Raw genomic sequence first — 43,963 nt, forward strand, 5'->3', positions numbered from 1 at the left:
GGCGACCAGGTCTCGCAGCAACTTGATTACGCGCAGCGCATCGGCAATGCGCGTCTCGGCGAGCGAGTCAAGGCTGGAGCCGAGGTGCGGCGTCCCGACTGTGATGAGCCCCTGAATCAGTGATGCGTGCGCCTGGGTGTACTTCAGCGCCGCGATGCCCGCCGTGGAGTGCGCGACCAATGTGACCGGCGTCGATCCATTAAGTTGCTGCACGCGGTCAACCAGCCGGCCAATTTGGGCAACCAGCGAATCGGTATTGCCGGTCGCGTCGTCCTGCAGATCCGCGGTGTACCACGATGCTTGCGCAGTAACGGTAGTCAGATCCACCGCGGACGGATCGAGGCCGGCAACGCGCAGATTGAAGTTTGTGTCCGCAGCAGTGTTTCCGTGGCGGGCTGGATCTGCGAGAAGCGCATTCCAGATGGTGTGGTCGCTGAACGCCGGGCCCAGTAGCAACACGGTACGCGCGCTGCCGCTGCCGCCGGCCATGGTGTCGACCTGCGCGAGAATTTGCGCAATCGCCTGCGGATCAAAAGGCTGCTTATCGTGCCCACTGGCGAGAGTGCTGCCGGCCGTCCAGTTGGGACTGGCGGGCACCTGCGAGGCGAGGTGCGCAATGCCGTCGCCGGTTGCGAACAAAGCGGAAAGATCATTCAACGCGGATGCAAGAAGAATCGGATCGTTGTTGTATATCCCATCGCTGAGTGCGGGGAGGAAGGCCGCGACCGACTGCGCAGTCTGGAAAAAGCTATAGAAATCCGCGGCTCCCGCGGCCGCGCTCACAAATGCATTCGCCCAGGAGGGCGGCGGACCTGCGGGCTCGAGCCACAGCAATGCATCCACGCCGGCACTGGTTGTGGTTGTGACAGGGAGCACCCACGGATCTTCATAGGTGCCCGCACCCGTAATCGGCAGGCTGAAATCTCCAAGCGGATTGCCGGGGATGTCAGGCAGCGCATCCGCCAACAGTCCGCGCAGCCACGGGAACAGTTGCGGGAGAAACGCTTCGCCAGCGGAAGACACACCCGTAGCGAGCGCCTGCAGCCAGTTGCGCACGGCCGTAAACGGATCGCTGAGGAGTGATCCAGATGCGCCGGGGTCGGCGAGGGTCGGCCAATCGGAAGGCAGCCGATCGAGTCCTGTGTGAATGCCCAACAGGCCGGCAAGCGTATATGCCGGCACGCCGCCCCATGAAGAAACGGCACGCGCAAGGACAAGCCGCAACAGAAGCTCGAGGTTCGGGACCGTGATCCCCAAACCGGCGGCGATCGCAACGGGATTCGATACATCGAACGGCGCCGCAGTTGGGAAGCCCACGAACGGAACGTTGACGCTGCTGCCCGCGCAGGACACCGCGACGTTGTGGATGCCGGCCGTCCATGCCAGCGGCGAGCCGGGGACAAACACCATGTCTGCCGCCAGATCGCCCACCGAGATAGACAAGCCCGCTACATCCGGAATCGCCGGAATCGGCTGAATACCGACGTGGGCATGCTGCCCTGCCATCAGCGAGACGGTTCCGGCGCCGCCCTGCGGAAGATCAAAAGCCAGGAGCTCGCTGAGCCAGTAAACATCAAACGGAGCTTGCGCGAAGGAGGCGCGCAGGCCGAGACGCAGTTTCTGCGGATCGCTCGCGACACCGCTGCCTTGATCATTCCAGGCGGCAATCTCCACATGGAAGCCGGAAGCAGGCGCAAGCTCCAGCACCCACGGATCGTTGCGTGTTCCGGCGCCGGTGACTGCGGTCGCGATGCCAACCAGCCCGCCGATTTCCTCCAGCAGATGCGACCACGAGTGCGCTCCATCGAGCAGCAACGCGCGATGAAATGCGCCGATGGCACGCGCGGGGTTCGACACCATCTGGACGAAGTCGAGGTGATGCGGCGATGCGGGATCGGTCGCGGGTGGAACAACACCGATAAGCGCAGCGAGATGGCGCCCAGGACCGCTCGTTCCCAGATAGCTTGCAACCAGGTTGCCTACTGTAGCTGACAGATCGCTCGCTACGCTGTCCGCATTCGTGAGGTCTACCCTGGCGTAATGCGTTGTTGTGCCGGCAACCGTGAAGTCCACGGAGTCGATTTCAAGCATTGGCTGCAGAGAGTTTCCCGTCCATGTGAATCCCGCCCGCAGGGACTGCGCTGCAATTGTGGGCGTGTTCACCAGCGCGCCTGCACCAAGCGCACCCGGAGCAGTCGCAGTGACAGACACCGAGGGCAGCACCGATGCGGAGCTCGCGCCTGTGATCGGAATGGAGGCGAGAATTGCATTGCCTTCAATGCGCAGGGGCGGATTAGGGCCGGACGGGATCACACGCGCCTGCAGCCCGAGCAAGAGAGATGTGATGGATGAAACCGTTTTGGTCGCGAGAGAAATGTTGAGTCCGGAGCCGGCCGCGGCGCCGAACGAAACGATGGGAACGACCCACGGGTCATTCTCAGTGCCGGTCCCTGCCGCAGTGGCTGCCGCATTCCCAAGCAGTCGTGCGAAGTGCTGCATCCATGCGGCGATGGGTGCCGTCGCTCCGCCTTGCAGCAGCGAGGCAAACCACTGGTTAAGCGCCGCAGGGTTTCCAAGTTGCGCAAATGGAAACTGCGGGATTGCCGCGTCTCCAAAGCCCAGCAGTGGCAGCAGATGATCCGCGACCGCACCCGTCGCGCCTCCGCTTCCACCGAGCGCATGCAATTGCTGCTGCATGAAAGCGACGATGAGGTGAACCGCCTCCGATCCCAGGTTGGACGGATCGAGAAAGACGTTCCTCTTGCCCGTGTTGTCGAGTTGGAGGCCCTGCAGTTCCACCGTCAGTGCCGCCGGCTGCGCACCGCCAAACGGCGTCAGGCCGGCAATAACCACGACCTCGTCGAGACCGATGGGGTCCGCGCCGAAGTGAAGGCCCAGGCGAATGCGCAAGCTGAGTTCCAGCGGCCCATCGGGCGTTCCGGCCACCGCATGCGCATTGCCGCCAACAATGCTGAGCAGGGGCAGATGCGCACGCAAGGAGGCTAGCGGCGTGGGTCCATCGGTGGAATGAAAATCGCCGGCAAATCCAAACGTAAGATTGCTGGCGGTGTTTACTGTCAGATACGCGTTTCCGCGCGTCTGATCGCTCAGCAGCGGGTGCCACGTCTCATGATCAGGAAGGTCAGGAAGAGTCGCGGGCGCCAGCAAAGCGTCCAGCACGCGCAGAAACGCCGCCCGCTGCGTGTCGTCGGTGAAAATCGCTTCAATGTGAGTGAGGGGATTGCCGAACCAGTCAGCATTCAACCCGCCGCCATCGTTGAACAACCCGATAGCTTTTCCCAGGTCGAGGACTTCGTTGCCAAGTTGGGGATCGCTCATGCCGCGCCTCCCGCTGCGTGCGTCAATGCTTCTCCGGCTGTGAGATGGAGAGTGCCGGCAGAAGCCGCAAGTCCGCGCGGCGTCAGGTTTCGCTCCGTTGCGTGGTCACTTGCCAGGCTCATAAGGCTCGACCACACTGCGCTCTGAAGCTGCTGTCCCCAGCAGGATGCGAGCGAACCAAGCCCGCGCGGCAAATCATCCGTCGCAGCAATCAGGCCTCCTAATTCACCCGGGCCACCCACCGCAAAACTGCACACCAGGGGCGTACGGCCGGTCTGATCGGTCTCCAGATCCACTGAGACAATTACCACGCGATCGAGGATCTGCACCGCGGCGGAGTCGAGATGTACCAGCACCTCATTGCCGTGATCAATCCAGACAACTTTCGCAGGAGGCGCACTGCCGGAAGCGGGCGCAATCGGCACTCCATTGGCAGGCGAACCCGCAAGCCGCACTGCCACCTGGGCAGTCACATCGGCTTCCCCCAGTCGGTCAGGGATCTTGTGCTCAGGCGGACACGGACCCGGCAAGGGCGCCGGAGGCGGCTGACCATTGCCGGCGCGCCGTGCAAGCCACATCCCGATAAGAATTCCCGCCAGCAATACGAGTAGAAATATGACGAGCAGCAACAGAACGGCTGTGCCCATGGGGAAGCTCCCGTGCGCTTGAGATTGAACCCGGGGAAAGATGTCCTGTCGGCGGGCCTTAAGGGGGATCGCGACCAGGACTCCCAATGCGAATAGTGCCTGAACGATTACAAGTTCGCGGTGCCCCAGTCAATAGAAAATTGCATCTCAGAGACGTTGAGAATCGCCGCGCATTGTGTACAAGTGGGCGGCAGCATCATTTCGTGACAGCGGCAGTGCAGGCTGATTTTCAGTTGTCGCGATGGGGCGCGTCTGCAGTCACAATGGGTAGGTAGACTCGAATCTCAGTTCCCTTTCCCAAATGCGAGCGCATGGTGATTTGCCCCTTCAGGGCGAACACACGCTCACGCATGCTGATCAAACCAAGTCCACGCCCCTGCATGGCTTCATTCACATCAAACCCTGCGCCCTCGTCACGGATAGCAAGCTGGATGTGATCGGGCGCGCCCTCCAGGTTCACCTGCACGCGCTTCTGGCCGCTGTGCCTGAGCGCATTGTGCAATGCCTCCTGCGTGATTCGGAATGCAGCGAGGCGCAGTTCAGAGGGAAGGTTCCTCGGCACGTTGCTCGACGTGAAATCGATCTCCAGTTCGTGACTGCGGCGCAACTGCTGACACAATCCGCTTATAGCCGGAACGAGCCCCAGATAATCCAGACTCGAGGAATGCAACTCGCGCGACAGCGCATGGATCGACTCGGACAGCTTCTGAATGTCCGTGACGACTTGCTCCACCGCGTTACGGTGGCCCGCGTCTTCAGCAGTGGAGTGCAATTGTTGCACCTGCATCGCAATCAAAGCGATCTGCTGACCAGCAGCATCATGAAGCTCGCGCGCAATGCGTTTTCGTTCCTCTTCCTGTGCCACAATCAAACGGCCCGTTACACCACGCAGAGCGTCTTCATGACTGCGCCGCTCCGTGATATCGATCGTGATGCCCATGAGCACGGGCTCGGACTCAGCAAACTGATAGCGACTGCCCCGAGTCATGACCCAGCGAAATGATCCGCTGGGCTGGGCAATGCGATACTCCACCGCAACCTCCTGCCCCGCCACCATGGAGTCGATCGCATTCTTTACCAGATCGCGCTCTTCGCTATGAATAAGGCCAAGGAACCTGGGAACGTCGATGAGCTCATCAGGGGAGATGCCAAAGAGCTCTTCCAGCTTGGGCGTCGCCCAGATGAAGTGGGTGTTCACATCGATGGTCCAGAACCCCGCACCGGTGATGTTCGAGGCCAGACGCAGCCTCGCTTCACTCTCCAGCAGCCTTCGCTCCCGGTCAGCCCGCTCCAGCGCGTTGGCAAAAACGTCCGCAATCAGTTTCAGACGATTCTGGATCGGCTCCGGCCAGTCGCGCTGCTCCGTGGTGCTGTCTATTCCCCAGAACCCTAAGGGATGACCGCCCCCTGCCCTGAGCGGAATGACCAGCGCGGAACAGATGCCGTATCTCTTCCACGAGGCTTTGTCGATCGCCGCTTCAGCGGGCGCTGCGCTCGTATCTGGCAGGCAGATAATCTCATTCGCGATCAGTTTCTTATTGCACCAGGGGAAATGCTCCGCGGCCGTAAACCGCGTTTTGGGCGGAGGAGGAAGCTCGGGATCGCGCAGAACATAGCTCAGTACAAAGATGCCGGGATCGTTGGCGTCGCGAAGATAGATTGTGGACTCATCGACACCCAGAGCGTTGCAGATCACTCGCAGCGCGTCTTCAATCGCTAGGTCCACCTTGTCTGAAGGAATACTGACGAACCGGGAAGAGATCTCCGAGAGAAGTGTTTCGAAGCTTAACTGTTCTCGCAGGAGGCCTTCACGAGAAGGAGTAACCACCTTTAGCACTGCCCGTCCCCCATTTGCGTGCGCATCCTGAGCCACCTCTGGGAATGTTCCATGTTAGCAGGACCAAGAGCGCGGATTCAGACAATCCCGCGCAGGTGCCGCACGTAAGTTGTTGGCACAGATGAATAGCGCCGGCCCTCCCGCCGACTCCGAAATCGGCGCCGTGGGAAGTGGTGCAAATGCTTTGGATTCTGGACGCAAGTTGCTCCCGGCCGGGCTTAGCCGGTGCGCAGGCGGTGATGGCAGCTTGCGGGGGGATGATCAGCGCCGCGCCTGACAGGCGCGTGTTTGCACCCTAGCCTGAAAAGGCAGTGGCGCTACACGGATCAAACCGCGTCCCGGCGAAAGATCTCACTGCGGCATTGATCCTGTTAAAAATGCGCGACGGGTCCGCAGGTGTGACATGCAAGACCCGTCATGCGCTATCTGGAATGGGGAGAGATTACGCTCCCTGGGAGAACACGTCAGGCACGTCGATGCCGAGCGCGGTGGCCAGGTCATGCTGATGTTCCTGCTCCTGCGAGATGATCTTGCGCAGTTGTTCAGCCAGCGCAAAATGCCCCACAGCTTCGGCCTGCTTCACACGCTGGCGATAGTTCTTGATGGTTTCCGTCTCGTTGTCCAGGTCGAAGCGCAGCATGTCTTCGGCTTTGTCGCTGAGCTTCACCGGTTTCGGCGTGGCCGTCGGCATGCCGCCCAGGTAATCAATCTGGTCAGCGATGATCATGGCATGCTGCAGCTCTTCGCTGGCATGCAGTTTCAGTTCATCGGCAATCTTCATGTACTGCGCGCCGCGCAGCACATTGCTGTAGACGGTGTAAGCGATCACCGCCTGGTATTCGCGTGAGAGATCTTCGTTGAGAGCGTCGACAAGTTCCTTAATGGCGTGCTGCCGATCCTGGTCGTTCTTCTTATCCGGCATTGTGGCGAAAGTCCCCTTTCCTAGTGCAAGACGGGTATTTAGATGCAAATTAGCCGTCCCGTGGACACTCGCGCTATCGCCAATTCCTCGTCAGTCGCGCTCACTCCGCCCGCAAGGCGTCACTCGGATTCACCGATGCTGCACGCCGTGCCGGGATAAAGCTGGCCATCATCGACGCCAGACCCAGCACCGCCGCCACTCCAACCAGCGTCGACACATCCCATGCCGCGACCCCGAAGAGCAGTTTGCGCATCGAGAGCGATGCCGCAATCGAACAGGCAATCCCCAGGCCAAGCCCGATCGCCGTCAGACCTCCGGCCTGCTTCATCACCATCGAATACACAGAGCTTCTCTGCGCCCCCAGCGCCATCCGGACGCCAATCTCGCGCGTCCTCTGACTCACCGAGTATGCGATCACCCCATACAGGCCCACCACTCCCAGCACCAGAGCCAGGGCCGCGAATCCTCCCACCAGCACCGTGGAGAAGCGATGCAGAAGAGCCTCCTGGCTCGATTCCATCTGGCCCGTCATCGTGATTTCGCCATACACACCGAGGTTCGGATCGATGCTCCGGAGGGTGCTCACAATCGCCGGTAGCATCGCGCCTTCGTCCTGCGCGGTGCGAACCGCGACGGCAAAGCCAGACGATGGATTCTGCTCCAGGGTGCGATATTCCGTCGGCCAGATGTCGGCGTCCAACGACCCCTCGCGCACATCCGCCACCACGCCCACGATCGTGCGCAAGGAATCGGCCGCCAAGTCACCCTCGCCGACCATCTGCCCGATGGCATCTTCGCCAGGGAAATACTTGCTCGCTAACGCCTCGTTGATGAGCATCACTTGTGGAGTATCCAGCCTGTCCTGCTCGCTCAGCATGCGCCCGCGGATCAGGCGCGCTTTGAGCGTCGGCAGGTAATTCCAGCTCACCTCGCGCTCGTTGACCTCGTTGTGCTCACCATGGAACGGCTTGCCCTTGATCCGGATCCAGTCCGTGTCGCAATTGCACTGCAACGGCAAATCGGTCGTCAGGCCCACAGACTGCACTCCCGGCAATGCGCTCAGCCTGCGCTCCATCTCCTGATAAAGCGCCACCCTCTGCTGCGGGGACTTGTACAGGTCTTCGCGCGCCATCACGTTTGCAGTTGCAAGGTGGCTGGTGTCGAATCCGTTCTCCACATGCAGCAGCTTGTAGAAGCTCTTTCCGAGCAGTCCTGCGCCTGCCAGCAGCACCACGGCAATCGTGATCTCCACCACCACCAGGTTGCCGCCCAGCCGCGACCAGAAGCGGTTCGCACTCGATCGTCCTCCCTCGCTCAGCGAGCCGTGAAGGTTGTCGCCGCGGCCAAGGCGCAGCGCCGGTGTAACAGCCAGCAATACCGCGGAGAAGATTGCCACCGCCGCCGCAAAGAGCACCGTGTGCGCGTTCAGCCCCACAGCATCAAGAAACGGAAGGCGCATCACCACTGAGCCCGGTACCAGGTGACGCAATGCCTGCATGAACCACGCAGCCACCCCCATCCCCGCAGCCCAGCCGGCGCACGCCAGCAGCAGTCCTTCTGTGACAAACTGGCGCACCAGCCGCACGCGCGTAGCGCCCAGCGCACCGCGCACCGCAATCTCGCGCCGCCGCGACTCGGAGCGCACCAGCAGCAAACTTGCCACGTTCACGCCGGCAATCAGCAACAGGAGCCCTGCGCCGCCCAGCAGCATCAACAGAACCGGCCGCACATCCCCAATCAGCACTTCCTTGAGCGGCGCCACAAAGGCGCCCTGGTCACGATTGGAATCTGGATACTGGCGCTCAAGCTGACTCGCAATCCGCTGCATATCGGCTCGTGCCGTTTCCCATGTCACACCGGCGCGCAGGCGGCCCACTCCGTCCAGATTGTGGCAGCTTCTCCGCTGCTCGCAGCGCGTCCTGTCCAGCAGTGGAACCCAGAATTGCGAATCGCGGGCCGGCGCAAACACAAACTCCCGCGGCAACACGCCCACAATCGTGTAGGCGTTGCCGTCCAGATTCACGCTCTGCCCAACCACATCCTGCCGCCCGCTGAATCGCTTCTGCCACACGCTCCAGGGCAGAATCGCGATCTTGCCGCGCCCCGCCTGATCCTCGCCCGGAAGGAAGTCGCGGCCCAGCAGCATCTTCACGCCCAGCGTTGCAAAGAACCCCGCGCTCACGCGGCGCGCCGCCACCGGCTCCGTAATCTGCCCCATGTGCAGCAAAAACCCCGTTCCCGTGTAGACGTCGAGCGAACTGAGGGTGTTGTTCATCCGCTGCCAGTCTTCGAAGTCCGGGCGAGAGATATTTGCGCGCGGAATCATCTTCGCGCTCTCCGTCACAAACACCAGCCCGTTTGGCTGCGCGTAGGGCAGCGGCTGGATCAGAGCCGCATCCACAAATCCGAAGATCGCCACGCTCACACCCATGCCAAGCGCCAGAATTCCAATCGCCAGCACGCCAAAGCCGGGATTCTTGCGCAACTGGCGCAGCGCGAAGCGCGCATCCTGCACCACCGTCTCGGCGCGAAAATTCACCTGCTCCTGCGACAGCTCGCGAACCCGCGCCGCATTGCCAAACTGGCGTATCGCCGCATAGCGCGCTTCTTTGGCGGGCATTCCCGCCGCCATGAGTTCCCCCTCGGCCTGCGCGCGATGAAACGCCATCTCCTCGTCCAGTTCGCTGCGGAACCGGTTCCGCGAAAACAGGACGGAGAATCTCCTGAACAACGAAGCTAGTGCCTTCACAATCAACCTCCGGGATGGGAGAGTCTCGCTCCCGCTACGACTGTTCTGCGAGCACCCGCCCAATGGCGGCAATCATCTGCTCAAACTGCGAAACTTCGACACCCAGGTGCTTCCGCCCTTCGGCGGTCAGCGTGTAAAAGCGGGCACGTCGGTTGGTGTCCGTCATCTTCCACTCGGCCACTACCCGCCCCTGCACCAGCAGCCGCTGCAGCGCGGGGTAGAGCGAGCCCTCTTCCACAGTGAGCACATCGTCCGACATGCGCTTGATTGACTGCGCGATCCCATATCCATGCAGCGGCGCCCGCGCAAGTGTCTTCAGCACCAGCATGTCCAACGTCCCAGGAAGCAAATCCGGTTTCCCCATAGACTCTATGTATAGACTGACTAGGGATAGAAAGTCAACGGGTCGGCTGACCGGCCACTTCTCGCAAACAGCAAGCCCCGGAGCGGTTATTCCGTTCCGGGGCCCACTGATCACCTGACCACCTGTTCACAGTCGGCTAGTGCTTCTGAAACATCTCCATCACATCCTTGCGCAGCGCCATCCGGCTGCTTTCCCGCGTATAGAACATGTGCCCGCCCGGGAACTCATGAACCGCCACGCGCGTGGGATCGCCCATCACCGGCATTTCGTCCACCGTCAGCACCGATCCCATGAATGGGCATGACAGATCGTTCCATCCGTGAACAATCAGGACTCGTAGCTTGGGATCGGCCGCTACCGCCTCGCGCAACTCCGGCACTGAGCCGCGCCGCAGACTGTTGTCGCGATCCCACATCCGGTTCACGTCAAAAGACAACGCGTTGTAGCGCGCGTCCACCTTCCATCCGACCGTCCGCGTTACAAAATCCACCATCGCCGTGGTGAGCGGCGCGATGATGCTGGAAAGAATGGGATCATTCGCGCGCTGCTCCGGCGCAAACGGGAAGGGATCGAACGAAGTCACGTTGGAATCGTAGACCGACCCCAGCTTCCCCTCCTCGCGATGCACTTCGCGCAGATAGGCTCCCGTCTCAATGCGCCCGCCCGAGTACTTCACAAACTGCGGATCGAGCCCCGTCATCTCCGTGACCCGCTGAATCATCTTCTGCTGCGCCGCTTCATCTGACCGGCCCCTCAGCAGCGTGTTCGCATACTCGCCGCGCGTGTAATTGATTACCTCCTGCATCGCCTCCGGCGTCAGCTTCTTCTCCCGCTCGTAGTGCGCGGCGGTGATCGAAGGCAGCGTCATCATCCACGGCAGCGGCGACATATCCTCGTTCACGTCCTGCGACGGGTTCAGATAGGGCGACACCAGCACCACGCCGTTCAATGCCACACCCAGCTGCGACTGCAGATAGTACGTGATGCGCGGCCCCCGGAATCCACCGTAGCTTTCGCCCACCAGGTACTTGCGCGAAGGCAGCCGGTTGTTCAGCACCAGCCAGTCATAGATCACGCGCGACAGATACTCAATGTCCGCCTCGGTTGAGAAAAACAGCTTCTTCTGCTGATCTTCAGGCACATCCGCGCGGCTGAATCCCGTTCCGATCGGGTCGATGAATACGAGATCCGTGAAGTCCAGCCACGTGCCAGGATTGTCCATAAGCGTCACCGTATCCGACGGACTGTCGCCCTCGTTGCCAGCGTTTATATGCTTGGGGCCGATGGCTCCGAAGTTGAGATACACGCTGGCAGCGCCCGGGCCGCCGTTCAGCGCAAATGTCACCGGCCGGTTCTCGCCTTCCACCGTGTAGGCCGTTGTGACCACCTGCCCGGCCACCTTGCCGTCCTTGTCGCGCACGGGAATGGTGCCCACCGTGGCGGTGTATTTAAGCGGCTTGCCGTCCATCGTGATCTGCTGCTGCGCATGCGCAGGTCCGGGGAGCGGCGGCAGCGCCGGCTTCTCGGCTTCCTTGGCGGGCGGCTTGTTGTCGCCGGATGCGGGAGCGCCCTGCGAAATTCCCATCGCGCATGACGCGCTGAAGCAGAGAACGCAGGCCAACGAGGCAATGCGCGAAACGCGCGCGGGGAAGCGGCAATTATCCATGGCAAGAGAATACATTGCCACATTCCTCCGCACCCGCAGGGTGGCAGCGCCCGCGGCCTATCATTTACCCTGAGAACCGGCATGAAACCACAGTTCTTCGCAGGCTTCTTTGTGGCGGCTCTGAGCGCATCCACGCTGGCGCAACAGTCAACCGCCCCGGCATCGCAACCGGCGCAGGATCTGCCCGATGGCCCGCAGCCCACGCAGGCCGCGCTCATCCAGCCCAACGGCCCCACCGTCGTCATCGACACGTCAATGGGCCGCCTCACCTGCCAGTTCTTCCAAAAACAAGCCCCCGTGGCGGTAGCCAACTTCATCGGTCTTGCCAACGGCACGAAGGATTACGTCGATCCTGCAACGCAAAAGAAGACCCACGGCAAGCGCTATTACGACGGCACCACGTTCCATCGCGTCATTCCTGAATTCATGATTCAGGGCGGCGATCCCACAGGCACCGGCATGGGCGATCCCGGCTTCACCTTCAATGACGAGTTGGATCCGAACCTGAACTTTGACATACCCGGCCGCCTCGCCATGGCCAACAGCGGACCTAACACCAATGGCAGCCAGTTCTTTGTCACGGAAGGCGCCTACGCGACGCTCAACCAGCACTACACGATCTTCGGCCAGTGCGACGAACCGAGCGTGAACGTGGTGAAGACCATCGCGCGCGTGCAGACTAATTCGAATGACAAGCCGCTGGTCCCTGTCTACCTGAACAAGGTCACCATCGTGCCCGAGGGTCGGCCCGTTCCGCCGCCACCAGCAGGTGCGCCGGCCGCCGCTGCTCCCGAGGCAGCAGTCCCCACCGCGAAGCCGCAACCGTAACAGCTTTTCTGCCTGCTCCGTCTGCCGGCGGGCGCGCTCGCCGGCATCCCCCAACTCAACTTACGCAGACGAGGTTTTCCAATGGCAAATGCACCAGGCACCTACGCACACTTCAATACGACAGAAGGCAAGATCACGGTTCGGTTGTTCGAGGCCGACGCGCCCGTCACAGTGAAAAACTTCATCGAACTTGCGGAAGGCAAGAAGGAGTGGACGCATCCCGGTACGCGCGCCAAGTCGCAGGACAAGCTCTTTGACGGCACCATCTTTCACCGCGTCATTCCCGACTTCATGATCCAGGGCGGCGATCCCACCGGCACCGGCATGGGCGGCCCCGGTTATCGGTTCCAGGACGAGACCAAAGGCTCCCCGCACGGTTTTGACAAGGCCGGCAAGCTGGCCATGGCCAACAGCGGCCCGAACACGAACGGCTGCCAATTCTTCATCACTGTGGCCGCTACACCCTGGCTCACCGGCAATCACACCATCTTTGGTGAAGTTGTCGAAGGCCAGGACATCGCCAACAAAATCTCCAAAGTGCCCGTCGGCGCGCAGGACAAGCCCCGCACCCCGGTTGTTCTTGAGTCGGTCACCATCGAACGCGTAGCCTGAGCCCGGACCCGTCGCGGCAAACTCGCATTTTTTGTGGGCTGCTGCGACGGGTCCACTGGAGCCCGGTGATTCCCCGATCTAGCATTTTGCCTGTCTCGCCCGCGTGGTTCTTCGCGCTGCTCCTCACGGTACTCTTCGCGTCTCCGATAGTGCCGGCTCACGCGCAATCCGGCGCTTCCACCGCAGCTCCCACCGTGCAGGCGCTGTTCGTCAGCGACATTCACTTCGATCCGTTCTGGGATCCCGCGAAAGCCGTAAAACTCGCCGCCGCGCCCCTCACGGCCTGGAGCAAAATCCTCGCCGCTCCCGATTCACCCGGCCGACAGCAGCGCTTCGATTCACTCCAACGCACCTGCCACAGCCGCGGAACCGATACGTCCTTTCCGCTGCTCCAGTCCAGCATCAACGCGATCCGCACGCACGCCGCCGGAACGAAGTTGATCACCCTGAGCGGCGACCTGATGGCGCATGGCTTCGACTGCAAATTTGAGACGCTCCTTCCTCACGCCACAACGGCGGACTACCGCGCCTTCACCGTCAACACCATTCGCTTCGTGATCGACCAGCTTCAAACCGCCGCGCCCGGCGTCCCCCTCTATACGGCTCTGGGCAATAACGACTCCGACTGCGGCGATTACAAAATCGATGCCAGGAGCGCATTCCTCAAGCAAGTGGCACAAGCCGTTACGCAGCACTTTTCATCCAGTGAACGCGCCGCCGCTCTTGCCTCCTTCGCTCAGATCGGAGGCTACAGCGTGACGCTTCCCGCGCCCTTCGTTTCCACGCGGCTCATCGTACTCGACGATGTCTTTCTCTCCGACCATCACACCGCCTGCTCCGGCAACCCCGACACCTCCGGAGAAGACGCGCAGTATGCGTGGCTCGCAGCCGAACTCCGCGCAGCACAAAAAGCCAACCAGAAGGTCTGGGTCATGGCGCACATCCCGCCGGGCGTGGATGCGTATGCGACGCTCGCTCATCTCAGCGGTCCGTGCGGCCGGCCCCCCAAGATGCTTCTCTCGTCTGATCGCTTCGCGCAGCAACTGGAGGGCTCCGCGGATTCCATCAAGCTAGGCATCTTTGGACACACACATGAAGATGAAATCAAGCTGCTCCAATCCACCAGGAAGAGCGGCGAGAAGGACCACGCGTCAGCCGCAATCCCCGTGAAGATTGTTTCCGCCATCTCGCCCATCAATGGCAACCTGCCGTCCTTCACAGTGGCGCAGATCGACCCAGCCAGTGCCACGCTGGTTGACTATGAGGTGATTGCGGGCAGCGACAAGATTGCATGGCATCCGCAATACGATTACCACGCGGCTTACGCTGAGAGCGCGTTCTCAGCAGATGCCGTAGGGAACCTGGTCCAGAACTTCGCCGTGGACCATGACGGCAGGACGCATCCCAGCCAGAACTATATCCGCAACTTCTCCATCGGCAACCCGGTGCCGCTGCTCTCGCTGGTGTGGCCCGGCTACGTATGCACCATGTCCCACCAGACAGCCGCCAGCTTCTCCAACTGCGCGTGCCCGGGGAACCACTAGCATGCTGAAGACCTGCGCGCTTTTCCTGTGTGTGCTTGTTGCCGGGCTGTTGCCTGCAAACCCCGCAGCGGACCATGGCTTTCTTGCAAGCTACAAGGGAACTCAGTTTCAGGACAGCAGAGTTCGCGGGGGCGCGCAGCGCATTCCCGGCAAGGTGATGTGTGCTTACTACGACCTCGGCGGCGAAGGTGTAGCCTACCACGACGACGACGCGAAGAATAACGGCAGCGGCGCGCTCAACCCGGCTGATGGAACCTACCTCAACGAATTTCGCATGGGCGAAGGTGTCGACACTTCCTATACGAAGTTCGGCCGCGATCCACAAATTGACGACACGCGCTACGACAGGGTAACGCCCGGCGCTAACCTGCTCTACGTCGGCTGGACCGAGCCCGGTGAGTGGTTCAACATCACCGTTGACGTGGCTGCAACCGCCGACTACACCACTGATCTGCTCTACAGTTCGAACCGCGGCGGGACCATCGCGCTGGATGTGAATGGCGTGCGCACAGCCGATGCGCTGCCGGTCGCATCAACTTACGACGCCGCCGACCCGGTGGCCTGGCGGCAATGGCATCATTGGAACCTTGCACGCGATCTCGCCCGCGTTCACCTCAACGCCGGCCGCAACGTGCTTACCGTGCATGTGCTGACCAATGGGCAAATGAACCTTGCCACATTTAACTTCAGGCAAGCGAAATAGGTCACTGTGCGGCCCGGTTGGTTGCCCTGCACGCTCGACGAGTCTATTCGTTGCACATCGCCAGAATCGCCTCGCCAAACCGACCCACCTTCGACGGCCCCATGCCTTCAATCGCCAGGAGGTCGTGCGGTGTCGAGGGCCGATGAGCGGCAAGCGCATTCAGGGTGCTGTCGTGCAGAATCAGGTACGGAGGTACGCGGAGCCGCTTCGCCTCATCCGCTCGCCACGTTTTCAAGCGCACCGCCAGGTCTGCCGCCCTTCCGGTGAGTTCGACGATCGCGCGCTCCTTAGCGCGAGGCTTGGCCACCGCTGCCGCCGCTGAAACAGCCGGAGCTTCTTTCCCTGCGCGGGCTGGTTGAACCTGGGTCTCCGGCGCAGAGCGCTTTTTCTTCTTCGCCGCCGGAGGTGCGCCGAATGCCTCCACAACCCCATCGCTCAACAGCAGGTTCAGCGGAGTGTTCGCGCGCACTTCCATGCCCGCATCGGTCAGGCTGATTTTGCGAAACGGAATGACCTTGCCATCCTTCTCGAACTCCGCATCCTCAACCGCAATCAAATTGCCGCGCAGCATCGCGCCAAGCAACTCTTCGAAATCGTCGCGATCGAGCGCATCGGCCCAGGGCAGTTCTGCGCGCAATCCTTTCGGAGTTTTGTAAGCAGAGGCGCGCAGCGCCTCAATGACCTCCTGCACCCAATGGCGTTCGCGCGCACTGGCGCGGCGAAACAGACGCAGCACCGCGCCCGCGGGATCGCACACGTCGCACGTTCCGCATGAACGGCTCGCATCCTCCACGTCGCCGAAGTGGCGCACCAGCGCGGACATGCGACAGTCATTGCAGGTGGTGTAACGCACCACTTTCTCGAACTGCTCCCGCCGGTACGCCGCCTGCACGGCGTAGGTCTTCTTCCACGCGGGCCTCCCTTCGGTCACGTTCCCGCCAAAGTCCACGTGAGCCCCGCCATGAATCTGCAGCTTTTCCAGCGCCTTGTCGAACTCCTCGGGGCCGAGGCTCGACTCTTCGCGCAACTCCTCCACCGGGCGCGATTGTTCCGATAACATTCCGTGGACCGCGGTCAGGTGCTCCGCAGGCGGGTAGTCGCGAGTCAGCAGAAAATCATGCGTCCGCTGATCGGCATAGCTGTGCATGAGGATCGTCCGGCTGGGCTTGCCATCGCGGCCCGCGCGGCCAATCTCCTGGTAGTAGCCCTCAAGCGTCGCGGGTAGCCCGGCGTGAATCACGGTTCGAATGTCGGCCTTGTCGATGCCCATGCCGAACGCGATCGTGGCAACCACCACCTCCAGCTGCCTCTGCTGAAAAGCCGTCTGCACGCGCTCGCGCGTGTCCGCGTCCAGGCCTGCGTGGTACGCCGCCGCCCGCACGTGGTGCGACAACTCTTCCGCCAGGGCCTCCGCTTGCTTGCGTGACTGCGCGTAGACGATGGCGGGCCGGCGCTCCGGATCCTTCAGCAGTCCGCACACAATCTGCGCGCGCATGGGCACCGGCGCCTCCACCACTTCAATCGCCAGGTTGTCGCGGCGGAAACCATGGATAAACTTCGCCGGATTCTCCATCCCGATCTGGGCAACAATGTCAGCCTGCACCGTGGGCGTCGCGGTAGCGGTCAGCGCCAGCACCGGGCAGTGATTCTCTCCCGCGCGGAGGTGCGGCAGGTGCTGCCCAAGCATGCGGTAGTCGGGCCTGAAATCATGTCCCCATTGCGAGATGCAGTGCGCCTCATCAATCGCGATCAGCGCCAGCCGGCGCTTCGCCAGCATCTCCGGAAAGTTCGGCACCCGCAGCCGCTCCGGCGCGATGAAGAGAAACTGCAGGCTGCCGTTCAGATAGTCGATGCATGCCTGGCGGGACGCGGCGCGATCCAGGCCGGAGTGAATCCGCGCAACCTTAAGGCCGAGTTCCGCAAGCTTCGCCACCTGATCTTCCATCAGCGCGATCAGCGGCGAGATCACCAGCGCCGTTCCGCCGCGCGCCAGCGCCGGAAGCTGGTAGCAAAGCGACTTCCCTGATCCCGTGGGCATTACCAGCAGCAGGTCGCGGCCAGCAACGGCGGCGCGGCAAACCTCTTCCTGGTTGGCGCGGAACGCCGGAAAACCAAAAGTGTTGCGAAGAATCTCAACCAGCGGTGCGGATTGGACAAAAGAACTCTGCAAGCGGCGCCCGGCACAAACACTCTGTCCAAGGCGTAGCTCCCTGTGCGTGAGTGTCTCCCTTACTCTACAGGAGAGCCGCCGCCTTGCATAAACTCCCGCTCTTACTGCCCGTAAGCCATCCCCACCCCGACAAGATTCGCCGCCGCAATGATCACCAGGATTCCTACCCACAGCAGCCGCGTCAGCCCACTGCGAATCCCCGCCCACTCGCCCAGCGCCAGCCCCACAACCCCGCCGCAAAGCACGTAGATGCTCATGTGCAGCATCCAGTTCACATAGGCCATGCTGCCAGGGATGTTGGCCTCCCCCCACGCGTAGAAGAAGAACTGCAGATACCACATGATGCCGGCCGTTGCCGCCAGCAGCGCATTGGTGCGCAGCGTTGATCCGGGCTGGCTCAGATCCTCTCGCAGAGAGAGCCGCTTCACCGCTACAAGCCGAATGAAACAATACGCCAGGTTGACCAGGGCCCCGCCACCCATGATGAAGACATAGCTTGGCAGCATGGCGTACAGCGGATTCACGTGAACGGCGATCGCCGCCTGTTGAATGGGCTGCGCCGCATGCAATGCGAACGACATGCCGGATGAGAAGATGCCGCACATCACCGCCAGCAGAAGGCCGAACCCCACATTGAATTCTTCCAGGTGCCCTTTGAGCTGAAGCTCTTTGTTGTGGCCCGCCCACGAGACGATAGCCACGCCCACCAATGCCACCAGCACGCCGGCCATGGTGAACAGCCCGCCGCGCGTGGTGAAGAGCATGGCGGCCTGACCATCCATAATCGGCGGCACCAACGTACCCACAATGAGGGTCACGCCAATCGCAATTCCGATGCCGAGCGACATGCCAAGATGCCGCATCGTGAGGCCATAACTCACATTGCCCACGCCCCACATGGCCCCGAAAAGCGCGATCTTCAGCAGGAGATGCGGATCGATTGACGCGTAGAATCCGGTGAAGTCAGGCAACAGAATAAGGCTCACGCCAATCGGCAGCAGAATCCACGAGAAGAGGCCGGCCACCGCCCACGTCGTCTCCCACGACCACTTCTTCACCTTCTCAATCGGCGCATAGAACGACGCAGCCATACCCGCGCCGATTACATGCCAGCCGATCCCCGCAACAATGTTCGCCATTCGACCTCGCTCTGGTGTTGCTCTTTTGTCCGTCAATCCCGGCGTTACGCACGCAAAGGGGACTTTTGCGGCCGCTCGCCTGCTACTTTACTTCCGCCGTGAACTCGTAGGTTCCCGGCTGCAGCTTTACGCCCGCCTCGCCATTCGGCCCCTTGCCGGATTCCATCTGTCCGTCATACTTGCGTGCGCTGGCGAGCGCTTTCTTCTCCGCATCGCTGAGGAACCCCGTCGTGTTCGCAGGAATGGTCACAGTCCAGTTGACCTTGGTTCCCTCCACTGTCCACGCGGAGTGGATGGGCCCGTAACTCGAGGAATACATGAAATCCACCGAGCCCAGCCGCTTGTCGAATTGCGGATGCAAGACTACCGTGTGGAATCCGGCATCCAGCGGCGAGGCATCCACGCCGGCCGCATAGCGATAGATCCAGTCAGCCACCGCGCCATAGGCATAGTGGTTATAAGAGTTCATGCTGGGGTCCTTCTTCATCTCGTCGCCGTTCCAGCGCTCCCACGTGGTCGTCGCGCCGTGCTCGATCAGATAGCCCCACGATGGATACTGCGTGTTCATCAGCAGTTGATACGCAACATCCGCATGGCCGGTCTTGGTCAGTTCCTCCAGCAGATAAGGCGTGCCCAGAAATCCGGTGCCGAGAAGTCCGTGGTTCGCCTGGATCTTGTCCACCAGCTTCTGCGCCGCGGCGGCGCGCACATCATCCGGCAACAGATTCATGTGCAGCGCCAGCACGTATCCGGTCTGGGTATCGTCCACGCCTGCCTTCGTGTCGTGCGTACGCTCGCCCATGGGATTGGGCCCATGATCGGCTCCCGCAACAACTCCGTCGGGGTGAACAAACTGCTTCTGGAACGCGTCGCGAACCTTCTCAAACATGGCCGCATACTTCTGCTCATCCGCGGTGCGGCCCGTAGCATGGGCCATCTCCCGCAGCAGCGTCGCGTCGTAAGCCCACGACGCGGTGGCAATCAGTACCTGGTCGGTGCGGCCTTCCGGCGCGAGCCAATCGCCAAATGGCGTGCCTCCCTCGTTTTTCCAGAGTCCGTCCGGATTGGCTGCGTCGATCCCCGCAACGTACTTCGTCATCGCGTCCCAGTTCTCGTCGATGACAGTTGTATCGCCGGTCTGCAACCACGAAGTCCAGGGAATGATCACGCCGGCATCGCTCCATCCGGGACCAAAGCCCATGTTCTCCTTCGCGGTCCCCGGCGCATAAATGCCGTACATCGCCGTTCCGGCTTGCGTGCCACGCATGTCCCGCGAAAACTTCCGCGAGAACGCTGCCAGATCCATGTTGTAACTTGCCGTGCGCCAGAAAACCTGCGCATCCGCCATCCAGCCCAGACGCTCATCGCGCTGCGGGCAATCTGTGGGGATCCCGACAAAATTCGAGCGCTGCCCCCACACAATGTTGCTCCACAGCTTGTTGATCATCTCGTTGCCGGTCTTTAGCTGCGCCGCAAACGGGGCGTCGGTGTGCAGCACCAGCACCGTCAGCGCGTCCTTGGCGGGCGCCGTCTTCAGGCCCGTGATCTCGGCATAACGGAAGCCGTGAAACGTGAACTGCGGCGTGAACTCCTCCGTTCCTTTGCCGGAAAGGATGAAGTGGTCCGTGGCTTTCGCGGTGCGCAGATTGTCGACATACATTGTGCCGTCGTCATTGAGGATCTCCGCGAATCGCACCTGCACATCCGTTCCCGCAGGCCCGGAGAGACGCAGCCTCTCGATACCCGCAAGATTCTGCCCGAAGTCGTAGATGTAGATGCCGGGGCTGGGCTGCTTCACCCCTTTGGCGTGCATCTCACGTTCCACGCGAATCGGCTGAAAATCCTGTGCGACGATGTCGATGGCTTTGGGCTCAATCGCTAAGACGGGTTTTGCGTAGCCGACGGCCGCGGAGGGGTTGAAGAAGCCCGCTATATTGATTCGCGCATCCTGCGTTTCACCGTCATACAACTCAGAGCGAAGGATGTTGGAGGGGGCTCCGGACCACTGGCTGTCCGTCTTGACCCACTCCACCAACCCATCGGCATACTCGATGCGCAACTGCGCCCGCAACGCCGGCGGTGTCACACCATAATTGTTTGGCTGCTGAAACCATTCCAGCGGCGTCGAATACCAACCCGGCGCCAGCAGCGCGCCCACCACGTTCTTCCCGCTCTGCACCAGCGCCGTCACATCGTGCGTCTGGTACACCACGCGTTCGCGATAGTCTGTCCAGCCCGGCGCGAAATAATCCTCGCCGACGCGCTTGCCGTTCAGGAACATCTCGTAATCGCCCAGCGCCGTCGAGTAGAGCCGCGCCGATTTCACCGGCTTGCTCACGTTGAAGTCATGCCGCAGCGCCTTCACCGCATCCGGTATCCACGGATTGCCGACCTGCTCCGCCTCTTCCGCTCGCTTCCATCCGGAGTCGTCAAACGACTTCTGCTGCCATCCATCCGCCGCATGTGTCGCCGTCTTCCAGTCGCCCCCGCTGACAAAGGTGCCGGTGCTGCCATCGGCATACTCCACAAATACCGTCGCCACCAGCGCCGGAAGACTTACCTTGCCCGTGCGATCATCCGCCCGCACCACATACAACACGGACTCGAGCGCGAGCGTGTTATCACCCTGCGCAAGTTTGCCGGTGACGTCAGCACGCACGAACTTCTTCCAGGGCATCTGATGCCATGCCGGAAACGGCGCCGCCCCCAGCGCCTGGGTACCGTTCACCCACGCCGCTACAGTGTCTTCCCCCGTGGCGTACAGGACTGCGGACTTCACCGGCTTGTCAAGATGTATGGCCGCGCGATAGGCGAACTTCATCGGCAGCGTCTTTTCCGCGATGAGGGAGGCGGCTTCAGGGCTGGCAATCCACTTGGTCCCGGCATGGCGAACCGCCGCTTCCTCAGCGGTCTCGTACCCGATCCACTGCGCAGTCCAGGCATCCGGGTTCATCAACCCAGTCTCCCACCACGTGGGCGTGGCCGCCGGATACGCCTTTCCGCCCTCGCCCCACACCGTCACGCGCCAGTAGTAGCGCGTTGAAGCTTGGAGAGCCGGACCGGCATAGTGCACGTTCACCGACTGTGCCGACTCAACGCGGCCCGACGACCAGAACGCAACCGCGTTGTCCCCGGGCACTGTGGCCGGAGCTACGAACACGTCCAGCTGGTACGCGGCCTGCTTCGCTCCCGCAGTGGAATCCTCCAGGCGCCACGAAAAGCCGGGCGCGGTATCGTCAATTCCCAGCGGAGTAGTCAAATTATCCACGCGCAGATCGGCGGGGCCCGCGACGCCTGCCGCATACCCGCAGACGCTCCCGCCGAACAGGCAGCCCCACGCCACCGTCGTACCCAGAACTGCCCACACAATCCCGCTCAAGGCGCGAAGGGTCATAGGTTTCCTCAGTTTGTTTTTCAAAACAGAAACATTGTGCATGCCGAACCGAACCTTTGGGAAGCTCTATTCCGCTCCCTTACACTCAATTCATGATCCTTCGCCTGTTCGCAGCGACGTCCAGCCAAGGCAAACTGCGCGATTTCAGGACCGCCGCCGACGCGCACAACATTGCGATTGAACCACTGCCGGGCCTTCATTCCATTGCTGCGCCAGATGAAACCGGAACCACCTTTGAAGACAACGCGCGGCTCAAGGCAGTGTATTACTCGCACTTTGCCCCGGGCGAACTGGTGATGGCGGACGACTCAGGCCTCGAAGTGGACGCGCTCGATGGCGCTCCCGGAGTGCGCTCGGCACGCTACGCCGCCGACGCCGGGCTGGTGGACTCGCCCGACGCCCCTATCGACAACACCGATATCTGGAACAACATGCTGCTGCTGCAGCGCCTCGCCAACACCCCGGAAGACCAGCGCAGCGCCCGCTATCGGTGCGTTCTCGCCGCAGCGCGAGACGGCGAGGTGGTCAAAACGGCGGAGGGTACCGTGGAAGGCACCATTATGCAGGCGCCGCGTGGCACCGGAGGGTTCGGTTACGATCCCCTCTTCTATCTCCCCGAACTGGACAGCACCATGGCCGAGATCAGTCTTGAAACCAAGCTGACCTTGAGCCACCGCGGCCGGGCACTCGAGGGCCTGCTGCAGCAAATTGGAGAGTGAGCCCGCACGGAGATGAGGGGTAAAGATCGATGAGTGACCTGCTGAATCGCCGCCAGATTGCCATGGGAGCTGCTATCGGCTCAGCTTCCCTGCTCTTTTCTTCCGCAGCCATGGCGCAAACCGCGGCTGGCGAAGGCACCTTCCTCGACGCCCGCCAGTCCGGCGCCCGGGGCGACGGCAAGACGAACGATACCGTCCCGTTGCAGCGCGCTCTGGACGCCGCCGGGCGCAACAGCGGCGCATTGTTCCTCCCGCCTGGAATCTATGTGACCGGCGAATTGCACGTGCCTCCGGGCGTGGCCATTGTCGGCACCCCGGGCTGGAATTACAGCAGCCCGGGCGGATCAGTCCTGCAACTGGCGGATGCCGGCGCCACCTGCCTGCTCAATCTGACCGATGCCCGGGGCGCCAGCCTTCAAGGCCTTTCGCTGGACGGCCGCGGCCTCGGCTCCAGCATCAACGGCATCGCCACCAAGCGCGCCAAATGGGGGCCGCACGAGGACGGCTTTCGCATTGAAGGCTGTCAGATCGCCCGCTTCAGCGGAGATGGCGTTCATCTGGAATGTGCATGGTGCTTCAGCGTTCGTCACAGCATGATGGCCTACAACGCAGGCGACGGGCTCAGTCTCCGAGGATGGGACGGATTCCTCATCGACAACTGGTTCAGCGGCAACAAGCGCGCCGGTTTCGCCGCCCGGCAGGAGAATGCCTCTGTCACCTTCACCGCCAACCGCATTGAGTGGAATGGCGAAGAAAACTTCGTCATCGCCGGCGGGGATGGCTACCAGATCACCGGGAACTTTTTTGATCGCGCCGGAACCGTTGGCGTCGCTCTGCGCAAGGGTCGCGGTCCGTGCACCCAGATCGCACTCACCGGCAACTTCATCAAGCGCAGCGGCAAGCTGGCCGACCCCTCCAGCCATGACTCCGCAAACATCCTGCTCGATGAGTGCGAAGGCATCACCTGCATCGGCAACACGCTGCAGGCGGGGCGCGATGACGGCGGCTCCGGCGTTTGGAGCCCCGCGTACGGCATCGTCCATCGCGGCCTGCGCAACTGCATTGTCAAAGACAACGTGCTGCACGATGGCGCGATCAAGCAGTTGATACTTGAAACAGGGGCTGCCACTGAAGGTGTCATCGTTGCTGACAACCCCGGACGCCTGTTTACTGACTTTGCAAGGAAGTGGTGAGCGTTGCGATGTCGCGGAAAATTGTGCAGCCACACCATTTAACTGCCGCGCATCCTTGACGAGCGTAACGCGCGTTCCGAATAATGCTAGGGGTAAACAGCGTCACGCGCGCGTCCCTCTATCCGAAACGCAAACCCTTCCGGAATCCGGATCAGCCAGCCTCCAGGAGCTGACATCTCAATGGCAACAGCCCAACATCCCGCGGCGCCCAAGCTTAGCGCCGGAGTGCAGCCTCTCCGCGCCGGTGAAGGCAATTCGTTCCTGTGGCGCAGGCTGCATTCGCTGCTCGGCATCATCCCCATAGGCGCATTCCTCGTCGAGCATCTGCTGTCGAACTTCGAGGCGCTCAAAGGCCCCGCGGCCTACGCCGCACAGGTCAAGTTCCTCAATTCCCTGCCGCTGGTGCGGGTGCTGGAATGGACGTTCATCTTCCTTCCGCTCGCCTATCACGGCTTGTACGGCGTCTATATCTGGCTGCGCGGCAAGTCGAATGTGGTTTATTACCCCTGGGCCGGCAACTGGCTCTATGTAGCGCAGCGCTGGACCGGCCTGATCTCGCTCCTGTACATCGGGCAGCACGTCTGGCGCCAGAGATTCTCCGGCGTTGACCTGCCAGAGCATCCGGGCGCGTCGTTCTGGAAGGTGCAGCAAGAGCTCTCCCACCCCATCATGCTCGCCATCTACATCATCGCCATGATTGCCGTGTGCTGGCACTTCGCCTACGGTGTGTGGCTGTTTGCGGCGAAGTGGGGCATCACGCCCGGCGAAACGGCGCGTCGCCGCTTCGGCTGGGTATGCCTGGCGGGCGGCGTTCTGCTTTGCATCATGGGCCTGGCCAGCATGTGGGCGTTCGTCAGCCCCAGGTACGCCAACGCGCCGCAGAACGTGGAACCCGTGACGATGCTCGTCGCGCCAGCGACCCAACAGTGAGGCGCCTCCGCTCGTGACAACTGCAGCAAACAACGCGCGCATCGACTGGGAAACATTCCAGCAGACCATCCCCGAGATGGCTACGGCAATGGCCGCCATCACCCGCGCCATGCGCCAGTCCGGAATGGAGCGCGACCTCATCGAGTTGCTCAAGATTCGCGTCTCGCAGATAAACGGCTGCGCCTACTGCGTGCAATACCACTTGAACGATGCGCGCAAGTTTGGCCTGGCGGCTGCAAAGCTCGACCTGCTCGCGGCGTGGCGCGAGGCCGGCATCTTCTCTGCGCGTGAATGTGCTGCGCTCGAATGGGCTGAACGCGTGACCATGCTGGCAACCCATCCTGTGGGTGACCACGCCTACGCCGCGCTGGCCATGCACTTCAACGAGCGCGAGATCATCTTCCTCACAACAGCCATTGGGCAAATCAATTTTTGGAACAGGGTAGCGGCGCCGTTTCGCTTTGCGCCGCCCATCCCGGGTTCCTCCGTGTAGTACCTGCGCAATGCGCAGCTTGGGTGCAAGAAAGGATCCCTTCGAAAATGGCGGCATCACCCAGAATCATCGTGGTCGGCGGCGGCCTCGCAGGTCTTGCGGCGGTTATCAAAATCGCCGAGGCCGGCGGCAACGTCGACCTGTTCTCGATCGTCCCGGTCAAGCGGTCGCACTCCGTTTGCGCGCAGGGCGGGATCAACGCCGCCAAGAACCTTAAGGGCGAAGGCGATACCACCTGGCAGCACTTTGACGACACTATTTATGGCGGCGACTTCCTCGCCAACCAGACTCCCGTCAAGGCCATGTGCGAGGCCGCGCCTTCCATCATCGACCTGCTCGACCGCATGGGCGTCCCGTTCAATCGCACCCCCGAGGGCCTGCTCGACTTCCGCCGGTTCGGCGGCACGCTCTACCACCGCACCGCCTTCGCCGGCGCCACCACCGGACAGCAGCTTCTCTACGCGCTTGACGAGCAGGTGCGCCGCTATGAGACCGAAGGCAAAGTCAAGAAGTACGAGGGTTGGGAATTCCTGTCGGCCATCGTTGACGGCAAGGGCGTCTGCCGCGGCATCACCGCCCTGGACCTGCGCACGATGGAATTGCGCCCCTTCCCTGCCGAAGCTGTGATTCTTGCCACCGGAGGCGTCGGCGCCATCTTCGGCAAGAGCACCAACTCCGTCGTCTGCACGGGCTCCGCGCAGGCGGCCGTGTTCCAGCAGGGCGCCTTCTACGCCAACGGCGAGTTCATCCAGGTGCACCCCACCTCCATCCCCGGCGAAGACAAGCTGCGGCTCATGTCCGAGTCAGCCCGCGGCGAAGGCGGCCGCGTGTGGGTGCCCAGGAAAGCCGCCGACAATCGTCCGTGGAAGCAAATTCCGGAGAGCGAACGCTTTTACTTTCTTGAGGAGTGGTACCCCAAGTACGGCAACTTGGTGCCGCGCGACGTCGCCACACGCGCCATCCACAAGATCGTCTACGAACTAGGCCTGGGCATCGACGGCCAGCCCATGGTCTACCTCGACCTGACGCACATCGACCGCGCCACGCTGAACCGTAAGCTCGAAGGCATCCTCGAGATCTACGAGAAATTTGTGGGCGACGACCCCCGCGAAGTTCCCATGAAGATCTTCCCGGGCATGCATTACACCATGGGCGGCCTTTGGGTGGACTTCAATCAGATGACCAACATTCCCGGCCTTTTCGCCGCCGGCGAGTGCGAATACCAGTATCACGGCGCCAACCGCCTCGGCGCGAACTCGCTCGTCAGCTGCATCCATGGCGGCTTCTCCGCCGGGCCCATCGCAGTCAAATACGCAAAGAGCGTTGCCGCGGTTGAAGGCGACGGCGGGGCAGCGGCCGAAGTCGCGCGCCAGGCTGAAATCAACAAGCGCCTCATCACCAACCAGGGCAACGAGAATCCCTTCCGCCTCTGGCGCGAGCTGGGCGTGACCATGACTGAGCACGCCACCGTCATCCGCTACAACAAGGGCCTCAAGGAAGCCGATCAGAAGATCGTGCAACTACTGGAACGCTACGACAAGGTAAACCTGGCCGACAAAAGCCAGTGGGCCAATACCAGCTTCGCCTTCACTCGCCAGCTCAAGAACATGCTGGAACTCTCGCGCGTGGTGGTGCAGGGCGCGCTCCTTCGCGATGAATCGCGCGGCGCGCACTACAAGCCCGACTTCCCTGACCGCAACGACGAGAAGTTTCTCAAGACCACCAAGGCCAGCTTCACCGGCACCATCGAAGGGCCGAAGTTGGAATACGAGGACGTGGACACGCAGTACATCAAGCCGCGCCCGCGTCGTTACGACGCCGCGAAATAGGATCGACGGGCGGATGAAAGGAGCGTCCAATGGCCGGAATCGTATGGATCGGAATACTTGGCTTCGGACTGTTTCTCTTCATTTTGCTGGATGCCTTCATAGCATGGTTCGCGCTGTATGGCGATCCCAAACACCACGCCACTTGGGCTGGAATCTGGGCTCTGGTTGGAGTGGGACTTGTAACCGAGGACGTCTACCTCGCATTGCGCAGACGAATTGATGGTAAGCACCGAAAGTCCATGATCGGGATCGCGGTTGCCGCCATTCTTCGGAGGTTCGCATGAGCTTTGCTACATGGCACGGCTTCAACCGTGCCAAACCGCGCCGTAGGCGCAACGTTCGTTAGCCCCGCGCTTCAGCGTGGGGTAGGCAGCACAAAGAAGATCCAAGTCCCGTAGGGACGATGCTGGGAAAGGGCACGGCTTCAGCCGTGCCCCATGAATCGGAAGAAGGTCCGGGGCTTTAGCCCCTGAGGGAACGCCGAACAATGGCAAACAAAACGGTTCAATTCGAAATCAAGCGCCAGGCCAGCCCCGATTCGCCGGCGGTATGGGAGAAGTTCGAACTCGAGTGGCGCCCCGGCATGAACGTCATCTCCGCCATGATGGAGATCGCCGCCAACCCCACCACCGCCGACGGCAAAGACACCACACCCATCACCTACGACTCGAATTGCCTTGAGGAGATCTGCGGCTCCTGCGCGATGCGCATCAATGGCAAGGCCCGCATGGCCTGCTCGGCGCTGGTGGAAAACCTCGACCAGCCCATCAAGCTCGAGCCGCTCTCCAAATTCCCTCTCGTCCGCGACCTCCAGGTTGACCGTTCCGTTCTGTTTGAAAATCTGATGCGCGTCAAAGCCTGGGTTCCCGTCGACGGCACCTATGATCTGGGTTCCGGCCCGCGCGTCTTCCCGCAGCAGCAGGAAGCCAATTACCCGCTCTCCAACTGCATCAGTTGCACTTGCTGCATGGAAGTCTGCCCGCAGTTCAACGACGCCACCGGCTTTGTGGGCGCAGCCACCATCGCCCAGGTCAAGCTCTTCAACAACCACCCCACCGGCAAAGTGTTCAAGGAAGAACGCCTCCGCGCACTCTCCGGCGACGGCGGCATCCAGGAGTGCGGCTACGCGCAGAACTGCGTGGAAGCCTGCCCCAAGAGCATTCCCCTGACCGACGCCATCAGCGACGTCGGCCGCGACGTTCTCATTCAGAAAGCGAAAGACTGGCTGCGGAAGTAATCGCGCTTCTGCTTCGACTCTCATTCAAAACATCAGGGACGCGGCGAAAGCCCCGTCCCTGATGTTTTCTGGTCCCTGACCCCTGGTCCCTGACCCCTGCTGTTAGAAACTCGCGATCCAATTCTGCAGCAACGCCGGCAAGCATCCCAGCACCACCACCGCCGCCGCAATCAGCAACAGCACAATCATCGTCACCGGATGAACCCGGATCGGCGTCTCATCCGTCGCCGCCATGACGTAGGCCCGCTTCAGCACTTGCAGATAGTAGTAAAGCGACACCGCGCTGAAAGCCACCGCAAGCGCCACAAGCGCGAACGGCACTGCTCCCTGCCCCGTCGCAAGCACCGCCGCAAACAGGTTGAACTTCGCCCAGAAGCCCACCAGCGGCGGAATTCCCGCAAGAGAAAGAAACAATACGAGCAATACCCCGGCAAGCAGAGGGTTCCGCCTGCTCAGCCCCAGAAAGCCATCCATCCGGTCAGTGCCCGTCGCGCGTTCCACCACGCCAATCACCCCGAACGCCGCGATCGTCGTAAGCCCGTACGTCAGGATGTAGTACAGAACAGCAGTCGCACTCCGCGAGGACAGATACCCCAGCGCCAGCAACATGTATCCCGCATGCGCAATGGCGGAATACGCCAGCAGCCTGCGCACGCTGATCTGCGCCAGGGCGGCCAGATTACCCACTGCCATCGAAACGGCCGCGAGCACCACCAGCAGCAGCGACCACTGATGCGCCAGCCCAATATACCGCTGCGGCGGTCCGCTGTGAATGGCAACGAACCGAACCACATGCGCATCCCCGAATGGCCGCGCAATTGCCATTCCGATTCCGATCAGCAACGCGAAACTCGCCACCTTTGACACCGAAGCGATAAACGCCGCCGCCGGAGCCGGAGCCCCTTCATACGCATCCGGTGCCCACAGATGGAACGGCACCGCGGCCACCTTGAATCCAAGCCCCGCGGCGACCAGCACCAGCGCCACATAGAACAGCGGGCTTCCCGATCCGTACGAGGTAATGGAGCCCTGTGCGACCCGGTGCAAGTTCGTTGAACCCGTCAGGCCATATAGATAACTGAACCCGAACAGCAGGAAAGCCGCCGACATCCCGCCAAACAGGTAATACTTCATGGCAGCTTCCGCGCTGCGGCCCGACTGCTTCGCGAAAGCAGTGAGGATGTAAAGCCCCAGGCTCAGCAGTTCGAGCCCGACAAAGATCACCAGAAGATCCTGCGCCCCGGCAATCAACAGCCCGCCCGTGGCCGACATCAGCACAATGGCAACGTACTCGCCCACATGCCGCGTAAATCGCGCGTCAATCAGAAACACCAGCGTGAGCCCGGTCAGTACCAGGATTCCGATCTGTGCAGCCGCGACCCAACCGCCCGTGACGAGTAGAGCCGTATTAGCGGTGCCGTCTGTGCTGAGAATCGCGTTCCCCGGCATCAGCCATAGCGCCGCAATGCAGCCCACGATTCCCAGCAAGGCCGCTACCGACGCGCGCAACTGCAGCGCCGCCTTGCGCAAAAACGCCAGATCGACGACCAGCACCAGCAGTGCAGTCACTTCAAGCGCCGTCTCCGGCAGCGTTATGCGGAAGAGATCTGCGTAATTCATTGCGCGCCTCCCGCCAGAAACGTCTTGACCGCCGGTTCAATGGTGTCGAGCAAAAGCCTCGGATATACGCCGATAATCAAACTGGCCGCGGTGAGAAGGGCGAACCCCGTCACCTCAGGCCACGTGATAGCGCCAAGGTCGCCCCACCCTTCCTTGGGGTGATCCTCCGCCGTCGGGCGGATATCCGTGAAGAACGCTTTCTGCAGCGCGCGCCACGTATAGGCCACGCCAATCACAATGCCGATGCCAGCCGCTGCGGTCCACCACGGAGTTGCGTGCCACGATCCCACCAGCACCTGCAACTCCGCCACAAATCCTGAGAATCCAGGCAATCCCATCGACGCCATGCCGGCAACCACGAACGCCCATGCAGCGAACGGCAGGCGCCGCATCAAATGCATCCGCTCCAGTTCCGGGAACTGCCGCGTATGCGCCCGGTCGTAAACCATCCGGCCCACAATCGCGAACAGCAGTCCCGCGATCACGCCGTGCGAATACATCTGCAGCACCGCGCCCGTGAGGCCAATCTGGTTCAGAGTCATCAGGCCCAGCAGCACAAAGCCCATATGGCTCACGGATGAGTAGCCGATCACGAACTTGAAGTCCGTCTGCACCAGGGCCACGAGCGCGCCGTAGACGATTCCGATCACAGCGAGGATCGCGAACACATCCCGCCACGATCCGATGCCGAGCAGCGTGAATCCCCACGGGTCCATTCCATGCGGGAACAGCCCCATCGCCACGCGGAGGCATCCATAGGCCCCCAGCTTCATCACCACGCCCGCCAGCAGCATCGATGCGGCCGTGGGCGCAGCAACGTGGCCGGTCGGCGCCCAGGTGTGGAACGGCCACATGCCCGCCAGAATCCCGAACCCCACAAACGTCAGCGGAAAAGCCCACATCTGAAACTCGGTCGACAGTCCCGCATGCGCGAGAAAGTCGAGCGATGTGGAATGACTGCCGGAACCCGCATAGGCGGCGAGCAAGGCGATCAGCACCATCGCCGATCCGGCAAATGAATAGAGCGCCAGCTTCATCGCAGCGTACTCGCGCCGCGTCGATCCCCAGATGGCGATCAGGAAGTACTTCGGCACAATGGCGATTTCATAGAACACAAAAAGCAGGAACAGATCGAAGCTAAGAAAGACGCCATACACGCCGCCGATCAGCGCCAGAAAGAAAGCGAAAAACTCATTCGTGCGGCGCTCCACGTTCCAACTGAACAGCACGCCTGCCACAGCGGCCAGCCCGGTGAGCAACACCAGCACGCGGCTGATGCCATCGGCAGCCAGCAGATAATGAATGCCCATCGCGGGAACCCACGCCACGTCCGTGATCGTGATACGGCCCTGGCCGGCACCCGCAGCAAATCCTGCAACTGCGATAACAAGGCCGGCGACGGCACATGCCAGCGCCAAGCCGCGCGCCAGCCCCGCCCTGCCCTTGGGCAGAAGCACTTCAACCAGTGCGCCGGCAAACGAGAGATAGATCGTCCAAGCCAACATCTAAAATCTCCAGTGCGCCAGCAGGTTCACCACCGTCGGGTTCACGCTGTCTGTAATCAGTTGGGGCACGAGACCAATGAGAACCATCAGGCCAATGACCGGCGCAATAGCCAGCCGCTCGCCCGCCTGCAGATCAGGAAATGCGGCCCACCGCTCCGGTACAGGCCCCGCAAAGACTTTCTGAATCACGGTAAGGATTACGGCTGCGGTCACCAGCAGCCCCAGCACTGAAACCGTTCCCGCAATCCACGAAAGCGGAAACACGCCGCGGAAGATCAGAAACTCGCCGACAAAGCCATTCAGCCCCGGCAGTCCCAGCGACGAGAACAGGGCGAAGCCCATCAGCCCGGCGAACACGGGCGCCGGTTTGCGCAAACCGCCAAAATCCTCAATACCACGCAAACCGCCCGAACGCTGCTGCAGCATGCTGATGAACCAGAACAGCGCGGCCGCGGTGATGCCGTGATTGAACATCTGTAGAATCACGCCGTTCAGCGCCGCAGCCTGGCTGGCCTGCATCGCCGCACCCGTCGCCGGGACGGCCAGCGCGAAAATTGCAAGCTGACAGTAGCCCAGGTGATTCACAGACGAGTATGCGAAGATGCGCTTCAGATCCTTCTGCGCCGCCGCTGCCCATGCGCCCATCACAACGGTTACAACCGCGAGCACCAGCAGCGGAGTTCTCATTTGCGCAATCTCGTGCCCGAACAGCGGCACCGCGATGCGCAACAAACCGTACACGCCCATCTTCGACATCGTGCCCGTCAGCAGCATCGTCACCGGCGAAGGCGCTTCACTGTAAGCAGCCGGCAGCCATGTGTGGAACGGCATCAGCGGCACCTTCACTGCGAACCCGGCCAGCGCGCCTGCTGCAAGCCACAGCATGATGTGCCCGCCAAAATGCGCGGTCACCATCTGCTCTAGCTCTCCGGTGGATGCAAGCAGAGAGAGATGATGGAAATCCATGCTCCCTGTCACCAGGAACAAGGCCAGCATGGCAAGCAGCAACCCCACCGAACCCGCCATCGTGTAGACGAAGAACTGTGTCGCCGCCGGCCCGCGCTTCGGCCCTCCCCACAGCTTGATCAGAAAGAACGCCGGAATCAGGCTGAGTTCCCAGTAGAGAAACCAGTGGTAGAAGTTCAGCGCCGTAAACGTGCCGAACAGCCCCGCCTCCAGCAGCAGCACCAGGCAGAAGTAGAGCCCCGCCCCGTTGTGCACGCGATGTGACGCGTCAATCGCCATCAGCGAAACCAACGCGGAGAGCACCAGCATCAGCGCGCCCAGACCATCCACCCCAAGCTGATATTCAATACCCAGCGAAGGCGCCCATGCGCGCCGCTCCAGGAGCCCCAGGCTTCCATCCGCCGGAATGTGCATCCACACCACCAGCGACAGAGCCAGCGTCAGAAGCGCGGTGATCATCGCCACGCCGCGCGCATGCTTCCCCGTGGCAAGCGCAAGAATAGCCCCCAGAACAGGCAGCGCGGTCAAAAGAGTGAGTATCGGAAATCCGTTCATCCGCGGCTGCTCCAGATCAGAATTGCGGCCAGCACAACGACCGCCAGCGCAAGCAGCCGCAAATAGGTCTGCACGCGCCCCGATTGCACGCGCGCCAGGAGCCCTCCACCAATCGAAAGCTCTTCGCAGCCTTTGTCGAAGCCGCCATTCACAAACGTCTCATCGAGGAAGCGATTGAACTTTGCCCACAGCCCGAAGAACCATGTCACTGCGCCCACCATGCCGCCCCAGACTCGCCGATCCAACCAATCGGCCACACCCGCCCACCAGTAGTAAAACGCGATCACCGTCACGCCGTAGAGCTCGTCCACATATAGCCTGTGACTCAGCGCGGTCCACACCGGGCCAATCTTCGACTCCAGTGCGTCCGGCTCGCTCGCCGCCGGAGATTTGCCCACATAAAGAGCCCATCCGATACCGTAGCCAATCGCCACAACGGCCGTCGAAGTAAGCATCAGCACAAGCAAGCCCGGCTCATGAAACCCCGTCAGTCCGAAGCTCGCCGGACGATCCAGCAGAAAACTGCGGAACCACGGCCAAAGCGGCGTGCCCAATCCACCCAGCGCGATCGCAAAGAATGCCAGAATGACCAGCGGCATCGTCATCACCCGCGGACTTTCATGCGCATCCCCGTGCCCGCGATAATTTCCGCTGAACACATACCCCATCTGCCGCGTCATGTAAAAAGCCGTCAGCAGCGCGCCAAACACCAGAAGAAAGTACGGTCCCTGGCCGGCTTTCCACTGATGCGCCGACTCCAGAATGGCGTCCTTCGACCAGAATCCTGAGAACACCAGCGGGAATCCGGTCAGCGCCAGCATGCCGGCAAGATAAGCCAGAAAGGTCACGCGCATCGTCTTCGACAATCCGCCCATGTGCCGGATGTCCTGCTCCTCATGGCACCCGTGGATCACCGAGCCGGCGCCCATGAACAGCAGCGCCTTGAAAAACGCATGCGTGATCAGGTGGAACATGCCCACCGCCACACCGCCCAGCCCCAGGCCCGCCATCATGTACCCGAGTTGTGAAACCGTCGAGTAGGCCAGGATGCGCTTGATATCGTTCTGCGCCACGGCAATCAGCGCGGCAAACACCGCTGTGCATGCACCCACCCACGTCACCACTGTGAGGGCTGTGGTTGTCCCCCCCGGCTGCACGCCTGCGGCCATCAGCGGATACACCCGCGCAATCAGGTACACACCCGCAGCCACCATCGTTGCCGCGTGGATCAAAGCGGACACCGGCGTCGGACCTTCCATCGCATCCGGCAGCCAGACATGCAGCGGCAACTGGCCGCTCTTTCCTGCCGCTCCCGCAAAAATCAGCAAGCCAATCGCGGTCGCCGCGCTAAGTCCCAGCGCAGCCGGAGAAGCCAGCATGCCGGCGAGCGCAGTTGGCTCCATGTTCCCCGCGCCCTGGCTGTAAAACAGCAACGTCCCCGTCTGCGCAAACAGCCACACAATCCCGAGCAGGAAAAAAATATCGCCTACGCGCGTGGTGAGGAATGCCTTTTTTGCCGCCGCCGCAGCGGACGGCTTCTGATACCAGAAACCGATCAGCAGATACGACGTCAACCCCACCAGCTCCCAGCACATGAACAGCAGGAGCAGGCTGTTGGCAATGACAACTCCCAGCATGGCCCCCGCAAACAGCGAGAGAAAACAGAAGAAGCGCGTGTAGTTCTCGTCGTGCGCCATGTAGCCGGTGGAATAGATGAAGATCAGCAGCCCCACAAAAGTGACCATCACCAGCATCACAGCCGCAAGCGGATCGAGAATCCAACCCAGCTCAACGGGAGTGGCGCCGAACGTGAGCCACGCAAAATTCACCGTCTCCCGCACCGCGTGCCCGCTGGCCCAGCCTGCCAGCACATCCGCAAAGGCCGCCAGCGACAACAGCAGCGAGAGGAACAGCGAGCCAATCGCGAGTGAGGACGCGAGCTTGCGCTTTGGCTGCTTCAGCAGCGCGATGATGCCGGCCGCCACCATCGGCAGCGCGGGAATCAGCCAGAGAATCCTCCCGATCCACGACGCCACAGCGTAAGGAGAGAACTGAATTGCCTCTTGCACTTCCTGCATCAGCGGCTCACCCCTTCATCCTGTTGATCTCGTCCAGATCGGCTGTGCGTGCATGTCTGTACAGAGCAATCACAAGACCCAATCCAACCGCCGCTTCGGCGGCAGCCACAGCAATCGAAAATACCGCAAACATCATGCCGGTCAGCGCTTCCGGATGCGGCGAGTAGCGCCAGAATGCCACCAGGTTCAAATTCGCGGCGTTCAGCATCAGCTCAATCCCGATCAGCACCAGGATGGCGTTGCGCCGCGTCAGCGCGCCGGCCAGGCCAATGGCAAACACAAGCGCCGCAACCAGCAAATATCCAGCGAGAGGCGTCACTTCGGCTCCCCCTTCTCATGCATCGCCACGATCACCGCCCCCAGCATGGCCGCCGTCAGCAGCAGAGCCACAATCTCCAGCGGGAGCACATACCGGCTCATCAGCGCATTGCCGATTTGCTGAACCGTAATGGCAGGGGCTGCGGTTTCATTCGGTAGCGCCTCGGCACTGTGCAGCACTGCCCACCCAAGCACCGCGAACACCGCCGCTGCAATCAGCAGCCCGACAAACCATGTCCGGCTGAAAACCCCCGTCGTCGGTGTATCCGATCCGCGCGTCAGCAGAATCGCAAACACCACCAGGATCGCAACCGCGCCAATGTACACCAGAATCTGCGCGAAGCCCGCGAACTGCGCGTCCAGTTGCAGGAACAGAAGGGCCAGGCCCGCAAACGCCACTGTCACAGCCAGAGCGCAATGCACGGTGTTCTTCAGGGTCACCGCCGTAAGGCCGCCGAGCACCGTAATCACGGCCAAAATCCAGAACACGATGTTCAACGGCCGCTCCTTTCCCAGTTCGCCGAGGATTTACTCCGCATACCGATAGCTCCTCGGCCCGATCTTCTTGCGCCGCATCTCCGTGCGCCCCACAATCACGTAGGCGCCCAGCAGAATCACCGAGCACACGATCCAGCGCAGGATTCCTTCGCCCATAAACCGCCACAGCCCCGCCACAAACAAATTCAGCAGCGTCATCGGCAGCACAAACTTCCATGCGAAGTTCATCAACTGATCCTGCCGCAGCCGCGGCAGCGTGCCGCGAATCCAGATCATCACCACGATCGACAACATGACCTTCGAGAAGAACCATATCCACGACGGCATGAAGCTCAGCGCCGCCAGGGGGGCCGACCATCCGCCTAGAAACAACGTCGTACCCAGCCCGGAAATGGAGAACATCGCCAGGTACTCGCCCAGGAAGAACAGCGCAAACTTGAATCCTGAGTACTCCGTGAAGTAACCCGCCACCAATTCCGATTCACCTTCCGGCAAGTCGAATGGCGAGCGGTTTGTCTCCGCCATCGCCGCAATGCAGAACATGATGAACGCCGCAAATCCCCAAGGCGTGAAGATGTACCAGTGCGGCAGTCCCCACGTGTACTGGTTCTGCGCTTCCACAATCTTCACCAGCGACAGCGAGCCCGACATCATCACAATCGCCACCGTCGACATTAAGAGCGGCACTTCATAGCTGATCATCTGCGCCACCGCGCGCATCGCGCCCAGCAGCGAGTACTTGTTGCGGCTTGACCAGCCCGCCATAAAGATCGACAGCTCCGTCGAGGCCCCAATCGCGAAGTAGAAGAGCAGGCTCGCATCCATGTCGATAAGCTGCATGTTGCGCCCCATGGGGAGTACCGCGAACCCCAGAAAGACGGCCACCACCAGCACCAGCGGTGCAACAAAGTGCACCACCGCGTCGGCGCTGGCAGGAACGATGTCTTCCTTAGTAAGCGACTTGATCCCGTCCGCTACCGGCTGCAGAATCCCATAAGGCCCTGTGCGATTCGGGCCGATGCGGTTCTGCATCCGGCCCAGGCCCTTGCGCTCAATCACCGTGGTCAACGCGAACAGCGCCGGAAACACAGCAATGATTGCCACCACGCTCAGCACAACACTGACCAGCGGCTGGATGGCGACAGGTAAATGAGCAACGATCCAATGCTTGAGGAGAACGAAGATCTGGTCGAGCGTGTTAGCCATGATCTAGCTTGCGTCTCCTTCTTTCCTGGTTTCCGCCTTGAGCACATCCGGCTTGGCCGCATCCGGCTTAGCCGCATCCGGCTTGGCCGCATCCGGCTTAGCCGCATCGAACTTCGGCGCCCGGGGCGCTTCCGCGTGCGGAACCGCATTCTGCTCAGCCGGCGGAGCGGTGGCAGCCTTCGTCGGAGTGCCCGTCGGATTCTTTGCGGTCTCCCCGGCCGGAATCTCTGAAGCCGGCACGGCAGATGTGTTCGCAGGCACAGCCGTCGCCGGCTTCGCTGCGGGAGTGCCCACGGCCGGAGCCGCCGGTTTCGCTGCGGCCGCCGCAGCCGTAGTCGCACCCGCCGGCGCCGCAGCCTTTGCTGCAGCCGCAGCCGCGGCAGCCTTCGCCTTGGCCTCAGCGGCTGCTCTCTCCCTGGCGAGCCTGTCATCCACTTCCGTGGCTTCCGTTGGATGAACCTGGTGGTAATACTCGTTCGACTTCGCCAGTTCCTTGCGATCCAGCAGCAGCTCACCGAATCTGTCATCGGTAGACAATTCAAACTCGGTGTCCATCTTGATAGCTTCGAACGGGCACACCTCGACACATATCTGGCAGCTCATGCACACCGAAATATCAATATCGAACCGCGCCGGATAGAACTGCTGCTTGCCGACCGCATCCGGCTTCTTGTCCTTGCTCTTGTCGATGTAGATGCACTTGGGAGGGCACTCTTTCTCGCAGATCTGGCACGCCACGCAGCGCAGCCCCGACTCCCAGTCCGTGCCGTCATACACCAGAAACGGAAAATTGCGCGAAGCTTCGGGCAGCGGAATCCGCTGCTCCGGATACTCCACCGTCGTCAGCCGTTCCTCGGAGACAAAACTGCCCAACGCGTTCCTCGCCGTCTCCTTCAAGCCCTTCAGTATGCCTTCACCCAGCATTCAATACAGCTCCCAGCTTCTAGCTGCTAGCTTCTAGCCGATTCACGCCAGAATGCAGCTTCCCAGCCTAATTCTTTTAGAGTCATCGCAACTGCCTTGTAGAGTCATCGCAACTGCCTTGTTCACCAGACACAAGCTAGCAGCTAGAAGCTAGGAGCTAGAAGCCTGCAATCCGGTCTACCTGTCCACTTCCCCAAGCACAATATCCACGCTTCCGAAGATCAGCACCACATCGGCTACGTTATGCCCAAGGCACATATCTTCGAGAACCGTCAGATTGATCAGGCTCGGCGGACGCACGCGATACCGGTACGGCGCCGTCTCCCCCATGCTGATCAGATAGAACCCAAGCTCGCCCTTGGGCGCTTCAATCCGTCCGTACGCCTCGCCGGCCTTCGGCTTGAAACCGCGAATCTTCGCCTTTGGATCCATCACCGGGCCGCCCGGAACTTCCTTCAGCGCCTGCTCCAGAATTCCAATCGACTCCCGTATCTCCAGAATGCGGATCATGTAGCGGTCGAAGATGTCCCCATGCTCGCCCACCGGCACGCGGAACTTGAACCGGTCGTAAATGCCGTAGCGGTCCACCTTGCGAATGTCGTAGCCCACGCCTGATGCACGCAGCATCGGCCCGCTGATGCCCGCATTCACGGCCAGCTCCGGCTTCAGCACGCCCACCCCCTGGCAGCGCGCCATCAAAATCTCGTTGCCCGACAGCAACGCCTCAAACTCGTCCACGAATTGCGGCAGCCCTTCAGTCACCTTGCGAGCCTGCGCCAGCCACGGTTCCGACACATCCACCCTGCAGCCGCCGAACCGCATGTAGTTGCACATCATGCGCGACCCGCTCAGGCTCTCGAAAAGATCCAGGATCTTCTCGCGCATCTTGAACGCATACATCAGGGGTGTTCCGCTCGCGCCCATCTCCTGAATGAGGAACCCGATGGCGGATGCATGATTCTGAACCCGCGTCAGCTCGGCCAGAATCACGCGAATATATTCGGCTCGCTCCGGCACCGCCTGGCCCACCAGCTTCTCCACCGCCAGCGCGTATGCCCAGTTGTTGGTCATCGAGCAGAAATAGTCCAGCCGGTCCGTATACGGCATCATCGACAGGTAGCTCGCACTCTCGGCGATCTGCTCGTGGTTGCGATGCAGATAGCCGAACACCGGCTTCAGCCGGATCACCCTCTCGCCATCCAGCGCCACATCCATGCGAAATACGCCGTGCGTGGAAGGATGATGCGGGCCCATCGACACTTCCAGCAGCTCGGCATCGCCCTCCGGCTCAATCACCGGCGGACGGTTCCATGTCTCCAGTCGCGGCTGAGCGTCAGACGCGGCCGCGCGCGCCTTCTCCACTGCGACGCCTGAAGTCGTTGCCGTATCGCTCATGCCTTTGCTCCCGTCGCCGCTGCGGTTGAACCCGGCTGACCCAGCCCCGCCTCCCCCGTCTCTATCTTCGCGACGTGCGCCTGGTGGCGCTTCAAAACCGTGTCATGGGCCGTCGGCTCGTACTCGAAATCATCGGGCTCCACATAATCCTTGCGCATCGGATGATCCTTGAACTCATCCCACATCAAAATGCGCCGCATGTCCGGATGACCCTTGAACACAATCCCGTAAAGATCGAAAATCTCGCGCTCCTGAAACTCGGCCGCCCGCCACACCGGCGTCACCGAAGGAAGCTCCACCTCGTCCGTCCGGTTCTTCGTGCGCATCCGAATTACCACCGGCCCATGCCTCTTCTTCACTGAGAAGAGGTGATACACCGCCTCCAGGTATCCAGGCTCTTTGTGCTTGCGCGTCTCCTCAACGGTCTCCTCAACCAGCGTCTGCACTCCGTCCACTTCCTTCGGAACCTGTTTCGCGACCTTGACCTTCTGCGTGATCTCCCTGTCCAGCCAGTCCACACCCGTCACATTCGACAGAAAGTCAAGCGCCAGTTCCGCGTCGTCGCGCAGAAACGTCGCCACAGCAAAGCCATGTTCAGCGTCCACCAGCAGCGAGTGCTGACCGCTCGGGCTGCCGTTCGCAATCACCGTCACAGCCACACCCGGAACCGCCGCCTCTATCGCCGCCTTGATCTCTTCAACCGTCTTCAATCTTCTGTCCTCAAAAACTTGCCACCAAAACAAGACCTTGTCATCCTGAGGAGCGCAGCGACGAAGGACCTGCTTTTCCCCTTTTCCCCTTTTCCCTTTTTCCCCGCCCTTATCGAATAATCGGGAAGTGCCACACATCCGGGTTTGCCGGCGGCTCAATGTCATGCGCGCCCGGCTCGGGCACGGGAAACTCGCCCTGCGCGTCCTCATCCAGATGCCTCGGCCGGTTCTCGCCCGTCAGGTTCTGGCCTTCGATCTTCTTCTGCAGCGTCATGAACGCGTGAATCAGCGCCTCAGGCCGCGGCGGGCATCCCGGGATATGCACATCCACCGGAATATAACGGTCGATCCCCTTCAGCACGTTGTAACCCTGCTTGAACGGGCCGCCGGAAATCGCACACGCGCCCATGGCGATCACATACCGCGGCTCGGCCATCTGGTTGTAAAGCCGCACCACCTGCGGAGCCATCTTTTTGGTTACCGTGCCTGACACGATCATCAGATCGGCCTGCCGAGGCGAGGGGCGAAATACCTCCGCGCCAAATCGCGCCAGATCATAGCGGGCCATCGTCGTCGCAATCATCTCGATCGCACAGCACGCCAGTCCAAACTGCATCGGCCAAACCGAGCTCTTCCGCCCCCAGTTATAAATCTCCTGGATGCTCGTGACCACCACGCCCTGCTTGCCGAGTTCTATATTCAATTTCTGATCAACAGCCATAAATTCGCTTCGCTCATTCGCTTCGCTCAAGTGATCAGTGATCGGTGATCAGTGATCAACGCCAACCCATTCACCTGGCGCCTGGGCGAGTACATCCCGCACACGCCAGCCATCCAACCTGCTCCGCCCCGAAGTCTGCCACGGACCACTGACCGCCTCCGGCCGCCTTCACGCCCACGTCAGCACGCCCTTGGCCCACGCCCATGCCAGTCCTTCCACCAGCAGGAGCACGAAAACCAGCATGGCCATGCAGGCAGCACCGCTCAAACCCGTAAAAGCCACAGCAAAAGGCAGCAGGAACACCGCTTCCACGTCGAAAATGAGAAATATGATGGCGTAGAGATAGTAAGCCGACCGGAATTGCACCCAGGCGTCACCCTGCGATTCCAGCCCACACTCGTAAATGGCGTTCTTGATCCGGTTCGGTTTGGCGGGCGAAAACACCCGCGCCCACAGCCAGGCCAGCGCCAGCGGGGCCAGCCCAAAACCCAGCGCAGCGGCAAACAGGATCGCGAGAGAAAAATAAGGACTTGATGCCATTTCCCGAGACGGTATCCTCTATTCCAAGATACAAGTTTGTACCACCCTTTGGCGAAACCGTTGTGACCTAACTCACCGACTAAAGCGGTTTCTTTACCGTTCATCCCATCCTGTGAACCGCTCGCTGCAAGAAAAGCCGGCGCCATGTGCGCCGGCTCATACCGCCCCCCCTGACTAATCTTTCTTCGGCTGCACGCAACTCCGGTTGAACTTCGCCTCGCATGCCGTGGGCACAACATGCGTCCTTGCCTTCAAAACATCCAAAACATTGACTGCCCTTTCCCTCGTCATCCCCAGCGTCGCCACGTTCGGCGTACCCTTGTCGTCGGTCCAGGTGATCGTCACCGTGTGCACCTTTTCCCGCGCCTTCACAATTCCCACCACAATGGTCCCCACCACCCCCAGCCTGAACCGGTTCTCCTCGCGATATTCGATCCGTGTCATCCGCTCAAACGGCACCGACAACTCCTCCGCCCCGGCGTGGAACCTCAGCTCCTTCACCGCTGTCATATCCAGGCTTCCCGCCGTCCCTTCCTTCATTCCCGCAACGGTCCCGCTGATATACGTCATGTCCGCACCATCCTCGGCATGCACCCGCACTCCTGCCCCCACCAGCACAACCAGCAAACTCATCGCAATCAATCTCTTCATTGGCTTTTCAAGCCTCCTGACTGCACCCTACCTGCGCGCTTCGCCCGTTAACCGGCGCACCCTGACACTTTCCGAACTGTCCGCATCATCCGGGACTGTGCCACTCGGTCACTGTGTCCCGGCTCCCTCTTCCCGGTCGCTCCACCCTTCGGTGGAGACGCGTTCTCCCCCAACCCTGATACCTTTTTTGGTGTCCCCCGGTCCAGATTCTTCGTCCAGCCGGCGGGCTCACAATCTCCCGGGAGACCACCCGCATCATGTCCAGGACCGCGCTGCGCCGAGCTTTGCTGACCGTCATCGTCGCAGCATTCTGCCTCACGGTCACCTACGCCGTCCTCGCAGCCTCCGGCCCCGGCGACAAGTCTCCCGGCAATACCCCCACCCCCCCGGCCGCCCCTGATACCCCCTCGACAGCCGGAGCCGCCTACACGGCCGCCATCAAAATCACCGGACCCACCACCCAATTCCACAACTCCGTCGCCGCCAAATACAACTACGCCTTCGGCAAGGAATCGCCCTTCCTGCCCTCGAACGCGACCTCGGCCAACGGCCAGTTCATTGATCCCAAGAGCTTTCCCACCGCCGAGTACTGCGGCCACTGCCACAAGGCCGCCTATCACCAGTGGCGCGAGTCCGTACACTCCAACGCCTTCCGCGCCCCCTGGTACCTCAAGAACGTCAACATGCTTATCGCCGAGAAGGGCGTCCAGTTCTCCCGCCACTGCGAGGGCTGTCACAACCCCGTCGCGCTGCTCTCCGGCGACCTGACCCAGGGCATGCCCAAGAAGCGCCCCATGGAGGACGAAGGCGTAACCTGCTCCACCTGCCACTCCATCCAATCCACGGACGCGACCGGTACCGGCAGCTACGTCATGGGCATCCCCGCCGTCCTGGTCGACGACAAAGGCGCTCCCGTCACCCGGCCCGTTGCCGACGCCGAGATTCTCGCCCACCTCGACCGCCACTCCAAAGCGGTCATGCGCCCCCTCTACAAGACCGCCGAATTTTGCGCCGCCTGCCACAAAGCCGCCATCCCCACTGCCCTCGACGACTACAAATGGCTCCGCGCCTTCTCGGTCTATGACGAGTGGCAGGGCGCCAGCTTCACAAAACAGTCGCCGCTTCCCTTCTATCGCAAAGATTCCGTCTCCACCTGCCAGACCTGCCACATGCCCAGAAACGACGAGGCTGCGGAAGATCCCGGCGCCAAGGACGGCAAGTTCGCTTCCCACCGCTGGCTGGGCGGCAACAGCTTGATGCCCGCCTACTACAAGTACGACGAGCAGGCCAAAAAGCTCGCCGGCTTCCTCCGCAACGGCCCTGACGGCAAAGGCGTCCTGAATGTCGACATCTTCGGCATCGAAAAGGAAAACGCCGCCGCCACCGCATCCGACAACGTTGAGATCGCACCCCTCGGCACAACACGCTTCGCCCTCGCTCCAGGGGAAACCCTGACCGCCGACGTCGTCATCCAGAACAAAGGCATCGCCCACTCCCTCGTCCCCGAGCAGAGGGACTTCTACGAGTCCTGGGTCGACTTTGTGTTGAAGGACGAGTCCGGCAAAAACCTCGCGGAGTCAGGCTTCATCAAGCCCAACGGCGACCTCGACCCCTCCGCGCACTCCTTCACCAACCGCCTCATCAACACCAAAGGCGAGCTCAACGACATCCACCAGATCTGGCACAACCGCGTGCTGGCTTACAACAACAGCATTCAGTCCGGCCGCGCCCAGCTCGCCCGCTACCGGTTCCGCCTGCCCAAGAACGCAAAGGGCAAATACACCATCACCGCCACGGTCAAGTACCGCCGCTTCAACCAGCACTTTGCCGACTACGCCATGGCCGGCGATCCGTCCATGCCCAAAAACAAACCCTATCCCCAGCCCGTCATGGAGATCGCCTCACAGACCCGCACCCTCTGCATCGGCGACAATCCGCCTGACTCTGCAGCTGCATCCTCT

At 61.5% G+C, this 43,963-nt stretch carries 35 protein-coding genes; 12 read left to right on the forward strand and 23 right to left on the reverse strand.

The window, feature by feature from the left end; all coding sequences use genetic code 11:
* From VGL22_RS11700 to VGL22_RS11730, 7 genes are all read right to left on the reverse strand, one after another.
* The coding region (locus VGL22_RS11700) for an esterase/lipase family protein (protein WP_465267106.1) at positions 1 to 3,339 on the reverse strand (3,339 nt) is incomplete at its 3' end.
* Positions 3,336 to 3,986, reverse strand: coding sequence for a hypothetical protein (locus VGL22_RS11705; RefSeq protein WP_465267107.1), 651 nt, complete (start codon positions 3,984 to 3,986; stop codon positions 3,336 to 3,338). The genes VGL22_RS11700 and VGL22_RS11705, both read right to left, overlap by 4 nt.
* A gap of 229 nt (positions 3,987 to 4,215) precedes the next feature.
* Positions 4,216 to 5,712 carry a sensor histidine kinase gene (locus VGL22_RS11710; protein WP_465267108.1) on the reverse strand — a complete coding sequence of 499 codons (1,497 nt, stop codon included), beginning with the start codon at positions 5,710 to 5,712 and terminating at the stop codon, positions 4,216 to 4,218.
* Positions 5,713 to 6,265: 553 nt separating this feature from the next.
* Positions 6,266 to 6,745 carry a ferritin-like domain-containing protein gene (locus VGL22_RS11715; RefSeq protein WP_465267109.1) on the reverse strand — a complete coding sequence of 160 codons (480 nt, stop codon included), beginning with the start codon at positions 6,743 to 6,745 and terminating at the stop codon, positions 6,266 to 6,268.
* 100 nt (positions 6,746 to 6,845) lie between these two features.
* A complete protein-coding gene (locus VGL22_RS11720) occupies positions 6,846 to 9,494 on the reverse strand; it encodes an ADOP family duplicated permease (RefSeq protein WP_465267110.1) in 2,649 nt (882 codons plus the stop codon).
* A 34-nt stretch (positions 9,495 to 9,528) separates the two neighbouring features.
* A complete protein-coding gene (locus VGL22_RS11725; RefSeq protein WP_465267111.1) occupies positions 9,529 to 9,858 on the reverse strand; it encodes a PadR family transcriptional regulator in 330 nt (109 codons plus the stop codon).
* 136 nt (positions 9,859 to 9,994) lie between these two features.
* Positions 9,995 to 11,539 (reverse strand): S10 family peptidase, encoded by a 1,545-nt coding sequence (locus tag VGL22_RS11730; RefSeq protein ID WP_465267112.1) that lies wholly within the window; start codon positions 11,537 to 11,539, stop codon positions 9,995 to 9,997.
* A gap of 66 nt (positions 11,540 to 11,605) precedes the next feature.
* Here VGL22_RS11730 and VGL22_RS11735 point away from each other — a divergent pair, with 66 nt between their 5' ends.
* From VGL22_RS11735 to VGL22_RS11750, 4 genes are all read left to right on the forward strand, one after another.
* On the forward strand, positions 11,606 to 12,352 hold the full coding sequence (locus VGL22_RS11735; protein ID WP_465267113.1) for a peptidylprolyl isomerase: 747 nt from the start codon (positions 11,606 to 11,608) through the stop codon (positions 12,350 to 12,352).
* 81 nt (positions 12,353 to 12,433) lie between these two features.
* The gene (locus VGL22_RS11740; protein ID WP_465267114.1) at positions 12,434 to 12,964 is read left to right on the forward strand and encodes a peptidylprolyl isomerase; all 531 of its coding nucleotides are present in this window, start codon (positions 12,434 to 12,436) and stop codon (positions 12,962 to 12,964) included.
* 86 nt (positions 12,965 to 13,050) lie between these two features.
* The gene (locus tag VGL22_RS11745; protein WP_465267115.1) at positions 13,051 to 14,508 is read left to right on the forward strand and encodes a metallophosphoesterase; all 1,458 of its coding nucleotides are present in this window, start codon (positions 13,051 to 13,053) and stop codon (positions 14,506 to 14,508) included.
* Between the two features lies 1 nt (position 14,509).
* Positions 14,510 to 15,211: a hypothetical protein gene (locus VGL22_RS11750; protein ID WP_465267116.1), complete on the forward strand. Its 702-nt coding sequence runs from the start codon at positions 14,510 to 14,512 to the stop codon at positions 15,209 to 15,211.
* Positions 15,212 to 15,254: 43 nt separating this feature from the next.
* On the opposite strand, the gene VGL22_RS11755 is transcribed toward VGL22_RS11750, so the two are convergent.
* The 3 genes from VGL22_RS11755 to VGL22_RS11765 form a co-directional block, all read right to left on the reverse strand.
* Positions 15,255 to 17,381 carry a RecQ family ATP-dependent DNA helicase gene (locus VGL22_RS11755; RefSeq protein ID WP_465267117.1) on the reverse strand — a complete coding sequence of 709 codons (2,127 nt, stop codon included), beginning with the start codon at positions 17,379 to 17,381 and terminating at the stop codon, positions 15,255 to 15,257.
* 101 nt (positions 17,382 to 17,482) lie between these two features.
* The gene (locus tag VGL22_RS11760) at positions 17,483 to 18,520 is read right to left on the reverse strand and encodes an L-rhamnose/proton symporter RhaT (protein WP_465267118.1); all 1,038 of its coding nucleotides are present in this window, start codon (positions 18,518 to 18,520) and stop codon (positions 17,483 to 17,485) included.
* 82 nt (positions 18,521 to 18,602) lie between these two features.
* Positions 18,603 to 21,914 carry a family 78 glycoside hydrolase catalytic domain gene (locus VGL22_RS11765; protein WP_465267119.1) on the reverse strand — a complete coding sequence of 1,104 codons (3,312 nt, stop codon included), beginning with the start codon at positions 21,912 to 21,914 and terminating at the stop codon, positions 18,603 to 18,605.
* Positions 21,915 to 22,006: 92 nt separating this feature from the next.
* Here VGL22_RS11765 and VGL22_RS11770 point away from each other — a divergent pair, with 92 nt between their 5' ends.
* The 7 genes from VGL22_RS11770 to sdhB all read left to right on the forward strand — a co-directional run bounded on the left by VGL22_RS11770 (position 22,007) and on the right by sdhB (position 28,315).
* Positions 22,007 to 22,633 carry a non-canonical purine NTP pyrophosphatase gene (locus tag VGL22_RS11770; protein WP_465267120.1) on the forward strand — a complete coding sequence of 209 codons (627 nt, stop codon included), beginning with the start codon at positions 22,007 to 22,009 and terminating at the stop codon, positions 22,631 to 22,633.
* A 29-nt stretch (positions 22,634 to 22,662) separates the two neighbouring features.
* Positions 22,663 to 23,826, forward strand: a complete 1,164-nt coding sequence (locus VGL22_RS11775) for a right-handed parallel beta-helix repeat-containing protein (protein WP_465267121.1) — start codon at positions 22,663 to 22,665, stop codon at positions 23,824 to 23,826.
* 180 nt (positions 23,827 to 24,006) lie between these two features.
* Entirely contained in the window at positions 24,007 to 24,756 is a 750-nt protein-coding gene (locus VGL22_RS11780; protein ID WP_465267122.1) for a succinate dehydrogenase cytochrome b558 subunit, read from the forward strand.
* Positions 24,757 to 24,769: 13 nt separating this feature from the next.
* Entirely contained in the window at positions 24,770 to 25,249 is a 480-nt protein-coding gene (locus VGL22_RS11785) for a carboxymuconolactone decarboxylase family protein (RefSeq protein WP_465267123.1), read from the forward strand.
* A gap of 47 nt (positions 25,250 to 25,296) precedes the next feature.
* A complete protein-coding gene (sdhA, locus tag VGL22_RS11790; RefSeq protein WP_465267124.1) occupies positions 25,297 to 27,078 on the forward strand; it encodes a succinate dehydrogenase flavoprotein subunit in 1,782 nt (593 codons plus the stop codon).
* 29 nt (positions 27,079 to 27,107) lie between these two features.
* On the forward strand, positions 27,108 to 27,362 hold the full coding sequence (locus tag VGL22_RS11795) for a hypothetical protein (protein ID WP_465267125.1): 255 nt from the start codon (positions 27,108 to 27,110) through the stop codon (positions 27,360 to 27,362).
* 203 nt (positions 27,363 to 27,565) lie between these two features.
* Positions 27,566 to 28,315, forward strand: coding sequence for a succinate dehydrogenase iron-sulfur subunit (gene sdhB / locus VGL22_RS11800; protein ID WP_465267126.1), 750 nt, complete (start codon positions 27,566 to 27,568; stop codon positions 28,313 to 28,315).
* A gap of 102 nt (positions 28,316 to 28,417) precedes the next feature.
* On the opposite strand, the gene VGL22_RS11805 is transcribed toward sdhB, so the two are convergent.
* From VGL22_RS11805 to VGL22_RS11865, 13 genes are all read right to left on the reverse strand, one after another.
* The gene (locus VGL22_RS11805; RefSeq protein ID WP_465267127.1) at positions 28,418 to 29,935 is read right to left on the reverse strand and encodes an NADH-quinone oxidoreductase subunit N; all 1,518 of its coding nucleotides are present in this window, start codon (positions 29,933 to 29,935) and stop codon (positions 28,418 to 28,420) included.
* Entirely contained in the window at positions 29,932 to 31,440 is a 1,509-nt protein-coding gene (locus tag VGL22_RS11810) for a complex I subunit 4 family protein (protein WP_465267128.1), read from the reverse strand. The genes VGL22_RS11805 and VGL22_RS11810 overlap by 4 nt, the downstream gene beginning before the upstream one ends.
* Positions 31,441 to 32,961 carry a complex I subunit 4 family protein gene (locus VGL22_RS11815; RefSeq protein WP_465267129.1) on the reverse strand — a complete coding sequence of 507 codons (1,521 nt, stop codon included), beginning with the start codon at positions 32,959 to 32,961 and terminating at the stop codon, positions 31,441 to 31,443. It lies immediately after the preceding gene.
* On the reverse strand, positions 32,958 to 35,039 hold the full coding sequence (gene nuoL, locus VGL22_RS11820) for an NADH-quinone oxidoreductase subunit L (RefSeq protein WP_465267130.1): 2,082 nt from the start codon (positions 35,037 to 35,039) through the stop codon (positions 32,958 to 32,960). The genes VGL22_RS11815 and nuoL overlap by 4 nt, the downstream gene beginning before the upstream one ends.
* Positions 35,040 to 35,046: 7 nt before the next feature.
* A complete protein-coding gene (gene nuoK, locus VGL22_RS11825; protein ID WP_260792731.1) occupies positions 35,047 to 35,358 on the reverse strand; it encodes an NADH-quinone oxidoreductase subunit NuoK in 312 nt (103 codons plus the stop codon).
* The gene (locus tag VGL22_RS11830) at positions 35,355 to 35,846 is read right to left on the reverse strand and encodes an NADH-quinone oxidoreductase subunit J family protein (RefSeq protein WP_465267139.1); all 492 of its coding nucleotides are present in this window, start codon (positions 35,844 to 35,846) and stop codon (positions 35,355 to 35,357) included. Before VGL22_RS11830 ends, nuoK begins: the two co-directional genes overlap by 4 nt.
* A gap of 39 nt (positions 35,847 to 35,885) precedes the next feature.
* Positions 35,886 to 37,061: an NADH-quinone oxidoreductase subunit NuoH gene (gene nuoH, locus VGL22_RS11835; RefSeq protein ID WP_465267131.1), complete on the reverse strand. Its 1,176-nt coding sequence runs from the start codon at positions 37,059 to 37,061 to the stop codon at positions 35,886 to 35,888.
* Positions 37,062 to 37,064: 3 nt separating this feature from the next.
* Positions 37,065 to 37,985 carry a 4Fe-4S dicluster domain-containing protein gene (locus tag VGL22_RS11840; RefSeq protein ID WP_465267132.1) on the reverse strand — a complete coding sequence of 307 codons (921 nt, stop codon included), beginning with the start codon at positions 37,983 to 37,985 and terminating at the stop codon, positions 37,065 to 37,067.
* 177 nt (positions 37,986 to 38,162) lie between these two features.
* Positions 38,163 to 39,380, reverse strand: coding sequence for an NADH-quinone oxidoreductase subunit D (locus tag VGL22_RS11845; protein WP_465267133.1), 1,218 nt, complete (start codon positions 39,378 to 39,380; stop codon positions 38,163 to 38,165).
* Complete coding sequence (locus tag VGL22_RS11850) at positions 39,377 to 40,090, reverse strand: NADH-quinone oxidoreductase subunit C (RefSeq protein ID WP_465267134.1); 714 nt, start codon at positions 40,088 to 40,090, stop codon at positions 39,377 to 39,379. The genes VGL22_RS11845 and VGL22_RS11850 overlap by 4 nt, the downstream gene beginning before the upstream one ends.
* Positions 40,091 to 40,199: 109 nt before the next feature.
* Positions 40,200 to 40,811 (reverse strand): NADH-quinone oxidoreductase subunit B, encoded by a 612-nt coding sequence (locus VGL22_RS11855; protein WP_465267135.1) that lies wholly within the window; start codon positions 40,809 to 40,811, stop codon positions 40,200 to 40,202.
* A gap of 168 nt (positions 40,812 to 40,979) precedes the next feature.
* Complete coding sequence (locus VGL22_RS11860; protein WP_465267136.1) at positions 40,980 to 41,351, reverse strand: NADH-quinone oxidoreductase subunit A; 372 nt, start codon at positions 41,349 to 41,351, stop codon at positions 40,980 to 40,982.
* 174 nt (positions 41,352 to 41,525) lie between these two features.
* Complete coding sequence (locus tag VGL22_RS11865) at positions 41,526 to 42,002, reverse strand: hypothetical protein (RefSeq protein ID WP_465267137.1); 477 nt, start codon at positions 42,000 to 42,002, stop codon at positions 41,526 to 41,528.
* Between the two features lie 257 nt (positions 42,003 to 42,259).
* Here VGL22_RS11865 and VGL22_RS11870 point away from each other — a divergent pair.
* A partial coding sequence (locus tag VGL22_RS11870) for a multiheme c-type cytochrome (RefSeq protein WP_465267138.1) occupies positions 42,260 to 43,963 on the forward strand: 1,704 nt, incomplete at its 3' end.

Origin of the sequence: Occallatibacter sp., from assembly GCF_036502485.1 — a bacterium.
In the GTDB taxonomy this organism is placed as follows: Bacteria; Acidobacteriota; Terriglobia; order Terriglobales; family Acidobacteriaceae; genus Telmatobacter.

Bases quoted from the DNA above. Each gene is read 5' to 3' on its own strand.
- VGL22_RS11705 (WP_465267107.1), bottom strand. From the start codon at position 3,986: ATGGGCACAGCCGTTCTGTTGCTGCTCGTCATATTTCTACTCGTATTG.
- VGL22_RS11715 (WP_465267109.1), bottom strand. From the start codon at position 6,745: ATGCCGGATAAGAAGAACGACCAGGATCGGCAGCACGCCATTAAGGAA.
- VGL22_RS11725 (WP_465267111.1), bottom strand. From the start codon at position 9,858: ATGGGGAAACCGGATTTGCTTCCTGGGACGTTGGACATGCTGGTGCTG.
- VGL22_RS11730 (WP_465267112.1), bottom strand. From the start codon at position 11,539: ATGTATTCTCTTGCCATGGATAATTGCCGCTTCCCCGCGCGCGTTTCG.
- VGL22_RS11735 (WP_465267113.1), top strand. From the start codon at position 11,606: ATGAAACCACAGTTCTTCGCAGGCTTCTTTGTGGCGGCTCTGAGCGCA.
- VGL22_RS11740 (WP_465267114.1), top strand. From the start codon at position 12,434: ATGGCAAATGCACCAGGCACCTACGCACACTTCAATACGACAGAAGGC.
- VGL22_RS11750 (WP_465267116.1), top strand. From the start codon at position 14,510: ATGCTGAAGACCTGCGCGCTTTTCCTGTGTGTGCTTGTTGCCGGGCTG.
- VGL22_RS11760 (WP_465267118.1), bottom strand. From the start codon at position 18,520: ATGGCGAACATTGTTGCGGGGATCGGCTGGCATGTAATCGGCGCGGGT.
- VGL22_RS11765 (WP_465267119.1), bottom strand. From the start codon at position 21,914: ATGACCCTTCGCGCCTTGAGCGGGATTGTGTGGGCAGTTCTGGGTACG.
- VGL22_RS11770 (WP_465267120.1), top strand. From the start codon at position 22,007: ATGATCCTTCGCCTGTTCGCAGCGACGTCCAGCCAAGGCAAACTGCGC.
- VGL22_RS11775 (WP_465267121.1), top strand. From the start codon at position 22,663: ATGAGTGACCTGCTGAATCGCCGCCAGATTGCCATGGGAGCTGCTATC.
- VGL22_RS11780 (WP_465267122.1), top strand. From the start codon at position 24,007: ATGGCAACAGCCCAACATCCCGCGGCGCCCAAGCTTAGCGCCGGAGTG.
- sdhA (WP_465267124.1), top strand. From the start codon at position 25,297: ATGGCGGCATCACCCAGAATCATCGTGGTCGGCGGCGGCCTCGCAGGT.
- VGL22_RS11795 (WP_465267125.1), top strand. From the start codon at position 27,108: ATGGCCGGAATCGTATGGATCGGAATACTTGGCTTCGGACTGTTTCTC.
- sdhB (WP_465267126.1), top strand. From the start codon at position 27,566: ATGGCAAACAAAACGGTTCAATTCGAAATCAAGCGCCAGGCCAGCCCC.
- VGL22_RS11805 (WP_465267127.1), bottom strand. From the start codon at position 29,935: ATGAATTACGCAGATCTCTTCCGCATAACGCTGCCGGAGACGGCGCTT.
- VGL22_RS11810 (WP_465267128.1), bottom strand. From the start codon at position 31,440: ATGTTGGCTTGGACGATCTATCTCTCGTTTGCCGGCGCACTGGTTGAA.
- VGL22_RS11815 (WP_465267129.1), bottom strand. From the start codon at position 32,961: ATGAACGGATTTCCGATACTCACTCTTTTGACCGCGCTGCCTGTTCTG.
- nuoL (WP_465267130.1), bottom strand. From the start codon at position 35,039: ATGCAGGAAGTGCAAGAGGCAATTCAGTTCTCTCCTTACGCTGTGGCG.
- nuoH (WP_465267131.1), bottom strand. From the start codon at position 37,061: ATGGCTAACACGCTCGACCAGATCTTCGTTCTCCTCAAGCATTGGATC.
- VGL22_RS11840 (WP_465267132.1), bottom strand. From the start codon at position 37,985: ATGCTGGGTGAAGGCATACTGAAGGGCTTGAAGGAGACGGCGAGGAAC.
- VGL22_RS11845 (WP_465267133.1), bottom strand. From the start codon at position 39,380: ATGAGCGATACGGCAACGACTTCAGGCGTCGCAGTGGAGAAGGCGCGC.
- VGL22_RS11855 (WP_465267135.1), bottom strand. From the start codon at position 40,811: ATGGCTGTTGATCAGAAATTGAATATAGAACTCGGCAAGCAGGGCGTG.
- VGL22_RS11860 (WP_465267136.1), bottom strand. From the start codon at position 41,351: ATGGCATCAAGTCCTTATTTTTCTCTCGCGATCCTGTTTGCCGCTGCG.
- VGL22_RS11865 (WP_465267137.1), bottom strand. From the start codon at position 42,002: ATGAAGAGATTGATTGCGATGAGTTTGCTGGTTGTGCTGGTGGGGGCA.